The sequence below is a fragment of the Hahella sp. CCB-MM4 genome (assembly GCF_002260525.1).
Classification (GTDB): domain Bacteria; phylum Pseudomonadota; class Gammaproteobacteria; order Pseudomonadales; family Oleiphilaceae; genus Hahella.
Window position 1 is genome coordinate 1 of the sequence record NZ_MRYI01000026.1, and the last position, 57671, is coordinate 57671.

Below are 57671 nucleotides of genomic sequence, written 5' to 3' on the forward strand. Positions count from 1 at the left end.
CTCCTGTTACGACCGCAACCATGGTGTCACCCTACTTTTTGGAATCCAATAAAAAAAGCCGCTGCCCTCACGCGTTACGCGCGAAAGCCGCGGCTCTCGAAATGCTTTACTTGATGTTGAGCGTTGTGAACGCTAACGACTGCAACAAACTTCTGAAGAATACGCCTCATCCCTGGGGATGTTTCCTTGTTCGTTAAATGATCTATCAATTTCTTCGGTAAGAATGGCAGTTTAATGATGAACTATCACTAAAATCAACCCCAAAAATCATAGCCTTAAAAACAAGCGACATAAATATGCCCGTCGAACGCAATAGGCAAAGTAATGACTACGATTACCACGTTAACAATCGTTAGTTATCCAATATCAGAAATTGGAAACCTTTCTCTTATATCCTCTCTTCCGAGTCGATAGTGTACAGAGACTTTGATATGTTTTTGTGCAAGTTACCCTATACATCACATCAACTATTCTACGGGCACTCATCAAGCCAAATAATTCAACACCACAGCCGGAATAAACAACACAAACCCTGCCAATATCACAACCCTTTCCCAACCGGTGAGCCCTTCACTTTCCTCTGAATCTTCGGACGCTTCCCCAATGGTTTGCAGTGCTTCCAACTTTTCAGTGGTGGATGAGGCAGGTGAAAAGAGTTTACCGATTTTCTTGCCCTTCTCGGCCATAACATCTTCCGGTATCGGTTCATCGCCATCGAGGTCTTGATCATCGGGGTCGGTTTCAGAATCTCGATTCTCATCAGAAGATTCCTCTGCCTCATCGGAGGGCAGAATCGCGCCGTAGCTGATTAACGCCCATACCAGGATTCCAACCGTGACGACGATGGTGACAAAGGTGGACCAGCCTCCCAGGCGTTCCGCCAATCCAGGCACCATATATTTTCCAGCTGCCAGGATCAGGCAGGGATATAGAATCAAGAGAAGTATCTCGCCCAGCCCCGGCATTTCGTCATCGAATAAGCTGGCAATCACATTCCAGAACACATAGGCCGTCAGCAACCCGAGATACCCCAATAATAGCCATTCCATCATTGGGACTCCTGAGGTTTCTTTTGCTTATTCAACGCCGTTATCTCCTGGTGCAGTGGGGTGGGAATGAACAGATACTCCAGGCATGAGTCTTCCCCATCAATAAAAACAAAGCGCCCATCAGCCAGTTTTGAGATGTAGTGAAGTACCTTGGTCAGAAAGTTTTCCGACACTCTGTATCCGGGTTCACGAAACTTCCAGCGCATGTCTTTGCCGTTCTGCTGGAATTCAACCACACAAAGCTGAGTCTCCTGATCCTTGATCGAGCGGATTTGCGAAATCCCCAATGTATTATTGGTCGCTCGAATCAGATCACTCATCACTTCGGCATGAGTACCTTCATCGTCTTCCACTTCTACCCACAGGCTCGCACGATAATTGGGAAGTATCTCGGCCAAAGCCTCCTTGATCTGTGGGGTATGATATTCATAGTCTCTCGCAATATCTTCGAGAGACCTGTCATCTTCCCGCTGGATGTTCAGGTTGTGCCGGCGGCAAAGAGCTTCAAGTTTGTGCAATACAGCGAATGCTTTCCGCTTGTTCTGGAGACGCTCCTCCTCCGACATCTCCTCTTCCTCATCCGGCTCATCGCCTTCCAGATCAGAGAGTACTTTTACCAGATTGGCTGCGGCCTTTTTCCGCTCTTCAGGATCCTTACTCCCCACCTTGGTGAAACTTTCGAACAGGATCTCAGCCGGATTGACGACATCGTCAATTTCTTTCTTGAACTTAATGGCGATTCGGGAGAATCCCAATCCAAATAACAGAAAAGATCCCCAATAAACCAGGCTGGTATAGGGTTGCCAGTATTCCGATAGCAAGACATAGGAAACCGCCCAGGGAGTGAGCGCAGACAGCGCAGAAAACACAAAGACCTTAATAAACTCTATAACATAGAACAGTCTGAATAACTTGAAGACGTTCATCGATTACCTTATTGAATGGTAGATTCCGTTGTATTGGATCTTGCTTTAGCCGGAGACACCAAGGAGTGCGAAAGCACCGACACTCAACGTTATGTCCATGTCGAAATCCATAACAGACTGACGCCATTAACTATAGGTTAGCCGAATTGAAAGACAACGCAGATGCTGTAAGCATTTGATGAGAAAAGTAACGATTGGTATCAGGGGAAAAATAGGTACCATTGAGAGGATATCTATCAGCCGGTACTGATATTGAACAATACGAAGACTCGACAGTATTGAGAATGACGAGTATTGAGAATGACTAGTATTATGAATAAATGGTATCGAGAGTGAATAAAAAACAATCAGAACAAATAACGAAAGCCAGCGTCGCCGGCTTTTGTCCTATGCGAATCCTCTCATGCTAGCATGATTCCACAAGCGCTCTCAGTTGTTCATTCCGTACCTGAAAGACCTCAAATAATCCCATAGCTCTGAGGCCTGGTAGCAATTCCACTATATCCCGTCGCGCCATAACGCGATCACTCTCTGATACGCGGGAATCGGACAATACCCTGGCACTTGCGAGAAAAGCCCCCACAGATCCTTTCCGGATTGTTACGCCATTAATCTCCACAGTATTTTGATTATCAGGCAACATCTCTTCGGCTTTCATAATTGCTCCCTATATAAGTGATGAGAGAGCTTATTCTGGTATACCGATGATGGCTCTGCTACCTTATTCAGGACATTCAATAACACGATTCAGCCATGACAATTCCCCTGATTAATCCTGCGCTCGTGGACTCATCCAATGGGGCAGTTATTGTCGCTGTCATGGAGAAGGGCCCGATTTCACGAACAACCGTTCTCCACAACCACCATCGCGGACAACTGTTCGGCGCAATCAAAGGACTCATCAGCGTAGATACCGAGCGAGGAAAATGGGTGGTTCCTGCAACACACTCAGTCTGGATTCCGCCGGGAAGCCTGCACGCCTTCTGCTCACATGGACCATTCCACGGTTGGAGTCTCTACATTGCTGAGGAAGCCTGCCACTCCCTTCCCCACCAGCCATGTACCTTCACTACTACGGGATTATTGAGAGAAGCCATTCATCGATCAATTCACTGGAATCATGAAGCACTTAATGAACCTCAGATGAGAATAGCCCGAGTGATTCTTGATGAGATTCAGTCCATGCCCATGGAAAATCTGGGATTGCCTTTACCTGAAAGCAAACGCCTTCTCCGGGTAACGGATGCCTTGTTATCAGACCTATCAATAACACTGAGCCTGACCGAGTTGGCGGACATATCCGGATACCCCACACGCACACTTAGCAGGCGATTCAAACAGGAAACAGATTTCAGCCTTGGAGAATGGCGTCAACGGGCCAGGGTTATTCGCGCCTTGGAATTATTGGCTGACGGTGTTCCCGTAACGAGTGTTGCCCTGAGCCTTGGCTATAACAATGTGAGTGCTTTTATTTCCGTATTCAAAGAACACTTCGGGGTAACGCCGGGTAGATATTTTGATACTCTGCAGAGTTAGCTCATGAAAATATCCGTTATCGAATTTAATTTCGCTCGGCTAAGAATTTCATCAACAAAGAACGCTGTCTCCTGATTCGCGGACTACCGTCTGCAATCGATCCAGATTCTGTTCATTGGCATTTGATACAAAATCAGCTATTCGCTGATAGTGTTCAATCGTATCGAACAATTGACACCATCCGACGATGGTGTCTTTGCCACTCGCAGTGAAGGTCATGGTTAAAATAAAGTGGTGACCTGAGAAATGCTCGATCACCACTTTTTTACCCGGAACGACTTCCAGGAACCGACTTTCATTTGGGTAGTCCCTAGCGTCTGGCCCGTGCATAGTGAAGCGCCAATATCCTCCCTTACGAAGATCAAATTCATAAAATGAGTTTGTAAATCCATCCGGCCCCCACCAACGGGTAAGATCATCGGGGTTACTGAAAGCCCCATAAACGACCTCGCATGGCGCCTTAATCAATCTTTCTCTTGTATCAGCGCGAAGACTTTCGGGTTCTGGATTTTCCGCCATGGCTATAGTCCTACGATGCATTTAATGATCTGACGATAAAGATTCCCAATTTAGATTGTATTATTCAGCTTTTTATTCACCTTTAGGGAAAGCAGACATATCCATCCACATGGCTTCCCATATATGTCCGTCCGGATCGGCCAGATTGCGGTTGTACATAAAGCCATGATCCTGCGCCGGATTGATATCAGCGGTCCCCCCGTTTACGGCTGCGGCTTCGTTCATTGAATCTACGTCTTTGCGACTATCACACGAGATGGCAAGCATCACTTCACTTGAGGTCGTTGGGGGTATCGGGCGATCGGTGAAAGTGCGCCACTTATCATGGGTCAGCAGCATGACGTTAATGGTTTCACTCCACACCATGCAGGCTGCCGTATCGTCTGTAAACTGCGGATTATTCTCAAAACCGAGAGCTTGATAGAAAGCCATTGATGCTTTGAGATCAACCACGGGCAGGTTTACGAATATCATTCGGGACATTGTCATTCTCCTTCGATTATTGACTGGGTATCGCCTGTTAGCAGGTTTGTTTCCTGATAGTCGTAGGGGGAATCGGGAAATCGACAGGTAGGCAAAAAAATTTTTGGCTCAGTCACAATCACCAAAAATTCAGGCGAACACCCCAGGGTGTTCAGCCAACAGAATTTGATTTTATTTCTCTACAAATCATTCAATCCTTTCCCATCGAGAATCTGCTGCATGCACTTCTCTACTCTTGAATCTCTGGTTTTGGATTGTTTGGGAGCCGAAAAGTGAAGAAGGTAGGCTCTTTGTCGACCGGGAGTTAAATCATCAAAAGCACTTTTAAGCGCCGGCATCTCATCCAGTTTGTTCTGAAACTCCTCTGGAATGACAAAATCCTCAGTTTTTTTGTACTCCACTTTCAAACCGGACTTTTCCACTTCGACGGCTTCATTGATGTAGTTTTTCAGAAGGGGTTCCAATTCCGCAATCTGCTCAACACTGGTGAATGGAATCCGTCGCGCCGCCTGTGTATTCTCTCCTGGTTTTTCCAATAGACTATTGGAATCCTTCAACAAAGCGCCTTTGGTAAACAACAGAGCGCAAAAATCCTTGAATCCCTGCACGATCAATACATTACTGTCCTGAAACGTATAACAGGGTTTTCCCCATTTCAGATCTTCATCCAACTGACAATCAAGAATGATCGTTCTCAATCTATCAAATTCCTGCTGCCAGTTTTTGGCTTTGCGTAAATAGGCGTCGACTTTAGGATTCATGCTATTCATTTACCGGCTCCCTGTGATGCGTTTATTCTGTATTTACTTGCTCTCTGTATTTACTGGCTCTTTGTATTTACCGACTCACTCTTTGTTTACAAGCCCTCTGGGCTCACTTAGAACTCCACGCTTGCGGCAGGTACAACTGAGATTCCGGCTCCAAAACCTGACATATGCTGCAAGGTCTGACTATGGTGAGCGATAATCTGTTTAGCGGTCAGTATGCCGTTATCGGCTGTGGAGTGGCAGTCAGATACCAGAACGACTTCAAACCCCAGCGCAAGCGCCTGGCGAACAGTGGTATCGACACAGAAGTCGGTTTGCAAACCGCAGATAACCAAACGGGAAATTTTCTTCTCCTGCAGAATGCTATGAAGTTCCGTCTCATAGAATGAATTAGGTGACTGTTTACGAACCCGCTCGTCTTCCAGAGAAACGTCCAGATCAGCAGCCAATTGCCAACCTTCTGCGCCAAACTGTAAAGGCCCGGAGCCTTCTTCATGTTGAATCAAAATGACCGGAGAGTTGTGTTCTCTGGCTTGGTGGCTTAATCGATTGACCCGTTCTATCAGGTTTTCGATATCAAAAGCGGCTTCTTCGCCCGAACACAGGGCTCGTTGAATATCAATGATAAGTAGAGCTGATTTGGTATTTTGCGACATATCCCTTGACCACAATTTTTATAGATTATTGTTCAGATATTGCCGCCTATCTCTGCCGGAATCAAGCTCGTAACAATCCCCAAAAAACGCAAAACAGTACTCCATATCACCTTCATGACACTCTTAATATTCATCCCGCCGGTTAGCACCATTGTCATTGGAGCAAATGTCATTGGAGCAAAACCCGGGATTCCAAATTTCCTTCGATAGCTTTCTCTCAACTACCACTAATACGGACCACTGGAAATACCGTTCTGTGACAACTACGCTTTTATCTATACCGAACGGGTTGACTGGAAGGCAGTGATTGCCAGCGGAGTTCGGTCCGAATTTATCAGGAATGATGAAAGGACCTGACAATGAAGAGTTCTATGTGGGGCCGCCTGCGACTTGATCTGTTCAGCCGGCCCGCGGAGCTGGAAATGCTTCGTAATGTGGTTGAATATGCCCCCAACGCGATCGTATTGATCGAAAAAAGTGGCGAGATTGTTCTGATCAATGCCCAGACTGAAACACAGTTCGGCTATTCACGCGAGGAATTGATCGGTCAGAGGGTGGAAATGCTGGTTCCGCAACGGTTCAGGAGCGAACATCCCAATCACCGACATGGATTCTTTTCCAATCCTTCACGCAGGTCTATGGGCGCCGGGCGAGACTTGTACGGTCTACGCAAGGACGGCATTGAATTCCCTATTGAAATAGGCCTGAACCCGATCCGTGCCAATGGAGAATACCTGGCACTGGCCAGCATCATTGACATCACCGAGCGTACACGGGCTGAAAAGCGCTTTCGACAGGTTTTGGAAGCCGTTCCCAATTCCATCGTGCAGGTAAACCGTGGCGGCACGATCATGATGGTTAACAGTCAGGCCGAAAAGCTGTTCGGCTACACCAGAGACGAACTTATCGGCCAACCACTCGACCTTCTCATTCCGGAAAGATTCCGTAGCCATCACGGAAGCTATCTGGCCTCGTATTTCAACAATCCCCAGACCCGGATGATGGGGAGTGGCCGAGAGCTGTATGGGAGACGCCGGGATGGGTCTGAAGTTCCGGTCGAGATCGGTCTGAGTACAATCGAATCTGTTGACGGGTTACTGGTGCTGGCCAGCATTCTGGATATTTCTCTGCGTAAGCGGGCGGAAGAGAAAGAAAAAATCGTTCTGCAGGAACTCTTACAGGGCATATCCGTATTGGCATCCACCAGCGAACAGATTATGGATTCCGTCAATCAGGCAGCCTCCACCACCCAGGAAACGGCTACATCCATTAGCGAAATTGCCACCACAGTACAGGAAGTGAAACAGACCGCGATAATGGCTGGACAGAAAGCCAAAGCCGTCACAGACAGCGTAGAGCGAACACAATCTGTTGCCAAAGATGGCAGCGAAGCCGTAGATGAAACGCTTCACGGTATGTCGCAAATTCGAGAGCAGATGAGCGCCATTGGCGAGAGCATCATGCGATTGAGCGAACAAACGCAAACGGTGGGAGATGTGGTGTCGATGGTGAGTGATATGGCAGAACAGTCCAACCTATTGGGTGTCAATGCCTCGATTGAGGCCGCCAAGGCTGGGGAATTCGGCAAAGGTTTCGCCGTCGTGGCCCAGGAGGTAAAGGCCCTGGCGGCGCAATCCAAGAAAGCGACTGCCCAGGTAAGATCCATACTGAGTGATGTGCAGAAAGCCATGACCAAGGCTGTGATGGTGGCCGAACAGGGAAGCAAAGCCGTGGAAGCCGGCTATCAGCGGGCTCAAGTCAGTGGGAAAGCCATTACCACTCTCAATCAAAGCTTAACGGAATCCAGTGAACTCGCCATTCAGATTGCAGCCACCAGTAAACAGCAAAATGTGGGAATGGATCAGATATCAGATGCAATGGCCAACATACGGCAGGCCAGCCAGGACAATGTCAGCAGTATCCAGCAGGTCGAAAAAGCCGTGCGGAGCCTGCACGAATTGGGCAGCCAACTTAAAAATATGACGGATAGCTTCGACCAACTGGAGATTCAGCCGAATGTACCCGGGAACGAAACGTCTTGACCGGAGAAACCGGCTGGATTAATCCGGCTTGCGCACCACGATTTCAACCGGAGCAAGTATCCCTTCCCGGACAGCCGAAATCATATTGCGAAACTTTTCCGCCATACTGTCACCAATCAGGGTGTGAAGCCCCAGCGCTGGCAGCCCTGTCATGTCATTCGTCCTGGCCAGAAGTTCATCAAAAAACTTCAAGGCGAAATCTCGCCGGTGATTGACCGATACCCAATCAAAGCCTGCAGCATCCAGGGCCTGCCGATACTGCTCTACTGTGGCCAGGTAACTGGTATCCATGGAGGTTGCCCAGGGCACGGGATAGGTCGGCTGTCCCTGACGGATCTGCATAATATCGTAGATTCCGAACACCCGGCCCGGACGCAGAACACGGGATATCTCTGCGAACAAGCGGGCCTTATCCTCGATATTCATCCCGACATGCAACATGTAGCCGCCGTCAAAACAGCCATCGGAAAATGGCATCTCCAGCGCACTTCCGCTGATTAACGCCACCAGATGTTGAAGCCCGACCCATTCAGACAGCTGCCCGCCGGTTTCAACATACTCCGTAGTCAGATCAATCCCTGTCACCCGGCACCCGAGATGATGTGCCGTGTACCTGGCGCCACCGCCCAATCCACATCCGACATCCAGCACATGGTCCTGCTCCGTGAAGCCCAGCTGTTGCAGCAGGTTTTCCGTTGCCGCCCTGCCCCCAATGTGAAACTCATCCACCGGCGCCAGATCAGTCACAGATAGCGCTGAAATCTGCTTGCCCGCAGAAACCAGAGCGGTTTCAATTGCATTCAATAAACTGCCGTGATGGTAGTGTTCGGTGACAGCATTCTCAATAGACATGGGAAAGGCCTCCTGTAATCTGGCTTCATCGTTTCAACTGTGCACGGAGCGACTGATGGCCCTGAAAGGGTCTGTTGATCTCGATGAAACTTTGTCGATGAAAACTCTATCGATTAAACGTTCCCTGTAAGGCATTTTTTAACTTCGCTGAAAGACGTCATAATGTGGTATCCCGTTGTGGATTTCACATAGTCAATATCCTGCCCATTGTTTAGCCACTTGTATTCAATGGGATTGAGTTCAGAATCAAAATAGCGATCAACCAACGAGGTCATGATCTCATCCACCCTCGTTTGATTATTCAGTATTGAGTATGCACGAACCCGTTCCAACTGAGGCCAGATCCTGAATTTTTCGGCAGTTTCAGCGGATTTATTCGGGTGTATCTCGGGAAGCACATATCCCTCTGAATTCACCCCGTGCTTCTCTGCCGCAGCCATTAGGTTTTCAGGCGTTATCTTAGAGCTCAGGTTTGGCATTTCAGATTTCAGTTCATCCAAAAGACAGGCCCATTCATACGAATGACCTGGCTCAAACCACAGGGTGTCACCGGCACTATCCACGGTTTCCTTGATCAGACCCAGATCCTGATCAAAGAAGTGCTCTTCGATCACCAACAACAGATTCGATACCGCATCCATAATTTCAGTATCTTGAAATGCACGCCATGCCATCAAAAGACATTCAAATAGATGCATTAACGGGTTCTGGCAGATGTTGTCCTGACCTTGTTTTGAGATTTCCAGGAGTTCTTCTTTATTGGCAATCAGGGAAAATAGGTACCTTAGTGTTTCGTACGCACTCTCCTTAACGTCATGGTTCTTTGTTTCAATAAACAAACGGGATTCTGCATAGACAATAAAGGCATACTCATAAAGATCATCCGTCTTGGACAACGAAGACATTCGATCTTTCCAGTATCCCTCTCTTTTATAGAGTTCCCGGGTGTTGTTATACAAACTTACAGCAGACTCAAGGCTGTCGGGGGCGTTATACAAAACACTATATTGAGTCAGAAAATAGACACACCTGGTTTGACAGAGTAAACGAGCCTCACTCGTCTGATCGGGATGCTTGAGATCTTCGCCCACGATTTTTGAGCAGCTCAGGGCGTGACTTACAAGTTGATAATATTGAGCCAAAATATCATCGAGTTTTTTCATTTCCATCTTCACTTTCGCACACATAAGATCGGTCGAGAAATACAAATGTAACAAGAGATAAGCCCCACCACACCTCTTATTATGTTAATCCCCAGAAGGAGCTGTAAAAAGACAACGCTAAATTGAATGCCACATCGAACACTTTTATTTCGGTAGAGCCATGTGGCAGGCAGTTGATGATCATGACAGAAGAAAACCGGTGACAGCAGAATGCTCCCTAAGAACTGAGCGATGTATCAAGACTCATGACCCTAACGGAGTTTCTATCGCAGCTTGTTGACAACTTTCTCCCCTCCCTCTACTTTGCACGGTAACAACACTCCAAGCGAACCTGACAGGCTAAGGTACGACCTCTGCCAGTCGGTACTTCGGGGTAACCCCGAGGCTATGCGTTAACCATTCATTTCAACGCCGGTAAGGCACTGCGCTATAAGCGCAGCCGGTTACCGGCTACTTCAGCGGGTTGGAGTGTTGTCTTTTATCTACCTCCAGGGACGACAACCTCAGAATGAACTACAAACGTTGGGTCGCCAGTTGTCTGGCGGATGCATTCATTATTGGTCCCCGGGACTCCTCCGCCATTCTGCTGCGCTGGTCAAAGGTACTGGGAGAGCAACCAGAGTGGTTGCGCAGATTATCCAAAGAGATCCTCTCACCTGAAACGGCTCACCATGAAAATCTGAACTTTTCCATGGTGCTGGAGCGGATCCAGGCATCGGAGGATTTCGATGAGGCCTTCTCGGAAAGTGATCAACCGCCCCGGGTTCGATATGTATACCTTCCCGAGGCAGAGTATTCTTTCAGTGCGGAACAGCATGAGCTTCCAAAGCTGGCAGGTATATCCGACGTCCTTAACTGGCTAAACCTTACGGTTAATGATCTTGAATGGCTTTGTGGCAATTATCGAAATGCACCCGGTGCGTCATCGAAACTGGCCCACTATCACTATCGTTGGCTGGAAAAGCGCCGGGGTGGCTCCAGATTACTTGAGTCCCCCAAGCCTCTGTTGAAAAGCATTCAGCAAAAAATACTTCACGACATACTATCTGCTGTCCCACAACACCCCGCCGTACATGGCTTCCGGGCGGGGCATTCCTGCGTTTCACATGCACGGCAACATCTGGAACAACCGTTGCTGCTCAAATTCGATCTGAAGGATTTCTTTGCCTCTATTCACTATCCAATGGTTTTTCAGGTTTACCGAAAACTGGGATACCCGCCTACCGTCTGCAGAATTCTGACCAAACTATCGACCAACGTCAGCCCTGTAAAAATCCTGAAAAGCCGCCCCGACACCTGCATCGATAAGGACGATAACTATTTTCGCCGCCCACACCTTCCTCAGGGAGCTCCAACCTCTCCGGCATTATCCAATCTTGCCGCTTCGAAACTGGATAAACGCCTCACCGGGCTGGCTGATACCATGGGATTTCGCTACAGCCGCTATGCTGACGACTTAGTGTTTTCCGGCCCACGACTGAAGCGGGGATCTATCGACAAGCTACAGAGTTTGGTTGGCGCCATTGTTCTGGAAGAAGGCTTCTTGCTGAATACCCGGAAAAGTGCGGTAGTGGGGCAAGCTCAAAGACAACAGGTAACGGGGATTGTGGTGAATCGCAAAGCCAATATCTCCCGACAACAGTTCGACCAGATGAAAGCGATTTTGCATCATTGCATTCACCAGGGGCCTCACCACCAGAACCGCGATCAGGTACCTGATTTCCAGGCACACCTGAAAGGAAAAATCAGCTATATGCAAAGCATCAACCCTCAACGGGGTAACAAACTGATGAAACTGTTCCAGCAGATTCAATGGCAGAATGCGGATTAATTGAGCCATCAATATCCATCTAAACGGCGTTCAGACGTCGTGTTTCCTATGCACTCCATGGACCATCTGCTACCTTAAATACATAGATTTCTGAATTTTCCGAGACAGGAGGGTTAGCCATCAACTCTCCTGCTTTTATAAGCAAGAATAAAAAGTCCTGAATGGAATAGGGACGAGACATCCCACTGCATCCTTGTGGCGAGTGTAGGTAATGCACATAAAAATAACATATGTAGCGCTTGCAGCCATTGTCTGGCTGGGGTCGACCGCTCACGCGGAAGAGCCAGTATCTCTCGCCGTCTGGGAACGAGAGCCTTACGTGGGGAAAAATCTCGAAGATCAGGGATATGCCATCAAAGTCCTGAAAGCCGCCTTTGAGGAAGTCGGTCTGGAAACTCAATTAACCTTCCAGCCCTTACCCAGAGCTCGGGAAAGTGCACTCCAGGGCATCGTCGACGGCTACTTCCCCCTGGTTATCCACTCTGAAGACGATGCAGACTTTTTACTGTCAGACCCTTTTCCTGGCGGGTCTATCGGTTTACTGAAGAAAAAAAATTCATCGGCCCAATGGCCGTCGCCCGCTCCCCGGACCCTGCCAGAAGTCCAAAGCGCCTTGAAAGGTTATCGTCTCGGTCTGGTATCCGGTGAAGACATCAATTCTTTGTTTGAAAACGCCCCGGCTATTCAGAAGGATTATGTGCGCACGGATCTTAATAACCTGGATAAGCTTTACCGTGAGCGCATCGATTTCACCTTTATGGACAAATACACGGCCGCCGATCTGATCGTGCTACAGCGTCCACATATGATCGGTAGCCTGGAGTTCATCGACCCGCCACTTTTAAATACCCGGTTCCAGGTGGGATTTCCCCGCAACAAGGAAAACCATTTCCTGCTTTGGCAAAAGTTTAATACCGGGCTGAACATCCTACAGGAAAGCGGCAAACTGGATCTGATCATGGCGGAACACGGTTTTGGCCAAAAACCGACACCTCCTCCTTCCAAAACCATTCTGACAATCGGCACGGTTAACAACGCCGATATGAAAGTCATTAAAGAGCTCTCTTCCCGATTCACGAAACAATACCCCGACATCCAGCTTGATTGGCGGGTGATGAATGAGAATACATTGAGGAGGAGATTACTGAGTGATTTTGCCATCTCGGACGGCAAGTTTGACGTCATGACCATTGGAACTTACGAAGCCCCTCTGTGGGCCGAAAAAGGCTGGTTGGTTCCATTGGACAACCTGCCTGAATCCTATGATGTGAATGATATTTTTGAGACAGTCAGGGAAAGCCTTTCCTATCAGAGCAAGCTTTATGCATTACCGATTTATGCAGAAAGCACCATGACCTATTACAGAAAGGATCTATTTGCCCAGGCAGACCTGAAAATGCCACGGCAGCCTACCTGGTACGAATTGCGCGATTTTGCAGCCCGACTGCATGATCCGGCCAAGAATATCTATGGGATCTGCCTGAGAGGTAAAGCCGGCTGGGGTGAAAATATGGCCATCATTACCACCATGGTGAATACCTTCGGTGGACGCTGGTTTGACAATGACTGGATACCACAACTCACCAGTAAGCCCTGGATCAAAGCGATTCTGATGTATAAAGAGCTGCTTAACCGCTACGGACCACCGGATGTCACCCGAAACGGATTTAATGAAACCCTGAAACTGTTCGCTGAGGGGCACTGCGCGATGTGGGTGGATGCAACCGTCGCGGCTGGGTTGTTGTTTGATCCCAAACAATCGAGCGTCCACGACAAAGTCGGCTTCTCGGCTGCCCCTATCGGTACGGTGGTAAGAGGTGCAAACTGGCTGTGGTCCTGGGCTCTGGCCATTCCTGAGTCATCACGGAACACCGAGGCGGCCCTGAAATTCATCACCTGGGCAACGTCCAAAGAATATATTCGAATGGTGGGCACCAGCAACGGATGGGTATCAGTACCTCCGGCCACTCGTCAATCAACCTACGAACACCCGGAGTATCGTCAGGCAGCGCCATTTTCCGAATTCGTGCTCAACGCCATCCAGACAGCAGATCCGGTTAACTCAACGCTGGAACCGAAACCCTACAAAGGCATTCAATTGGTGGGGATTCCCGAATTTCCTTCCATTGGACGCGCCGTGGGCTTGAGCATTTCAGAAGTTATCGACAAGAAAAAGACGGCCCAGGAGGCCCTCAAGGAATCCCAGCAACTGGTGCAACAGCAGATGCGGGATTCCGGTTATTATCAGTAACCACCATGAAGACTATCAGTAACTACTGTGAAGACTATCAATAACCACGGCGAAGACTACCAATAATCATGGTGAAGACTTTCAATAATCGTAGTGAACACCGTCAATAATCGTGGCGACGACTGGCTCCATGCTGAAAGCAATAGTCTAGGGGAAAGCCGCCCTGGCGGGACAGCTACCCTGATGGAAGCAGTATCAGACACCCGCGTCAGTAGGCATCCACACCTTTCTGGCGTAGCCGTTCGGCAATGTTGTGCGAGGCCTGCACAAATTCTGACATTCGGGCCAGTTCACGATCCAGGTTAAACGTCCCTCCGGTCAGCTTTTTCTCCAGCATGAACGCCAGTTTCTTACCGATAAAATTACCAATCTGCTGGAATTCTTCCACCTGGAGAAACTGAATTCCCCGGTACGGAACAGGCTTGGCGCTGGGGTTTTCAAAGTCAGCGCTTTTGATCGCCTTTAGTGTGATATCGGCAAATTTTGCATACTCACGGTAAGACGGGTTCTGGTACAAGGCATAACGGGTTCCCGGAGGGACTTGGGATATCCCGAAATTATTTTCTACCAACTGATGATAGTTATCAGAGGTGGCCCACTTGACGAAGCGCCAGGCGGCTTCTTTTTTGGTAGACCCCTGGGGTACGGCAAATCCCCATGACCATAACCAGTTCGTACCTCTATCGGTCAACTGTGAGGGTGCCGCAGCATAACCGACTTGTTGGTAGAATTTTGACTGGGCTATCGCTCCGCCCGCCGCCGTTGAATCTACCCAGATGTCACACTGACCAGATACAAAGGCCTGGAGATTCTCTGAGTAACCATTATCCCAGGGCGTTTCCAATCCATATTTTTCCATCAAGCCAAGGTAGAACTCGATCGTATCTTTCCAAGGTTTTTCTGATAATGCAGACTGCCAGTTCTCATCGTACCAACGCCCCCCGAAGCCGTTCAGCATTGTCGCCAGAATGACAATATTCTCCCCCCATCCTGGTTTTCCCCGTAAACAAAGTCTGCCGTTTTGCCCACCAGACACCCGCTTGAGCAGTTCCAGCGTCGCATCAATATCTCTCCATGTTGGCTGGGGAGGAATTTGCAGATTAAAACGCTCAAGAACATCCTTCCTGTAGTATGTAATTGAGCTCTCCCCATAGTAGGGTAAGGCATAATAGTCTCCCCCATAGCTGAAGCCTTCGATAATCTCGGGGATCCAGCTTTTCATTTCATGATCAGATTTATATTGGTCGGGTACCGGGGACAAACGTCCTTTGCTCCCCCAAATCGGAGCTTCAAACAGGCCAAGCGTGTAAACGTCATATTGGGCATTGCTCAGCTTGCTGTCATTGGCCTGCATCAGTCGCAATACGCTCTCATCGACGATTTTCCAGCGAATGTTAATATCTTTATTCTGCTGTTCGAAGTAGCTGGACAGCTTCTTCATATTCAACATGTCGGCGTTATCAACCGTTGCAACAACAATTTCAACCGCCCGGCACTGAGCACTTGAGAAAATGATTAACAGACAAAATACCAATAAGGAGGTTAAGTGATCGCTATGGTTTAACTTCATGTTCCTTCCCTCTTGTATTACTGCTACCGATTGCAGGTGCCAATATGCAAGCCGGTGAATACTTCTGTTATGGCAAAAGAAGCCCGTCACCCGAAATTCTGATATTGAACGGGCTTGTATTTTGCCGATGAAAGGCTTGGGGAAAATCCTGTCCGATAAGGTCGCTCAGAGAAATTGCAGCTACTGACTACATCCTCTGATTACCCTGACCACTCAAACCAAGTGATATTAAGGCAGCTATGTCAGCTCCGTACCTTATGTCGGGACAGGTCTGCCAGGGAAACCTGGAGGCATGAATTCCGAAGGACTGAAATCTGGAAAAAAACCAGAAATTTCGGGAAATTAGTGATGATGTTGTCTTTTATAGTTTTCATGACGGCACCCTGATTTTAGTTATTCTATTAGTATGACCTGTCCTCTAATCCCCAAAAACCATTGTGGGTTCCTCGCTCGCTGGAGATTTCGAGACTGTCTTTATTACACATTGAGTCAAGCATTAGCACAAATACCTATTCGACTTATTACCTATACATTTTTGCCTTCTGTCAGATGGCAGTCGATTTTTTCATTCACTGGGAACGTCACTATTTACTACCTCGAATGGGTCACGCTTTTACCAGCACCTTGTGGTGTTCGACCAAAAAAGTATCGATTTGAGGTCAATTTATGAGTAGTTCCTGAATACCCATCACGTTAGAGTAAAAAGAGTCGAGAGCACGAAATTCTGTTTCCTCTTTTGGAACACATAACAATAAAAACAGGCAGTATATTCATGATTGGTTCCTGTCATTTTTCGATTCAGGAAATAACACACCATGGACCGGAGCAATCTGCCCCCCTTCAACTGGGGCATGGCAGCACTGACTCGTTGCGATACGCTTCCAGCGATATGATACGGGGCACTGAAGTACCTCCCTTTCGCCATGAACTATGTCACCAGATAGACCTGATCCTGAGTGGAGGGGGAACCTTCCTCGTCGAACAAACCGAAATGTCCCTGTACGAAGGAGATGTACTCTGGAGCTTCAAGGGGCATCGTCCGCAACTGCAAAACCTTGCCAGGGATGCCACCATGCTGCGTATCAAAATCCCTATATTCCATTCCTTTGAGTTGCGGCTATGTAAAAGTTTTGAACTGGGGCTTTTCTACGGCACCGCCTACAGGCTGTCTGTTTTAAATGAAGTGGATATTCATCAGGTACAGCGTCAATTGGATGACCTGAAAACGAAGGACTCCACCTTAAGGGAAATTGCCTTTGAGGAATTCAAACTTTTTTTGCGACGACTATCTCAGGTCGAGACGCGCAGTCCTGCCATTCCTTCCCTGCACTCAGTACGAAGCAAGGCTTGCCACCAGGCATACAGAATGATGGTGTACATCTCGGAGAATTTTCGGGAGGATCTCTCAATAGATAAAATTGCCTGCTATGTAGGACTACATAAAAACTTCGCTATGAGCCTTTTCAAGAAAGTCATGGGGGTATCGCTACTGGAATACATCACCGGTCTGAGAGTTCGACATGCGGAGAAAATGCTGATCAATACCAACGACAATATCACCTCCATTGCCTTTGCCAGTGGCTTCTCCTCTCTGACCCGATTCTATGAGGTCTTCGGCAAGTATTATGGAGATTCACCACAGCGCTATCGGAATAAGCTGTGGTCGCAAATGGAAATGTCGTCAATTGGCGATGCAAGATAGCGAGTTTCAATTTTATCGGTGCTGATTTTTTTATAACCAATTCAAAGCGCTACCGTCCGATAAATTATTAGAGAATTTCCTGCCAATCCTTATAATCTCCGACCTTTTTCCTGTCCGCCGTAACGGACACGACACATCCCTTGGAAACACGTTCACTATGAAGAAAGCATCCCCTTTGGCATTACTGCCCTTGGCGTTATTTCTCGCTCTGTTTGTCGGAAGCGGGCTTTGGTACCAATCAGAAGGCGTAGATTTCGCGTTTTACCAGATTTCTGCACCTGTGGCGATTCTGCCCGCTATATTCCTGGCGGTATTGCTGGCAACGGGTTCTCTGAACTCAAGAATTGAAACCTTCATTAATGGTGTCGGCGACAATACCATTATTACCATGGTGCTTATTTACCTGCTGGCGGGAGGCTTCGCCAGCGTTGCCAAAGCTGTCGGCGGCGTTGATGCCACAGTTAATTTCGGGTTGAGCATCATCCCCCCGTCTCTGGTATTGCCGGGTCTCTTTGTGATAACCGCCTTTGTAGCGACCTCTATGGGAACGTCTATGGGCACCATTGCCGCCATCGCACCAATTGCTGTGGGTGTTGCTGAGGCAACGGAACTCCCCCTTCTATTGACGACCGGCACGGTCATAGGGGGCGCCATGTTCGGTGATAACCTCTCGATCATTTCCGATACCACAATTGCCGCGACCCGCACCCAGGGTTGTGACATGCGTGACAAATTCAAAATGAATTTTATGATCGCTCTGCCTGCCGCCCTGCTCACCCTGATCTGGCTTTACTTTCAAAGCTCGCATGCGGTGGTCGACGCGCCTAAGGACTATGAGCTGATTCGAATCCTTCCTTATGTGGCAGTTCTGGTTCTGGCAGTTGCCGGTGTCAACGTTATGCTGGTGCTGTTCAGCGGCATCGTGCTGGCCGGTGCCATAGGCCTCGGCCTGCAACCGGACTACAGCGTGGCATCATGGTCAAAGGATATTTATGCCGGCTATACAAGCATGCAGGAAATTCTGATCCTTTCCCTGTTGATTGGTGGCATGGGCGCGATGATGAAAGCCCAGGGCGGACTCGACTGGCTGGCGAATACGATTGACCGTATCAGCCGTCTGGGGGGCCGTGAGAAACATACTCCTCGTACCGGTGAACTCAGTATCAGTGCGACTGTGGCCATCACCAATATCTGTACTGCCAACAACACTGTCGCGATTCTCATCAGCGGAGGACTGGCTAAGGATATTGCAGAGCGCTATCAGGTAGATCCTCGGCGCAGCGCCAGCTTGCTGGATATTTTTTCCTGTGTGGTTCAGGGAGTTCTCCCCTATGGCGCGCAAATATTACTGGCTTCCTCTCTGGCTAAGGTGTCGCCCTTGGACCTGGTGGGGAATATTCATTATTGCTGGTTACTCGGACTGGCAGCGATAGTATCCATTGCCATCGGATACCCGAAAGGTGCTTTAAAAGCCCTGTCCTCTCCCGCCTGACGTATGTTTCCCAGAAATAAAACTGGCCCGGCAGTATCTATGCCGGGCCAGTCAGTTATGATTTAAACTGCGCTATAAGCTCAGCCGAATTCTTCCGCAAATTTTTCCAGTCTGTCGACCATCTTGGTAGATCCGACAAACAATGGACAACGCTGGTGCAATTTAGTCGGCTCGATATCCAGAATTCGCTGCCCCGGATTTGCAATCGCACGTCCTCCCGCCTGCTCAATCAGAAACGCCATAGGGTTACACTCATACAGCAAACGCAGCTTGCCCTGAGGATAACGGCTTGAGGTTGGGTAAAGGTAGATTCCGCCCTTGATCAGGTTACGGTGAAAATCAGACACCAGTGAGCCTATGTAGCGGGAGGTATAGGGACGATTCGTCGCATCGTCTTCCTCCTGACAGTACTTGATGTATTTCTTCACACCGTCAGGAAAGTGGACATAGTTGCCTTCGTTGATGGAATAGATGGTTCCATCCTGGGGAATTTGCAGATTGGGGTGAGACAGGCAGAATACCCCGATAGTCGGATCATAGGTAAAACCGTTGACCCCGTTACCTGTCGAATACACCAACATGGTAGAGGATCCATAAATAACATAGCCCGCTGCGACCTGTTTATGGCCAGGCTGCAGAAAGTCCTCTTCGGTAACGTGGCTGCCTAATGGAGAAACACGGCGATATACCGAGAAAATAGTACCTACGGAAACGTTAACATCAATGTTTGAAGAACCATCCAGCGGGTCAATCAACACCACATATTTGCCGTCAAGATTCTTGGTTTCCTCAAATTTAACGAATTGCTCTTCTTCCTCAGAGGCAATACCGCACACAACGCCACGCTGGGCCAGAGCATTCTTGAATCGCTCATTGGCATAGACATCAAGCTTCTGCTGCTGTTCACCCTGAACGTTCTCATCTCCCGCAGCGCCGGTGATGTCAGCCAGGCCGGCTTTGTTGATTTCCCGGTGCAGAATTTTGGCCGCCAGGCGGATTGATGAAAAAAGAGAAGTCAACTCACCGCTGGCATCGGGGTACTCATGCTGTCGGTCGATAATAAACTCGCCGAGGGTTTTTATGATTTCCATACTGGTACTCTGTTTCGTGTTCGTAGGGATGGTTCTCGAATGAGCCTATTGTGACGAAGGCACGGGAAGAGATAAAGCCCTCAATGGTATACAACCATCATCTATATGGCGGCGTAGAGTTCTCCATAGGCAATATCACAGGCAACCAATATCAGCAGCAGCGACATTGCCATGTTCAGATATCTGAAATATCCCGGCTTGATATACCGGCGAATCATTCCTGCGCCGATAAACGCCCAGATCCCCGGCGCCCCGACTGCCAGAATGGAAAGTAAAGCGGAGCACAGAAATATTTTACTACCGACGATGTTTTCCGCCGGAAACTGGAGCGTTGCAATCGGCAATGTAGCGATCAACCCCTTAGGATTCAGCAACTGCATCAACAGACCTTCCCTGAACCCCACCATGATCGGTTCCTGAGCCTGATCAGAAATTTTCAGGTTTGCCATCCCCAGTTTGATGCCAAGATAAAAGATATATCCACATCCAAGAATGCTGATCACCAGCCGGTTTCCCTCATCGACCAGCCAGGCTCCGGTGTATCCGAACACCATAAACATCAGGAACAGAGCACAACCGACCCCCAGGTAAAAGCTGACAGACGACCTGAAACGTCCATTCATTCCCAAATTCAGGGCAAGCAGGTTCACAGGCCCGGGCGAATACATAATGCCCACGGCATAGGCAAAGATTTCCAGCATAGCGCTTACTCAAACGGTGGTGTTTATCAATCAACCAGTGGATCTGGTCAGTTGCGAGAGGACGTCGATCTTAGAGGCGGCTGACGCCGGTAACATTCAATTGGTATTGATGGGGCGTCATTCCATAGATGGGCTTGAAGCGCCGGTTAAAATGGCTGACATCAGAAAACCCGAAATCGTACGCCACATCATCCGGCGGCTGGCCCGACTCCAACGCACGACGAGCTTCATTAATACGGCAGTTCAAAATATATTGATGCGGCGTTATACCGAACTGCTGGCGAAATAACCGTAGAAAGTGATACTTGGACAAATGACAAACCTGACTCAAATCATCGAGAGCCAAATCATCTTTCAGATGAGCATGAATGTAGTCCCGAGCTTTCAGCAGCATTGTGTCCACTCTTCGCACCACACTGTCCGCCTCATACTGCCCTACTCCCCGGGCGATGCTCGCAGCAATCTGGTAAAAGGCCAATTCCAGCTCGGCACTGCTGGGAGACTGTTCTGAAAAAAGCTCGGCCAATGCCAGAACATTTCGGCGCAGTGTTTCGTTCTGAAGCAGCATATCCCGGATCTGGAAGTCCCTGGCCTGCCTGACGCCCGCGCTTTCAAGCAACGGTTCAAATTCCCGGGGATGGATGTACAGCATACTGTAATGGAGATCGTCATCTCCGCCCGAACACCCATCATGGACAGCACCGGGACTGATAAAAATCACATTGCCGGGATGACTGCGATGAAACACTCCTTGGCTAAAGAAATCCTGCCTGCCGCTCAGAGTCACGCCTATTGAGTATTCTTCATGCGCATGCTTGTCATAGGTAAAGTCATCCATTGCGGCATGAAGGACTGTCACATCAGCCAACTTTCTGTTTTTGGCAAATTGAAACTGATTACGGGCAGTCATTTCATCCTCCATCCCGACACCACAACAGGCATCATCACAACAATTCGAAACTGTCTTTTAATCTTACAAATGCAATGGACTCCTATCTTGGACAAAATTGCTGACTTTGCCTTACCCACAGCTTAACTGACGATGCCTCATATTTCACATGCAACCGATAGTGAATCATGCGCCCCCCGAAATTAACGTTCTCCAGCCTTTTCCGACAAATGATGTTGCATCGAATTACAGTACCAGAGCATGGGCTCGCCCCCCAATAATGTCATTTTCAAACCATCCAGCTCTCTTGGCGGTCCTTTGCGCGTGAGTGAGAAAATCTATCACTTCGATCAATAACCTAAACTGGCCAACGTCGTCCCGGACAACCTATAAATAGATCACGCAGTACCTTTCATATGCACGAGAAGGAGACGACGCTATGTCTGAAAGTAAATGGTCTGAAAGTAAATGCCCGATGCACCACACCGGTGGTGCAGGAACCTCAAATCGGGACTGGTGGCCTAATCAGCTTCGGCTTGAAATTCTTCATCAGCGTTCTTCACTGTCCAATCCCATGGATGAAGATTTCAATTACGCAGAAGAATTCAAAAGTCTCGACTACGATGCGCTGAAGCAAGATCTTACGGCGCTGATGACGGACTCCCAAGACTGGTGGCCTGCAGACTTTGGCCACTACGGCGGTCTGTTCATCCGAATGGCCTGGCACAGTGCAGGAACCTACCGCACCGGGGACGGCCGTGGCGGAGGCGGCACCGGAAATCAACGCTTTGCTCCCGTCAACAGTTGGCCGGACAATGTAAACCTCGACAAAGCCCGCCGACTCTTGTGGCCCATAAAACAGAAGTACGGACGCAAGATTTCCTGGGCCGACCTGATGATCCTCGCCGGTAACGTCGCCCTGGAATCGATGGGATTCAAAACCTTCGGCTTCGGTGGAGGACGCGAGGATATATGGGAACCGGAAATCGACATTTATTGGGGAAATGAAAAAACCTGGCTGGCTGATGAACGCTATTCCGGTGACAGGGATCTTGAAGATCCGCTGGCTGCGGTGCAAATGGGCCTGATATACGTTAACCCGGAAGGTCCCAATGGCAATTCTGATCCTGTGGCGGCAGCAAGGGATATTCGCGAAACATTCGCACGGATGGCCATGGATGATGAAGAGACTGTTGCCCTGATTGCAGGTGGTCATACTTTCGGGAAAACCCATGGTGCCGGTGATGCCGCCAACGTTGGCGCAGATCCGGAAGCTGCATCGCTGGAAGAACAGGGACTTGGCTGGAGAAGCAGCTTCGGTTCGGGCAAGGCGGGAGATGCTATCACCAGTGGTCTGGAAGTCACCTGGACCCAGACTCCAACCAAATGGAGCAACCATTTCTTCGACAACTTGTTCAAGTACGAATGGGAGTTAACCAAGAGCCCTGCCGGTGCTCAACAATGGGTACCCAAAGGCGGAGCTGGAGCTGGAGAGATCCCGGATGCCCATGATCCTTCGAAACGTCACGTTCCCACCATGCTCACGACGGATTTATCATTACGCTTTGATCCTGCTTACGAGAAAATTTCCCGGCGATTCCATGAAAATCCGGATGAGTTTGCCGACGCTTTCGCCCGCGCCTGGTTTAAGTTGACTCACCGGGATATGGGACCTCGGGCGCGCTACCTTGGACCGGAGGTGCCTGCCGAAGATCTTATCTGGCAAGACCCGATTCCTGCTGTCAACCATCTGTTGATTGACGATCAGGACATCAGCACCCTCAAGAGCAATATTCTGGGGGCCGGATTGTCCGTTTCCGAGCTGGTTTCTACCGCCTGGGCATCTGCCTCCACTTTCCGTGGTTCAGACATGCGGGGTGGTGCCAACGGAGCCCGCATTCGTCTGGCCCCGGCAAATGAATGGGAAGTCAACGAACCAAATCAGTTGAAGAAAGTGCTGCAAGCCCTGGAGGGCATTCAGCAGGAATTCAACAGTGCCCAATCAGACGGCAAAAAAGTCTCCCTCGCTGATCTGATCATACTGGCAGGCTGCGCGGGAATCGAGAAGGCCGCCAACGATGCGGGACAAAAAGTGACGGTTCTTTTTACACCTGGACGGGCAGATGCTTCACAGGAACAAACTGACGTGGACGCCTTTGCCGTGCTTGAACCTGAGGCAGACGGCTTCCGCAACTACCTGAAAACCAAGTACTCAGTTTCTGCGGAAGCGTTATTGATTGATCGTGCTCAGTTGCTGACCTTAACTGCACCTGAGATGACGGTGCTGCTTGGCGGTATGCGGGTGCTCAATACCGGTTTCGGCCAAAGCCGGCATGGTGTTTTCACTCATCGCCCAGGGGTACTCACCAACGACTTCTTTGTGAACTTGCTGGATATGGGTACCGTATGGAAACCGACTTCGAAAGATGGCGACCTGTTCGAAGGGCGTGATAGAAACTCGGGAGATCTGAAGTGGACAGGCACTCGGGTTGATCTGGTCTTTGGATCCAACTCCCAACTTCGCGCGCTATCAGAGGTCTATGCCACTTCCGATTCACAGGAAAAATTTATCAAGGACTTTGTGAAAGCCTGGAACAAGGTCATGAATCTCGACCGCTTCGATCTCAACTGATCCTGAAAATACTGATCTAGAAAATTAAACCAGGGTGGCCTGTCTTGGGCAGACCACCCTTTCCAGCCTGTATCTCCAAATTATCCCTTCTATATTCTATTTAGACTGAGCACAGTACTCTAATTAGACAGAGCACCGTCATTATAAGTAGACAGAACACCGTCTCGCTGCCTTCCAGAAGCCCTGCTTTTGTCTGCCCCAGGCTTTTACCAGCCAACCTTTTGTTCTCTCCCGACCAGTACAGAGACATCCTGGAATTTGTAGCTTCCATCAGTTAAAGAAACAGCAAGCAAATGTCAGTGAATTTTACACATCTTTGCAAATTGCTCTCTGAGCAAATTGGGTAATTCTATTGAAAGATGAGGAATTGACTTTTATGGCTCGCTTATTGCTTTTGGGAAATTAATCCCAAATGAAAAGAATAGCAACTTCAAAGGTGTCAGAATGAAATCAATCACTCGCCCCCTTATGCTCAAAGGTACTTTTGCAGCCTGCATTGCCCTAAGTCCACTATCCTTTGCTGGTCCGCTAGGAGTTTATGAAGGTGGCATAGACTGGGAAGCTGGCCTGGCACAAGGCGGATGCCTGACAGTTCGGGATGCTGTGAGCTGTTCAGCGCCTTTACTCAATTACCTCAATGGGCTTGATCCGACCACCAAAGTAGCTGACGGAGGCTATGTTCTCCCGACTCCACAAGGTGCATTGGAATCTTACATCGTTCTGACTTCGGGCGGCGGGGCTCAGGAAAACTCTGACACCGATCCCAGCCCTGCGGAAGTGGAAGATGGATTCAAGAGCAACGACACCACCAATGATGATTTCTTTGCCACCGGCCAGACCGGCAGCACCGCGGGCAACCTCAACGATCCGGACAACAATGACCTGGGCAACCTGGACTCCACTCTGGATGCCGATTCATTAGGAACCTGGGACGTGGGTATCGAGTGGTTGATCAATGCTCTGACCATTGACGGCATCCGCAGAGAGCTGACCATCGGCTTTGATTACAACCAGCCACAGAACACCACCACGTCTCTGGACTACTGGGCGCTGGTAACTGTCAGAGATCTTGACAATCAATTGGCCGACATCAACTACGAAATCGGTCAGGTCACCGGCCTCACCTATGACGCCTATGTCACCGAGGAAACCTTCAACAGCAAGCCTGAGTCTTCAGACTTTGCCACGGTTAACGGCGTAACTTGTATCGACGACGATGGAATACTGCCAATTCTGCCGATTCCTGGCGGCCAATGCCCGGCAGGTTATGAAACCGCGATCGACAACGCCCAATCTACTTCTGACACTGAAATATTTGCGTTTCTCCCAGAGCTGAATGCCATGCTGGAGGCATTGCTGGCCCAGGGCTATGACACCATTTCCACCCGGATGCTGTTCGGTTGTTTCGGCGGCACTGCAGGTGGCGATTTCCAACCAGGCCTTGGCTATCTGGAAGATGAAGGCAATGGTGGCGAAACCACAAATTGTGAAACAGGCGGTTTTGCCGATGTGTATCTTCTGGCCGGTGCCCCCATGGATGAAACCGACGTGCCTTCTCCCGCTACCTTGGCACTATTTGGTTTAGCCCTGGCGGGTATCGGATTCAGAAGAAAGCTGAAAGCAAAGTAAGACGGACTGCTACTCCGTAAATAATAATTACTCCTTGACATAAGCAGCAGATAATTAAACAGCCCGGTTTTTGCCGAGGCTGTTTTTTTATCCTTTTCCCTCTCCTATATCCCAGATATTAGCTTTAATAAAACAACACTATGTGTTACGTTGCGCGCATTTGAAAAATGGGCCTAAAGGGACTTAGCTGTGCGAATAAACTTTAATCTAATCATAACTCTGATTTTCTTGAGCCAACTGGCAGGATGCGGGAGTAGTAAACAAGCTTCCACAAACTTAGACGAGTCAGCAGACAGCAACGATTTGGTCTCTGAAGAAATAATAGAGACTCCAACTACATCCACTTCTACCTTTGTATGCGAAACTTCAGAAAGCGATCATGCCATAGACTCAGATGCCGTTTCTCCAGTACCCACCCTTTCCGCATTGGAATTTTCCGGCCTTGCCAAGATTCAGAACCGATGGCTCATAGATCAGCTAACTGACAGTTTTATCCCTCAACAGAATCTTCTACTGTCTTCTTTAGAAAACTGGTGGGTAACAGCCATCATTGATGCTGCCTCCTATGGTAATACCCGTGCCGAATTTGAGCAGGCCAGATCAGGTGAACTTTCAACCTCACATCCTGGAGACTGGCTTGCCGCATTTAATACTTATCTTGGCGATCATTCACGAATCACAGAAGCGGATAAACCGATCGCGGATTTTTGGGTTGCATCACCACACCCATTAGCAGAGCAATTTACACAAGACCTTAAATTCGCATCAGGTGAAGAGGGTCACTATCTGGATTTCACACAGCAAAATGCCCAGCTTAGAATCGAAATTTCTGATGCGTTTGGCGAAGAGACCCTACAAGCACTAAACGACTTAGACGACTCTTACAGTCGTGCTTTGTTTATTGCGAAAGTCGACCACAAGTTTATCTGGGATGCCCAAGATCAAAGAACCTTTGATGGTGTATTTGAATCTCCGGACGACACATGGCAAGAAGTAAGTTTAATAGAGCTCTCAGGCAACTTTTACCAGTCTGACACTGAAGACTATCTGATTCAGAAGGTAAACAGTCAGACAACAGGATTCTCCCTGTATAAGTTGGAACCAAAGTCCAATGTACGGGGCCTTATCAAAATGGATATTGCCAATGCCTTTGATGATTTGAATTCACTGACTTGGTCTCCTATTGATCACGTGATTCTTCCTTCCTATTCAGTCAATGAGGAAGAAAACGCTTCATACGAACCAAAAGACCTCTTTGAGCATTCAAGCAGTTTATTACATGGAGATCTCCGTAGAGCATTTCCCACTGGCGGGCTCTACACTTCAAATATGAAGTACTCCGGTGCAGCAACAATGGAGGAGAGTGGCCTCAACTTCACAGGGCAATCAAGCCATTTATTCCGATTTGATTCGGCCAACTGTACATACACACTCACAGGGGTAACCGTATCAACAGGACTCACAGGATTCGGGCTCACTGGCACCGGTTCATCTTATTGCACAGCCCTCACTCCAGACCTAAAACCATTCTTCTGGGTACTAGTCGACGATAACTCCAGCGCCATTTGGGCCGTTGGGTATGTCGGAAGTTTAAAAGGCCGATCGCTTGGAACTCAGTGCAACAGTATTGATGAGACCTGATCACTCACCAACACATCACCATCAGTGATAACTCAAATATGTTTATATAATTTTTCGAAATCCGTCTATCTCCTGATAATAACCATCAAGAGGCAAGGCAAGCAGGTTAGCCAAGCCATCTCGACTTAGATTGATATATTAGGAGATAGACAAATGAAAGCACTGAAACTGAAATCACTTATCGCTGTTGCTCTGGCTGTTGCTACTTTGGGTGCCAATGCGGAAAGTATTGCTGATCGTCGGGCAGAGAAAGACTTTACCGCTGACGCCGTACCAGCTCCTTACTCAGGCACTCACACTGTATTGCGCGGTGAAATCATCAAGCGCGATAACAGCAATGTTGAAGTCGCGGCCCAAAGCGAACAGCACATCAATGTTAAGCAGGAAGGCTAAGACACTAGCCGGCGGTCAGTCGACCACTGTAGGAAAGCAGGAATCCCAAAAGGGGCAGCCTGAATCCAACATAAAACTGATAGACCCCATTCTCCACGGCCTTATAGGCCGTGGTTTCTGGAAAAAGCCATAAAGGCAATGTGATTCCAAAAATCTTTGCCCTCAGGCACCTCCAATACCATCCTCCCTTTCGGATCTCAACGGTAAGATGGAGTTCGACAGCTCCGATTTTTTCACGCCAATACCCATTGTTGTCAAAGGTTCCAACAGGGACAAACACCGACGTCATTCCGGAACGGTCATCAAACTGCCTTTGCCACTTCATTTCACCTTTTTCATGAGCAATCGTGACGCTAAAGTCATGAGTCCCTGCTTCAGGAATATTTAATTTTCTTGCCAAGCGGCGTGCAATATAGCCAGAGATCCCCTTCCCATAGCGAACCTCTACTACGCCGCTCAGTTTTCCTCCCTGGCTATGCAGACTCTGGAGTGCCGGATGCAATTGTTCGTAGTGCTCACCAAACCACTTTCTGGCCGGGCTCTCTTCAATCACCTTGTACCACCTGTCATTCTATCGATTAGGATTTCAGGAACCTTACACACCTGATGCCATTGGGTGCTGCATAATTATTAACGTACTGTCTGACCGGAAGACAGAATAGCTATCTGAATCATCAATGTTCAAGACGAGCTTTCCACTGCTGGCGGGCAACCTGGCTCTTGGCAAACTCAAGAATTTCGTGGATAAGGTCCAGTATTTCCTGATCCAGATCGGTCCAGGCAGCTTCCCCGGTTCTTAGACTTTCCCGCAAACTTTCTGCTTTCATCAGATCCGGCAGCTCACCAATCAATCCGGCAATGGTATCAATAACAATTTGTGCAACGGCCGTTTCCAGTTCCCTTACCAGTTGATCTCCCACAAAAGGCACAGATTTCAGCCTGACCAGATCTTCGTTGTTCCGCATGGCCGACACAACACTTTTCCTGAGCTGCACAGAGAATGGATGGTCTGCTTCGGAATGCATCGCTTGGGCAATGCTGCTGGTTATCAGAGCACCTGAAGCTGAAAGCCTTTCCAGCCTTGGAGTCACCAGTTCATTGATGATCCGGTGGTTCAAGGTGTTGTCATGTTCGATATCGCGCTGGATACCGCTAAGTACCTTGATAATGACCCGATCACTCAGCTCTTCAAGCAACACGTCATAGTAGAATGCCAGAAACTGATAAACCGACGACTGGCGAATATCGATAATACGATATTTGTGTAGACGGTAAATGATCGAAAATACCCGAAGAAATCGGAGCATACGGGCACCGGTTAAAGGAATACAGCCGACCAGGTCATACCAATGAATAAACGGATAATAGAACCATCGATGGTAAGTGGCATGCCTGACCGCCACCAGCCATCGAATGCAAAACTCGCTGAGAAAAATACTGACGAAAACCGCATCAATCACAAAGAAATGCATTTTCAACCAGGTTAACGGGGGTTCAAGCAGAGAGACTTCCGAAGCAATAAAGCTCTCAATAAAATCCAGCCGGTAAATCGAATCGATAATGATTAAAGTGAGATTGATACCTAGCAGCAACAGCATCATAAGATCCACAGCGAACCAGATGCCCTCTTTGCTCTGCCGCAAGTGCTCAATATCAAAACTTAAAAAGCGCTTTTCTGGTTCCAAGAGACCCCCTCAATTACTCTAACGGGTTCCACGCTATCATAATTTCCGCCCAACACCTGAAACGTCTGAATGAGAATTATCACTTAAAGCACATGGATCACAGGCAGAGATGTCGTGATTCGACCCCTGGATGCCGCATCGGCAATGTGCACCGATGGATGCCATGCTAGAATAAACTATGTTGCATAGGGTCTCTGACCCATTCATTTTGTTAAATTGCTGCCCGGGTATCTCATGCAGGCTGAACAACTTGAAATCCTGGATTTCCTTCATCGACACCCCCCCTTTTGTGATCTCCCTGAAGAAACCCTCGGGTGGATATCACAGAACATTGAAATCAGCTATTTCAAAGCCGGAACACAAATACTCCAGTTTGGAGAGGAAGTGGATGCGCTCCATATCATCCGCAGTGGGGCCGTCGAAGTATTCAGACGCAACGGCGATCTGCACAACCGCCTCAGCGAAGGCGGTATCTTCGGTGAGTTTGGTCTACTGCGTAACAGGCGCGTCAGATTCCCGGCCAAAGCACTCGAGGACTCCCTGGTATACCTGATTCCTGAGACCATCTTCAACGAACTGTTTGAAAACCATGAATTGTTCGCTGACTTTGTGGAAATCGAAGATCATACCCGGTTGCGCCATGCAGTATCCCGGAAGGAAGATGCCAATGAACTGATGACATCAAAGGTGGAAACCCTCATTGCCCGGGAGCCGGTGACCGTCAACATACAGGCAACCGTGCAGGAAGCCGCTATTCTGATGTCTGAGGAAAGCGTCTCTTCCGTTCTGGTCGTCAATGAGCGAACGGGAGATCCAGCCAAACAGGCTTCAGCTTCCGGCTATCTGGCCGGTATCGTTACGGATGTGGATATCCGTAAGAGGCTGGTGGCGGCCGGCTTGAGCTATACCACTCCGGTCAGCGAAATCATGACCCGTAATCTTGCCAGCATTGAACACCACCAGTTTGTATTTGAAGCATCACTGGCCATGCTGCGCAAGAACATTCACCACCTCCCGGTGCTCAAGAAAGGTCATCCTATTGGCATGATCGCGTTGTCGGATATTATCCGCTATGAATCGCAGAACAGCCTCTTTGTAGTAAGCAGTATTTTCCACCAATATACCGTGGAAGACCTGAAAGCCCTGGGAGACGATGTCAAAGCCTGTTTCAGCCGCATGGTTAATGAGGATGCCAACTCTCATATGATCGGCAGCGCCATGTCGATCATTGGACGCAGTTTCAAACAACGACTGTTAGAACTGGCGGAAGTAGAACTCGGCCCTCCTCCGGTCCCCTATTGCTTCCTTGCCCTGGGATCCATGGCCAGGGAAGAACAATTGATAGTCACCGATCAGGACAATGCCTTGATTCTGGATAACCGCTTTGATCCCGATCGGCATGACGGTTACTTTAAGGCATTGGCAAAATTTGTCAGCGACGGTCTGGCTGAGTGCGGCTATACCTATTGCAAAGGGGAAATCATGGCCACCAATGTCAAATGGCGCCAGCCCCTACACGTATGGGAAGACTATTTTACTGAGTGGATAGAGAATCCCACTCCAGAGTTTCTCCTGAACAGTTCAATCTTTTTTGATCTGGACGGAGTTTGGGGCAAGACCGACTGGGCCGCACAGCTCAGGGAACTGATCGTCAGGGAAGCCAAGAAAAGTCCACGCTTTCTGACCTGCATGGCCCGCAATGCCCTGCGCCGAACACCTCCTCTTGGCTTCTTCAAAAACTTTGTCATGGAGAAGGACGGGCGACACAGCAACTCTTTCAACATCAAGCGCAGAGGCACCGCACCTTTGGCAGACCTGATCCGGGTTCATTCCCTCGCCTGCGGATCCACCGCCCGGAATACATTTGATCGATTACAGGACATCATTGATGCCGACATCCTTCCTCACGGTCACGGACAGGATATTCGCGATGCCCTCGAATTCATTGCCATGGTACGCATACGGCACCAGGCACTTGATCTGGAGGCCAACAGAACACCGGACAATAATGTGGAGCCGGAAAACCTTTCAGATTTTGAACGCAAGACATTGAAGGATGCATTCCAGATCCTGAGCAATGCCCAGAAGTTCGTCCGTTTCCGTTATCAATCTCAACGCTCCCGGTAATATATCGTGCTCTATCTGCGAAAGAAAAACGCCTTTAACGGAACGCCATATTCGAAGTCATCTCCGCCGGACTGGGCAGCGAGATTCAAAAAACTCGCCGCCCAGGCGAAAGATCCGCGCCTGCAGAGCTTCTATAATGCCGGAACTGTCGACGGCGATACCCCCATTTCGAAAGTTCCACTGGTTGCCATGGATTTTGAAACCACCGGACTTGACCCGGAGAGCAACGGAATCGTCAGCATCGGTCTGGTCCCTATGGATCTGAACCGTATTCGTTGCAGCGGCGCCCAACACTGGATACTCAAACCACGCGAAGAGCTGAGCTCTGAATCAATCGTCATACATGGGATCACCCATTCAGAGGTCGCCCGGGCTCCTGACATCATAAGGATATTGGATGAGCTATTGAAGGCATTGGCGGGCAAAGTGGTCGTGGTTCATCACCGTGGCATTGAGCGGCCCTTCCTCAACGCAGAACTGCTTAACCGGATTGGGGAAGGATGTGAATTTCCAGTCATCGATACCATGGAACTGGAAGCGAGAGTTTACCGGAGTAAACCTCGGGGAATCGTAGACCGTCTGTTAGGCAGACATCCCACCTCTATTCGACTCGCCGACAGCAGAGCCCGTTATAACCTGCCTTTTTACAGCCCCCACCATGCGCTGACAGACGCGTTGGCCAGCGCAGAACTTTTACAGGCCCAGATAGCCGACCGCTACTCTCCAGACACCCCGATCAAAGAACTCTGGAAGTAATGTTCCGCATACTCCGGTCGCTTTCTCAGGCCAATTTTGCGCATCATTCCTACTGTGAAGAAAAAAAATTTAACTTTTTCTCTCATCAACCAAAAATTCTCGAAAAATATAATACTTTGATTTAAAAAGAGAATCTATCGAAAGAATACTCGCCGACCATTTTCCTCAAAAAAAGTTCAGCAAAAAAATTTCGCACTTTTTATAAAACTTTTTTGCAAGGGGCATGTCTTATCTACTGCCACATACGGGGAAACAAGAAACCCCGGTATCAATGCTTAATTGACTATATATAAAGAGGAATTTTGATATGAACAACAAACTGGTATCTGGTGCAGCTGCAGCAACCGTTCTGGCAGGCGCAATGGCCTTGGCTTCAGGATCTGCACTGGCCGATGAAGCCAAAATGGAAAAATGCTTCGGGGTTGTCAAAGCCGGTATGAATGATTGTCAGGCAAACGGTCACAGCTGTCAGGGGCATGCTTCTAAGAGTGCTGATAAAGGTGAATGGGTTCTCGTACCTGCCGGTCTTTGTGAAAAGCTGGACGGTGGTTCTCTGAAAGCCGGTATGTAATCGGCTTTCGTCCGGAAGGGGAATCAAACCTTCCGGACATTCCCTTTTTCTCCCGAAATCAAATTCATCCAGGCCAACGACCATGTCTACCTCACTCTCCTTACAGGCCGGTATCGGTATACGAGCTCCTTATTTCGCATCTCTGCTGGAAAACCAATCTCCGTTGGGATTTGTTGAAGCCCATAGTGAAAATTATTTTGGCAACAGCCTTTCCAGGGATGCGCTGAGAAGAGTCAGAGAAAAATATCCGGTAAGCCTCCATGGAGTGGGTCTTTCATTAGGGCGGGCAGACGGTCTTGACCGAGAACACTTACGAGAACTAAAAGATCTGATAGCCGATATCAAACCCTGTATGGTTTCAGAACATCTGGCCTGGAGTGGTTATCAACACAGACACGTGCCTGACCTGCTTCCGGTTCCCTATGTTGAAGCCTCCCTGCAGATATTTATTGATCACGCCAAAGAAATGCAGGACATACTTGGTCAACAGATATTGGTTGAGAATCCCTCAAATTATCTGGCCTTTAAGGCCACCAGTATGGAAGAGAGCAGTTTTCTTGACCGACTGGCAGGGGAAAGCGGCTGCGGACTTCTTCTGGACGTCAACAATCTCTATATCTCCAGTGTTAACGTAGGAGTCGATCCCTACCGGTACATCAGCCAGATCAACCCTGCTCATATCAGTCAGTATCACCTGGCAGGCCATATATCCAGCAGCAATCAAGAAGACAGTTTTCTTATCGACAGCCATAACCGGCAGGTGTCGGATCTGGTGTGGGACCTTTTTGAATATTGCATTCAGCATATTGGCCCACGACCAACACTCATTGAATGGGACAGCGACTATCCTGAGCTTGCAGTTCTATTGTCTGAAGCAGACAGGGCCACCGGGATACTAAACAAGGTGGAGACGACCAATGAACCTACATGATCTACAAAAGGATTTTCTGGACTATCTCTATCTCGGCTCTGACAACATTACGAATGCCATAGAAGACACTTTTCTGGCTCGATTATCGATTTACCGCAATAACGTCAGTACAGGCATCACCAATTATTTGAGAGAAGTTTTTCCGGTCACCGAAAAGTTGGTAGGCCCCGAATTTTTTGACGCCATGTGCGAGCGATTCCTGGCACAAGACCAGCCCGGGACCGGAGATATTCACCAATATGGCAGCTCCCTCCCTGAATTTATGGCGACATTTGGTCCCCTGTCGGCACTGACCTATTTACCAGATATTGCCCGACTGGAATGGCATCATCACCGGGCCTATTACGCCCAGGAATTTCCCGCCCTAGATCTCAATATGGGGCAGGAAGCGTTACTGAACTACAAACCAGATCTAAATGCGAGCGTATTCCTTCTGCGCTCACCCCATCCGATCGATACGATCTGGCAACAAGTGCGTGAGAATGAGGACGGTATAAAGGTGGATCTTAATGCCGGTGCGGTTGCCTTACTGATATTCCGGCACCGCCAGCAGGTACAGATCTGGAATCTGTCTGATGCAGCCGCTGCACTCCTGGAGGCAGTAAAAGCCGGACACACCTTGAGTGAATCCATCGAGGAAGCATTTTCCCATCCGGGCAGTGAGATGCTGCAGGAATTTATATCCCAATGCCTCCAGGCAGGCATTATCTGTCAATCACAACACAGTCAAACCAACCGCTGACATTCAATCTGGCGGCCAAGTTACAGGAGAAAAAATATGCAGGCCCTCATCAATTCCTATCAAGGCACACTGACGGCGGTGGATAAATGGCTACAACCATTGGTCATGCTGGTAGTGCGGATTTTTATTGCTTATGCCTTTTTCAAATCAGGAATGCTGAAGATAAAGGATTGGGACAGCACATTGTTCCTGTTTCAATACGAATACGTCATCCCCATGATTCCGTATAAAGTTGCCGCAGTGATGGCAACAATCGGCGAACTGCTTCTACCCGTGTTGCTCGCTTTCGGATTTGCCGGCAGGCTTGGCGCACTGGGCTTGCTGGTGATGACGCTGGTGATTGAAACCTTTGTCTATCCCGGTACCCAGGAACATTATTACTGGATGTCAATTCTCGGTCTATTGGTGGTCACAGGCCCTGGATTCTTGTCCTTGGATACGTTGATCAAGCATCGTTTTAAAAAGGCTTGATAACGGTCCCTGATCAGTAATTTCAACCCAGATCCGGTTGCCATTCAGTCGGCGACACCCCAATTTTTCGGGTGAATACGCGGGTAAAGGCAGCCGGACTCCGGTACCCCACTTTGGGACTGATTGATTTTACTGATCGTCCCTGTCTCAATAACGTTCTGGCAACACTCAAACGCCAGTCGGTTAGATAATCCAGTGGCGTCATCCCTACTTTCTCTTTGAAATGCACCGCAAACCTTGCCCTGGACATACCAGCTTCAGCCGCCAACTCCTCCAGTGTCCAGGAAAACTCCGGTCTGTTATGTATCGCTGTTATCGCCTTGGCCAAGCGCGGATCACCCAGGGCGGAGAGCGGTCCTGCTGGGATAACGTCCTCCTCCATCACATACCGCAATAATAAAATCAGAAAGTATTCCATCAAACGGTCCAGTGCAGCTTGTCTCCCACAAAGATCTTTAAATGCTTCACTGAACATGAGATCCAACGCAGAGGCCAGGCCACTTACTTCCTTTAAACGAATGACCAGCACTTCCGGTAATGTACCTAACAAAGGATTGGCCGACCGCCCCCCCAGATCTACTGATGCACAAAGTAAATTCGCTCCCTGTTCGTCAAGAGGAATAAAGCGATGGTAAAAAGGCCTGGGGTAGAACAGCACCGTTGGCTCCGATAGCTCCATAGTGCCTTCATGACGGTCAGCTACCAACAGCCTCCCTTCACGAAGTAAATGAATATGACCAACCCCCTCACACTCATCAAACTCCGTGACCTTACATAGAGGTCCAGAGTTAAACACCCGGGCAGTCGGAGCAAAATGAAGAAACACCGGGGACAAGCGGTCCATATCTATTCTCCGCAATATTCACTGAATATTAATCAATTAAAAAAATGCCAATTCAATACTATCTGCAAATTATTCGAGACAAATAAATCCAGATAGTATCGCATTCTATCAACTCTTCAACCATCCGTATTCATTTTTAAGGAGAGTTATATGGCACGTATCAACCCAGCCACAACCGATCTTGTCGATGCTACAACCCAGGCGACACTAGACGCTGTCAAACAAAAACTTGGAATGTTGCCTAACATGTTTGCCACCATGGCTCATGCTCCGGCAGCACTAAATGGCTATCTGGCATTGTCAGAGGCGCTGGCAAAAGGAAAACTGACCGCCGCCCAGAGGGAGCTTATCGCTTTAGCAACAGCCCAGGTCAACAGTTGCCACTACTGCCTGTCTGCCCACACTGCCATTGGCAAAGGTGCTGGTTTGTCTGAGTCTGCAATGCTTGATGCCCGCGCTGCGCGCAGTACCAACCCTTTCAACCAGGCTATTACCACTCTGACAGACAAGTTGGTGCGTCAACTGGGAGTATTGAGCAATGACGATCTCGATGCCGCTAAAGCAGCGGGCATTGATCAAGAGCTGGTCATGGAAATTGTGGCCAACGTGGCTCTCAATATTCTGACCAACTACACCAACCATGTCGCAGAAACTGACATCGACTTCCCTGTGGTTTCACTGGAACTTTGAAAGATAGATTCAGAAAAGGGAATACAAAGGAACGAGGAGTCTGATGATGAATCGCAATTACAAGATATTTTCTGCCATGCTGATATCCCTGGCACTTTCCGGGCACTCAAACATGGCATTATCCCAGGAAATGTCGAACAAGACCTATGGAACCATTGTGGACAGCGAAGGTAATATCCGGCTACCCGATAACTATCAACAAACCTGGACCCATTTGGGCTCCTGGCTGGTGGGAGATCCCCAAGCGCCAGGACATGGTTTCCATGACGTTTATACCCAGAAAGATGCGGCCAAAACATATCTGGAAACAGGTGAATTTCCTGATGGATCCGTGCTGATTAAGGAAGTAAGGGCGGTGGAATCCGGGGCCAAAACAACAGGTCAGGCAAAGTGGGCCGGAAATACCAATATCTGGTTTGTCATGGTCAAGGATCAGCAGGCCCGTTTTAAGGGAAATGCTCACTGGGGTGAAGGTTGGGGCTGGGCACTTTTCAAAGCGGAGAACCCTTCAGCCAATGTATCCCAGGGATATGCGGAAACCTGTCTGGGCTGCCATGCTCCAGCCAAAAATACCGACTGGGTTTTCACAGAGGGCTACCCTACCCTTCAGCATTGACGGTTTTGGTTTCAGGCTAATGAAAAAAGGGATGGCATCGCCATCCCTTTCAAGTCCTTCAATTGCAAATGCAATCCGGCATCAGAATGATTTGGTCAGCTGGAATGCCAAACCGTAAGCACTCAGATCATAGGTTCCCTTCACATTCGTGAGGCCGACCTGTTGATCGTTCACATTGTAGATATGCTCATCCAAAGGCACATCATCAATCAACAGATATCCAAGAGCACCGTCCAGCACCAGATCATTCTCCATCCGGTATTGAGCTCCAAGCGTGATCCACTGACGATCAGTTGATGGAACCCTTGCGGTCCGGTATTCATTCTCGACAGGGGAATCGTCATAGGCATAACCCGCTTTCACCGTAAAACGCTCGGTGTAGTCATAGGAAACACCAACCGAGAAAGCCCAGACATTCTTCCAGCGCTCACGTACGTGGCCGATCATCCCCTGCTGTCCAGTGGAGGCACCGCTGATGGTGGAAATCTGTCCAATACCGGCCTCTTCACGGGTGAAGATATCCAGATTCTGGAAACGGGACCAGCGAGTCCAGGTAGCTCCAGCGTATAAAGACCACTGCTCATCCAGGTCATGTTTCAGACTGAAGGTGGCTGTTTCCGGCAGCGTCAGGGGAACTTTCGCTTTTTCGCTCAACGTGGCGTATGCGACAGGAGGCAATGTTCCCGTCGGCGTGGGCACATTGGTCAGCTCCGCATCACCTTCCAGGGTGAGGTCTATTTTGGTCCGGAAGTTAAAACCTAACGTGGTGGCGTTGGTAGGCTGGTACATCACCCCGAAGTTCCAGCCAACACCGTTGTCGTCACCAGCCACTTCAAAGTGGCCTTCTTTCAAGTAAGCAGAAGGAATATTGTAAGGTGGTAATGAGTAGGCAGAATACTCCTGGGCCTTACTCAACTTGCCGTCCAGGTGGATAAAGATCATCCCCAGACCGACAGAAAGCTGATCGTTCAACTTATAGGCTACCGTCGGCTGAACCGCGATGCCCTGAACTTCTGTTTCATCAGCAAGGAAACGTCCCAGAAAATCCTCATCATACTCACCCGATACACCATAAGGGGCAAAAACGCCGATACCTGCGCTGACGGATTCATTGATGGGAGTACTGTAGTACAGGTTGGGAATGGCTCTCAGACTAACATAGTCACCACCGTCGGTACCGGTAACAGGCTGGCCGATGGCATTGGTGGCAGAACCCTCAAAGTCGGAGCTGACATCCAGAAAGGTGATGCCCCCTGAAACCTGAGCCTTCTCCAGATGGGTCAATCCGGCCGGGTTAAAGTACATGATAGTGGCATTTTCCGGATTGGCAGCCGCTCCAGCGTTAGCGGTTCCCATAGCGGAAGCACTCTGTTCATTGAGTGCATAACCTGCGGCGAACGCCTGGCCTGAAATTGTGGAAAGCACAGCGGTGCCAAGAAGAGAAACCTGAAATAGCTTGGTCTTCATAATTAATACTCGAAGTGTACACGTCTGATGATGGCACTCCCGGGAGCAACAGAGATTTATTCTTATTGGGTGTCACTGGAGTGCTGACAGCTATCGCCAGTCGATGGCATCAAGCCGATCTTCCAGGGTTGTTCTCCGGGAACAAAGGGCCGCAATTATACAGACATACATGTGAATTGCATCACGTTAAAGTATTACCATTCATAAAGTTACAGGGTGTTACAAGACAAATATGACAAATGTGGCGGCTGAATATACTCTGTTAACCGGATCATATTTCAGGTGTCTGGCTTCATTGGTTAAACCTGTATTCCCAAATTCGGCCAAATAAGAATTCGAACATGCCCCACTTCCGATTTCTGGTTAATCCCAATCACCTTATATCGTCTCGCTTCCGGCATTTTTGCAGCCTGTTAGCAGCGGGGATCACTATGGCTACAGGGATCACAGTGGCTACGGGGATCACAGTGGCGCAGGCTGACGAAGGCGCGAGCTCCGTATCTGATTCACAACCCACGGAAACCGTTATCATCGGGGTAGAGGCAGGCTCCTACTTTCCACATTACGACGACAGTACCGGTGAATATGAGGGGTTTGGCCGCGCTTTACTGGATGAATTTGCCCGCTACGCCGGCATCGAACTGGAATACCGGATACATCCGCTCAAACGACTGGCAGTATCGGCCATCTCCGGCCAGGTTTCGTTGCGCTATCCGGATAATCCCTATTGGGAGGCAGACCTTAAGGAGGGCACGGAGATCACCTACAGCCATCCGATTGTGACCTATGTCGACGGCACCATGGTGCCTCCCAATCGACTGGGTCAGGGCCTGGATAATTTCTACAAGCTCGGAACCGTATCCGGATTCACCCCTTGGCCATACTTCGCGGCCATCGATGAGGGGAAAATCACAGTCTCAGAAAACAACTCCAGAACCGGCCTCCTACATCAGGTCTTAATGGGACGTCTCGATGGCGCTTATCTCTCGATCGTGGTGGCCAATCATCAACTGACCTACGGACTGGAACAGCCCGGCGCATTGATATTCGACCCCACCCTTCCCTACAAAAAATCCCACTATCATCTGTCGACCTCCACCCGGCCGGATCTGATCAGAAAATTCAACGCATTCCTGCGGGAGGAGTCCGCAAGAGTCGTCCAGATCAAAAGCGATTACAGAGTGGAAGAAGGGCTCTCTTTTATCCCCGACTATTGATAATTTTCCATCAGTGCACACGATCTTTGTTTACTCCAGAGACAAAGGGAATTTCATAGCGCCCGATGTCAGTGCATACAACCTGTTGGCCATTCTTGCCGCCCTATGACAGTGCACTTTTTTGATATCCTTCTCTGCCCTGTGGCTTTGTTTAATAATTTTTTTTTGACAACCCGCTTTTTGGCCGGCCGTCCTATTGAACAGGCAGATCATTTGTAGCAACATAGTGTGACGTCTAAGCCGTACCACCGTTGTAGCTGTAAACCCGCGACATAGCACTGCACAACGTATCGAGCGTACTGCTGTCCCGCCTTGCGTTGAAATCCAGGTCTCTTATGACCCGCGCTGTGTCTCCGGCCAAATTTATCATCCTGACCGGGAGTTTCTCTCTCAGCCTGTACCCGTTGTAATGATCAGGAAAACGTATCAGTGAACTTTTGATGGAATCATCAGGATCACTGCGGTTTGACTTACACGGAGCCGACCAATGAGTGTAGACGTCGCCCTGGACAACATCCGGATCAAGGAACTGCCCACCATCAACCTCGGTGGTGGTGTTGATCTCGACCTGGATAATATCCGCATTAAAGAACTTCCCACCATCGACATCGACCTGGATGCAGATCTCGGGTTGGACAATATCCGCCTGACAGAGCTTGCGCCCATAAACGTCGGGATCACCTCTCTGCCCCTGATAAGGCTGGACACTATCCGGCTGGAAACCGACAGCAAGGTTGATCTTGGCCTGGATAACGTCAAAGTGGATCTGGGATTGGACAACATTCGTATCCGGGAACTCCCGCAACTGGATTTCCAATTCGGCCTGCGTCCGATGCGTTTCCATTTTCCGCTCAGTTACAAATTTTGCCTGACCCTGTTCGGGTGCCGCATTGTGCAGTTTGAAACCTGCGGTGAAGGTATGATCGTGGCGGAAGACTATGTGGCACATAAAACCGAAACCTGCGATTAGGCAATAACAGGAGCTGGTTATGAAAACAGCCTATACCGGAGAACCCGGGCGCGACTGGCAGTTGGAAAAAGGACCTTTTACCTTTATCGGAAAACCGGGAGAGTGCATCGGTGAGCTGACGTTCTCCAATCCTACGGACGATAAGATAAAAATACGTCGCCTCAGTGTTGAATCCGTCACGGATAAAAAACGCAAGGCCCCGACTCTGGACTCCGCAGAGTTATCCATGCAACTGAGGATTCCTCCTCAATCCACCATCACAGCCCAGGCGTTATTAAACTTTTCCCCATCGACTCCGCCGGGTAACTATGAGGTTAGACTCGTTTGCGGAGACCGCTCGGAAACGGTACACGTCCAGATCCTGGAAAACCCATCCCTTGCGCTGAATCCGACACATACTGTTCTGCGGGGAGCCAGCGGCGATACCTTAAGCTGTAAAGTCCGCATGGAAAATGCCGGTAATGTGCCGCTTAGCGTCGGCGATGTCGGGATGGTCTGGTTTCGGGAACGAAACTGGATCGGGCGCACCCTGGTCTACAGCCTGCGCGAAGCGGCGGAAGATGAGGACTACGAAGCATTCGCCAATCGTATACTTCATGATTTCAAGGCTTCCATTATTCCACCGGTGAGCATTCAAATGGAGCCGTTACCTGATGAAACCCTGCACCCTGCAACGGCGCTTGACCGGACGCTGACCTTTACCGCCCCACCCGGCCTGCAAAAGGGACGAACATATTCCGGTTTCGTCAAAATCAATATGACTCGGATCTGGTTGGAGCTGTACTGCAACGGGTCGCCTAACTCCAGTAAACGGAGATAAGTCAAAGGAGAGATACGATGCACCAGCACACAGCCACCATAGGTAGTGGATGCCACTCTCATCCCGATTGCCCTCCAGAGAGTCTATCCCTGCCTTCCTGCAAGAGTCTTATTCTGCTGGCTCCACGCCTGATCAGCGCAACCATTAATGCAGGGGCAGGCGTCATCAAGAAGACCTTCGACGGTTCGCTTAAAGAAAAAGATTGCTGCCACCCCCACCATGAAGACTGCTGCCACCCTCACCATGAAGACTGTTGTCACATTCCGGAAACCCACTGCCCGGATCAGTGTGTCGGCGTAGTGCATTGGCATGGATGTGTTGGCGATACCCTGCAGCATCACCTGCAGGTGACTAACACCGGCAAGGAGGCTCGAACATTTACGCTAGAGGCCACCCCTTTCCCCTGCACAGATAAAAAGGTCACTGTCACCCCAGCCTCTAAAAAGCTGGCTCCCGGGGAAACTCTTAAGTCCGTGATCAGCTTTACCATTCCTGAGGAATTGGCCGGAAGTACCTTTAGCGTGGCCGTCAAAATCCAGGGTAAGTACGAGCAATACCTGAAACTCATACTATGTGTGAAGCCGCGCCAGCATTGCTGTACGGTTGTGGAGCAAGGGGAAATTCCCAAGCGTATCAAAGCCCATCACTGGTACCACCATTTCCAGTGCGAGGAGCCCTGCTTTGAAGCTATTCCGGAAAATCGCGTCAATAAACCCGGCGCTAAACGGGAGAGCAACTGAAATGGAAAGAATAACTGAAATAAGAAGAACAACTGAAGCGGAGAGCTCCTAAAATGAAGAGCACGCCTGAAATGAAAGAGAACTTCTTACCGGATACCGAGCCATCTGCCGCAGCGGCTTCCGATACCCAGCTATCATTGCTGGCACAAAACTACCGCAGACAGATACAACAGTATTGGCCGAGATTCCAAACCTACGCGCGTCAAGGCCGCCAACTGGGTCAACGCTACAATCAGGCCGGTCGCCAATTGAAAAATAAATTTGCCAGCGGTTCCTGGCAGCTTGATCAGCAGAGTTCACTGGGGCTGCTGATACTGCCTATTGAAGCTGGCATGCTCATCAGCCGACATCTGCTGGCTCTGTTGGAAGACCTGCTGGCGGTCGGAGAACATCGACTTGGACTCAAGGAACTGGAAAAGGGACTGGCGGACAGGCCACTTCCCACGCTTGCTCTCAAAGCCAGGCCCGGCGAAAAAATTGAATCCGTATTTCTGATTCAAAATGACCAGCCGCATCAGGTCACTATCGAGCTACAACCTCAATCCATGGTCGGCCAGGAATCGGGTCCCTGTGACAGTTGTGAGTTTGGCTTTTCTCCCCAGGCAACAACGCTGGAGGCAGGCGCTAACCAAATGGTTCGCCTGACAACCCAGGTCAGTGAAGACGCGGCAGAAGATATCTACCAGACCCGGATAAATATCCTGGGAATGGAAAACAAAGCATTCTGTATTCAGCTACAGGTGTTTTTATAAAATTGATCTATTATTGATCCTATTACCCACAGGACATAGGTGCTCTTATGACAACAACGACAGCACCCAGACACAAGCAAGGTAGTGCCACACAAAGGAAATCACGGGCCGGATCAGGGAAGGTAAAAGCGCGTCCAAAGCCTCCCCCCAAACGATCCGAGCAGGAGACGGAAGAAAATATCCGGCACCTGCGTGTTGATGCCAACGGCACCTCATTTCATGTTGCGGTTGCCTCTCCCTCCCAAAGCAGCCATGACGGTGACGTGCCTGAAATTTTCTGTCTTCACGGCTTCCCCGAAGGTTGGCAAAGCTGGCGTCAATTGATGGACTATCTTCCCGAAGCCCGGATTTATGCCCCGGATCTGCGAGGATATCCAACCTCGGAATATCCCAGGGACGGCTACGATGTCTTTACCCTGACCGATGATGTGCGTGAACTGATGGCCAGGTTGAACGTCAAGAAACCGATTCTGTTGACCCACGACTGGGGCGGCGCCCTGGGTTGGATCTTCGCTCATCGCTTCAGCGACTTGATCAGTCGCCTCGTTGTGGTGAACTGCACCCATCCCAAAACGCTGGTAAGAGCGGTTTTTCAATTGGATGACTGGCAAACATTTCGCATTCCCTGGGTGCTACCCTTCCAGCCTCCGGTCATTCCGGAGTTACTGCTCACCACCGCAATTGGTCGCAGACTATTGGAGCTCTCCTTCACCCTGAGGGAAGGCCCGGATGGCAATATGAACCGGCAACTGGTCAAGGAAATGGTCAATCGATACCAGCACAGAAAAGATCTGCGGGGTGCCATCGAATACTACCGGGCCGTTGTCAAAACACTGGTTATTCCAAAATTGCGGAAAGAACTGGAAGAGGTCTACCAACAGCCGATTCAAGTCCCGACAACATTGGTCTGGGGAATGACGGACGAAGCCCTGTCCTCCAAGGTCGCGCAAAAGAGCGAAGGCGATGCGGGTTGCCCGGTGGAATGGCGTCCTCTTCACGGTATCGGGCATTTCGTGGATCTGGAAGCACCACAGTTACTGGCTGAAGAAGTACGGCGGCTGTTTTAGCTGCTTTGACGCTTCTATTGACTTAGGAAAAGAAAGGGACCTAAGCAAAGGCATGGAATAAATCAAAGATATGGACTTGAGCAGAGGATGCTGACTCATAGATGGATATTCTGATGGAAAGAAATAATGCTGAGGATCACCGGTTCAGGACTTTGTAGGGCAACACTATCCTCCACGCCGATCGTTGCCATCGACGTATCCTGAACCCCGACGGAGCCAATCACAACGACGTTGATAACAACAAGAAGGTGATGTCATGGCTCTCAATAAAAACAAGGTTCGCCATGGTGCGAACCATGACCGGGGAAACATCTCACCGTCCACACCATACCAACAATGGTGCCAGGGAGGTGATCATGAAAAGGATCTATGATGTTGTCGTAGTAGGCTCAGGATTTGGCGGTGCCATCACCGCCTGCCGATTGGCCCAGGCGGGACGTTCAGTCTGCGTATTGGAAAAAGGAAGGCGTTGGGGCCGCACGGAATTCCCCCGCGGCCCGGTCGAGGTTTCTTCCAGGGCTCTGTGGGATCCCGCAGAAAAGAAACAGGGACAGCAGGGCTTTATCGAATATGTCCCCTTCAAAAACATGGACGTGGTTCAAGGCATTGGGGTGGGCGGGGGATCACTGCACTATTTCAATGTTCACATCCAGCCACCGGCGTTTATTTTTGATTCTCCCAAATGGCCATCCTCGGTCACCCTGAAATCCATGCGTCCCTATTACCGGGTCGCGGCCGACATGCTTGGAGCTAAAGGCATCACACCGCCCTACGCCCGGGCACTCCCCTCCCGAACCAAAGCCTTCCAGAATGCGGCAGAACGCCTGGGACGCCGGGCCGAGCTTGTGCCTATCTGTGTGCATTTTGGGGACGACGGCAAAGTTTCCGCCGGAGGCAGGCCACAGAATGCCTGTGACTATTGCGGCAACTGCCTGCTGGGCTGTCATAACCATGCCAAAAACACTCTAGACCTGAACTATATTCCACTGGCCGAGCAGAACGGGGCGGAAGTCTACCCCCTTCATGAAGTTACCGCGCTGATTCCATGCGATAAGGGCTATCGTGTTGTCTTCCGGGACCATGCCCGCGAGGATGGTGAAACCCGTGGAGAGGTACAGGCACGTCAGGTCGTCCTGGGTGCCGGAACCCTTGGTACCAACGAATTACTCTTACGCTGCAAAAAACACCTCAAAACACTGCCCAATCTTTCTCCCCAACTGGGCCGTCGGTTTTCAGGCAACGGCGACTTCATTTTTGCCGGCGCCTATCTTCCCGATCAGCAGGTAGAGCCAGGCCGTGGCCCCGGCATCACGGCCGGTATTGGCTTCGCGGATGACGAAGGACAACACATCTACATTGAGGACCTGGGTTTTCCGGATCCCTTTGTCTGGTATTTCAACGCCATGATTCCTCAACCCACCCGTCCGTTAAAACGTCTTCAACAACTCCGACGCTACCTTTACAAGGCCTGGGGAAGAGATGCTGAATTTCAATTGGAACGTCTTCTGGAAGAGCGCTTCCTGAATCACTTCCTCCCTTATCTCGGCATGGGAACTGATGCGGCAGATGGTGTGCTGAAGCTGAATCATCAGGGTCGTCTCAATCTGGATTGGTCCTATAAAAACAGTCGCGCCATGTTCAATACCATGCTGGGACATATGCGCTCGATCAGCGAGGCAGCAGGAGGCGTTTTCATCAACAGCTTTATGTGGCGTTCCCTGGTTTTCAAATGGCCATTCCACAAGACCCTTACCGCCCATCCGCTGGGGGGCTGCGTCATGGCCGACACGCCGATGCAGGGAGTCACCGATTCCTGGGGCCAGGTCTGGGGCTACCCCGGCCTCTTTGTCGCAGACGGTGCGCTGGTCCCGTCTGCCATTTCCGTCAATCCTTCCGCCACCATCTCGGCACTCGCTGAGCGGGTGGCATTTCATATGATTCACGGCCGGGAAATGGAGGAAAACGATACCCATACCCCGGTAAATCACCACCGGCAGAGCTCGAAATCAGCCGCGCCAGCCAGAGCTTCGAAGGGCTCGGCTACCGCCAAACGCTCACGAACAAGACCCAAGAAATCACCCGCCAAAACAGAGGTGTCATCATGAACGAGACATTACAACGCTGGCTCACACTTTCACGGGAAGAACTGGATGACATCTACAGAAAAGCCAAACCAGGCTCAATTCCCCAGGGGGACACCCAGGGAACGGCCATTCTGGCAGGCGGACCGTTCCCGAGACTGTTCGCCACCGTTGCTCGCCTGTTGGCCTGGCAAGGCAAGGTATTCGACTTGTTCAAGCCTAATTTCGACAGTGGCGTTCTGGTCAACAAAATATCCCCGGCGGGTATCAATCTGATAGCAGCCAAGGTCTACCGGGACCACAGCTGGATGGATGGTAAGGACACCATTGTCATCGACTATTCCAAAACTTCGTTGTTTGCCAGACAGATCCGGGACGAGATCCGCGAAGTGGAACCTGGACTCTATCTCGGGAAGGTCTGGTGGGGTAATCACCGTATCCTCGATTTTGCACTGGAAACCAATACATAAGGACATCAACAATGACCAGTCTTGTCACTCACTTAACCTCTGTGCCCAGGGAAACTACGGGCCTGCTGAACCGGCTGAAAGAAAAAGCCAAAGGCTTCCTGGATATGCCCCAGAATGCCATCAACCTGTTTGTCCCTATTGAAGAAGACAAAGAACCTGCATTACGGGAGGTTCTCGAAGCCCTGCAGGAGGATACTCATCACAATGCCATCCTTCCCCTCGCCCACTTCTCCGACTCACTTCATTTCGCCCGATTCCTGATTTATGAAGGCCCGGAACATCCCAAGGTCTATGGGTCATATCTTGTGTTTATCGCCAATGTGGATGGTCCAGTGGACAGCTTTTTGCAGCAACTGGTCCACAAATCTTCCGCCGGGCTGGACGCAATCTTCAGCGCCTGTCGGAATTACCCGCCCAAAAGCAAGCGTACCCGGAACGCACGCATGAAGTATCTGCAACAACACCTGCTCCCGGCACAGGCTTTTTATGTGAATACCATCGGACGCGGAGTAAAGCAGATTCAGGATGAAGAGCGGCTACGGCAGGGCCTGCAGGAATACCTCAACACCCTTTCCCACCCCGTGGAGCTCTCGGCCACTGAGTTGCGCCTGCAGATCATCAACCATGTTGCGAAATCACCTGATCTGTTCTGGGCGTTGGAACCGCCAGTTCGCCCTTCTCTGCTTTGGAAAGCCAAAGAGAACCTGCGTTTTATTACGTTGGCCGGTTTGGGCGTGGTGGTCGTGACCTTTACCTGGCCGTTGATCCTGGGCTGGGTGGTAGTTGTCCAGATCAAGGAGATGGGAGACGAAGAGCTCACCGACAGGGCATCCCTGGAACGTCTGAATCAGCTCAGGGCCGATGAAGATTTCGCCGTTCATAATCAGTTTTCTGCGGCAGGTTCCCTGAAACCCGGACTGATTCGCCGTCTTACCGCCCGTTCCGTCTTGTCACTGGCACAGTTCAGCCTTCGCCATGTTTTCAACAACGGCGATCTTGCCGGCATTCCTCTGCTCGGGCTGGACGGAGTCGACACCATCCATTTTGCGCATTGGATCATGCTCGATAACGATCAACGCCTGCTGTTTGCCAGTAACTATGACGGGAGTCTTGAAAGTTACATGGTGGATTTCATCGATAAGGTCAGTTGGGGACTCAACGTGGTATTCAGCAATGGCCAGGGCTACCCCCGAACCAACTGGCTGTTCTTTGACGGCGCACGCAATGAACAACGCTTCAAGGACTATCTGGGACACCATCAACTGTCGACCCTGGTCTGGCATGCGCCATACAAACATCTGTCTGCCGTAAATATTGCCAATAACGCCAAGATCAGAGCAGGCCTGCGCGGGCGCATGAATGAAAAACAGGCCAAAGCCTGGCTGCAGCGGCTGTCCTAAAAATGACAGCTGAAGAAGACTGTACTGGGCCTGCCTTAGCGCAGCGCTGGATATAACGCAGTGCTGAATATGGCGCTGCCCTGGCAAAGGCCGAACAACAGATTGCAATGAGAGGAAGCACCTTATGAAAGATGCTGTGATCGGAAAGATGACCTACACGCTGGATGCCTCGCAAACCGATAGCCAATTCCTAAGCTATCCGAACCCTGTAGACCTGAGGGAAATCCAGGGACTTGTGGTACGAGGCTACGGCAACCTGCCTGCCGCCTGTTTCGGTTTTTTCACTATCAACTCTGCCGCCAAAGCCCGAAAGGCTCTGAGCAAGCTTCAGGCCCGCCTGACTTACGCGGAAGAGCGTCCTGCACTTGAGGCGATTAACCTGGCCTGGACCTATCAAGGGCTGATCAAGATAGGTGTCAGCAAAGAGGTTGCGGATGAGTTTTCCAATGAATTCCGCTCCGGTATGAACACCGAACATAAACGTCGGATACTGGGAGATGAGCAGCAAAATGCGCCGGAACACTGGCACTGGGGTGGTCCGGACACCCCTTCTATCGACTTTCTGCTGCTCTGCTACGCAAAAGACCAGGCGGCTCTTGAACAACTCTATCAGTCGCTGAAAGAGGCCCTGGCGTCATCTGCCGTGGAGGAAATCCTGTGCCTGGATACCCAGCTTCTTCCGGAAGCCAAAGAGCACTTTGGTTTCCGGGATGGCATCGCGCAGCCTTTCATCAAAGAATTCGACCGGCAGGGCCGGAATTTCACTCCGGTACCGTTGGGCGAAATACTGCTTGGATACCCTAACGGTTATGACCGCTATACCCAGCGTCCATTAATACCGGCAGAGCTGGATTTCAGCAACCAGCTCCCCCCGGATCCAGAGGGCTCTCCGACCCGGGATCTCGGCAAAAACGGAACCTATCTGGTATTCCGCCAGATGTCTCAGGATGTACCGGCATTCTGGCGCTATTTGAAAGAACAGGCAGGTTCAGAGGAAAAAGCTATCAGGCTCGCCTCCAAGATGGTGGGGCGCTGGCCCAGCGGAACCCCGATGGTTATGTCTCCGGAGCAGGACGATCCCTCAGTGACGGACAAAGATGCGTTTGCCTACCATGACACTGACCAACAGGGGTTCAAATGCCCACTGGGTGCCCATATTCGCCGCACTCACCCCAGAGACTCATTACAACCTGAACCCGGCTCGGAAAAATCGGTCGCCTTCAGCAATCGTCACCGCCTGTTGCGCCGTGGCCGTCCTTATGGAGATCCCTTTCATCCCACCATGGATCCGATGGAATATATGAAACTATTGGATCAGGACCAGCCATCGACAGAACGGGGACTTCACTTCATTTGCATTAACGCCAACATTGGGCGGCAGTTCGAATTCGTACAGCATACCTGGGCAAACAACCCCAACTTTAACGGCCTTTACCAGGATCCTGATCCAATCATCGGCAGCCGGTCTTCCTATGGCCTGCCCCAGAATCACTTCACACAACAACAATCGCCCGTGCGCAGTCAGATCAGGGAAATGCCGGAGTTTGTCAGAATCAAAGGCGGGGGCTATTTCTTCCTGCCCAGCCGCAGTGCCCAGGCATTTATTCTGAGCGCAGGAGTAAACACCTGATATGAAGACTCTGCCCCAATGGATTCACCAGGGAGCCACTCTGGCTGCCGGTATTGTCAGGCGGCTCGACCCTTATTACCGGGACAACTTTGACCGCTACCTGCTCCCTCCTATCGAAACGCTGGCTCAAGCCGTCATCCGGGCACGTCTTCGGGACGAAGGACTCAGTCTGGGTCAGGAGTTGGTCAGAAATGACGAAGAGCAGACCACCAACGACATTGCCGACACCATGAACCGCTTTCTCATCAAACACTACCGAAACACCGGCAAAGTCGCTGAGCGGGCAGGCAACACCAAAACTTACGGTTTACTGAAAGCCAATTTCAACATAGAGCCGGATCTGCCGAGAGAACTGAAAATCGGCTTATTCAAGCAGCCGAAATCATTTCCTGCCTACGTCCGCTTTGCCGGGCCCGGCCCTTTGGTCACCCGGGATATCGACAACAATGGCATTCTCAGTATCGGCATCAAAGTGATGGGGGTTCCGGGTCGAAAACTGCTCGACGACGAAAAAGCCACCCATGACTTTCTCGGCATCAGTTCCCCCACGTTTACCACGCCAAATATCTACGAAAACCTGAAGCTCCAGCAGGCAATTGAAAAAGACGCGCCGGCCTGGTATTTCCTGAATCCCCTGGATTCCCATTACCTGGATGGGGTTATGCAGGGCCTCTATGCCCGCACCCATGCCAATCCGCTGGAGCTGACTTACTATAGTTGCGTGCCCTATCGCTACGGCAGCAATCGTGCCGTGAAATATGTGTATCGTCCTCGTATTTCCGGGAAATCCAAAGTAGGCAAACTGACCGAGAACTATCTGCGGGAAGCGATGGTCGCCACTCTGGCTCAAAAGAATATGGTGTTCGACATGTTCATCCAGATACAAGTGGATCCTGTTTCGATGCCACTGGAGAACGCCTCTGTGGTCTGGTCCGAGCGGAGTTCTCCCCTGATACGAGTCGCCACCATCGAAATACCGAGGCAAACCTTTGACAGCGCCGCCCAACTGGCTTTTGCCCGCAACCTGACATTCAACCCCTGGCATGCACTGGCTGAGCACCGCCCACTGGGAAATCAGAACCGGGCACGGAAACACATTTATCAGGCAACATCAAAAATGCGGCAAGGCATCAACAAGGAGCAACATATCGAACCCACAGGAGATGAGGTGTTTATTTAGGGACTGTTCGTCCTATTTGGAAAACCACTGACCCAATCCAGAATAAGAATCAGGAGGTACATTATGGGTCTTACTGATTTTATAGACCGTGGCACCAACGTTATTAAAAACCTGCCCTATCTGTATGAGGTGCTGTCCCCCATGGACACGGATGCACCCTATTCAGAAATGAATTCACACAACTATGCTTCCAAGTGGAAATTCACCGACATGATCCGGAGCAGCCTGCTTCCTATCTATGCGCCCTTCAAAGGCGTTCCCACCCTGCCCTTTGAGAAACCGGATCGCCCGCCCATAGAGGATAACCAACAATGGTTTTTCCTGAACGGCATCTGCACCAATCAGGACGTTCTCAAGTTGAACGGCAAAGCGTTGGCAGACTTGTTCGGAAGAACCATATACCTGCTACATAATCCCTCCGACGGCATTGTTCTTGATCTGCTGGAATGTGCCGTAGGGCGGACCATGCAGCCGGTTTCCACCCTGGACAACAGTGTCGCCGCCATTCTGGAACAGGCTCTGGAAGCACACACCAAAGTGGTTCTGATTGCCCACTCCCAGGGGGGAATTATCAGTGCCCGTGCGTGCCGGATACTGGCCGAAAAGCTGGGGGCGACGGAACGCGGAGACTGGCTTAAAAAGCTGGAGCTGTATACCTTTGCCAGTGCCGCCACCAGTCTGGACATACCGGCCATTTATGCCGAGCATTACTTCAATACCCAGGACTATGTGGCCAGAATCGGCGTTGCCGGAAACCCGCAACGCTTTTCCGGTAAAAAATTCGAGTATGACGCCACGGGCCACTTACTCAATACCCACTATCTACCCCATTTCACCGCGAACGCATACAAGAGTAAAACCCGGGCCCGTAGCCGTTTGTTTACCTATCTGGATCCCAGAAGGAATGGGGGGTAATCCTCCATTTCTTCAACATTCCCACCTGAGCCTTTCCCGGGCAACTGGACGATATGGTCCTGTTACGACACAATCTGTAGAGTCAACGATGAAAATTTCGCCTGACGGAGATCGGCGAATCGTAATCCGGAAACGGGTGAATGGACGCAATACTGAAGGACATTTCGCATGTATCCAGGTGTTTGTGTTGCCAGACTTGTCATCCTGGCTCTGCTATGGTTTCCCATTATCAGCTCCGCTGAAGAAGCTCGTGGAAACGTCAGCATTGCCATTGGTGAATGGGAACCGTTCATCAGTGAATCCTACCCCCACTTCGGCATCATTCCCCACATAATTTCTGAAATATACAAAGATGCGAATATTGAAGTGACCTATGGTTTCTTTCCCTGGAAGCGCTCTTATTCCCAGGTAAAGGACGGTAAATGGAACGCGTCGGCCATTTGGGGCAGAACCCCGGAAAGAGAACAGGACTGTCTGTATTCGGACGTCGTTTATACGGGTGAGATTGTGCTCTTCTATCGCAAAGAAGATAGACCCATCACCTGGAATGGAAACCTGCAGGATCTGAAAGGGCTCTCCATCGGCCTTCCCATGGGCAGCGCCAAAGCCCAGCCGCTGCAGGAAGCGGAAGCACGAGGTTTGATTGTCTATGACGTGAGCGTCGACCACGTGGGGATTTTCAAGAAACTTCTGGCCGGCCGTTTTGATGCCGTGGACGAAAACAAGGCCGTCGGCCTGTACAACCTCCATACCCAGTTTTCCAATAGAGAGCAGGACATGGTGGCATTTACGGCACCGCTTGAATCATGGGACTACCACGTCATATTTTCTCGCGCGTTACCAGACAACCGAAAATACCGGGACCTATTTAACCAGGGCCTGCAGAGAATGAAACAGGATGGCCGTTTTCACCAGATGTGGGAGGCATTCTACCGGGGGGACTACAACTAAATTTCCTCATGACGACCTTTCTTTCCATTTCCGAACAAGCCTTTCCTACCGGGAAAACCTAACAACATTAATCGGTGGCAGATGATGGGACAAACATTGCCAATGATCTCCCTGATCTTCGGATACCCAGAGATTACCGGTGGTCGAGCCAAAGGCTAATACCTTCCCGTCAGAGTCGACATCCAGTGCGTGGCGATAGGTCAGGTCGTAGGCCTTTTCCTGAGGCAAGCCATTGCAGAGTGTTTCAAAAGTCTTACCCCCATCACGGGTACGGGTCACCACCAGCCTGCCGTCAACGGGAACACGGGTTTCATCTTTCACTCCGGGAACAAACCAGGCGATGTCCGGATTTAGCGGATGCACTGCCACTGCAAATCCGAAAACAGACGGAAATACATCCTTGATCTCATTCCAATTCAGGCCACCATCGATGGAACGAAAGATACCATTGTGATGTTGAATCCAGAGATGGTCGGGAGCTGACGGACATCTCACCATCCGGTGAGGATCCTGGCTTCTTTGTTCAAAAGCCTGCTCCGGCGGCATATATGCGGCCCGCAGCCCTTTTCCAACCAACTCCCAGGTTCCGCCTCCATCCAAGCTTTGCCAGACACCCCCGCAGGAGATGGCCAGACTCAGATGTCGGCTATTATCGGGATGCACACTGATGGAATGAATACCGGGATGGTCATACCCTCCCCCAAACCAGAATTCCCGCTCAGGACGCTGCCAAAGAGGTTCGATCAACTGCCAGGAACTGCCATTGTCCGCGGATTTAAACAGACCGCCGGGAATAGTACCGGCCCAGAGCACTCCAGGTTCGTCAGAGCCTCCGGTCACCAATTCCCAGATTTGTTCCACCGAGGGAGCGTCTTTAACTGATTCTCCAGCTTCAGTCGATTCTGCTGAAACTGAAGGGCTGTCCTGTACCGGAAATCTGGGCGGTTCGATTTCCTCCCAGTGCGAGCTACCGCCGGAGCGCCTGTGCATCTTTACGCCAAAATGCCCGAGGTTTAAAGCAACGTACTGGTATCCATTGCGATGATCGTGCAGCAGCATCGTCACGGGATCGCCAAGGAATTCCGGATCGCTTGCCGTCCATTGCCCGGCAGCGTTGCGTTCATAAATAAACAGACCTTTACGGGTTCCTACTTGAAGCTTCAGAGTCATAGCCGTATCCCTAGTTTATTATTTTCATTTCCGGAAGACTGAAATCTGTCGACGCTATTCTTCCAGTATGTCGGCGCTTTCTTCCAGCCTGCCGACGCGATCCCCCTCTGCCTCTCAAACTATCTTCCAGTCTGCTAACGCGGTCCTCCAGCCTGTTAAGGCTATCCTCCGGACAGGGCCTGTAACACATGGACCTCTGATGCGGGTTGGACCGGATCAGACAATCCAAGACGATCTCTTATCATGATGCCATCCACAAACACGGCAATGTTTTTACGCAAACGATGCTGATCGTCCAGAATATAGCCGGCCAAACGCTGATTACCTTCAAAGGCCTGCGCTAACGCTTCCGCAACGCTTTCCGCGTCAACATTTTGGGGAGGACAATCCAGATAGCGTTCCAGATTGGGGGTGAATATCACTTTGGCCATTGCAGTTCCGCTCACTTTTTAGCCATATGATAAAGGCGATCATAGCATATGCCCCTGGGGTAACAAGTAGTAGCCGGAGAAGCAGCTCAGGTATTTATCCCCGCTTTCCACGATCTTGCCACGTTCTTTCCAGGATCTTGCGAAGTCTTTCCATAACCTTTTCATAATCATTACCCGGGTAATCTGCCGTTTCCAATCATGGATAAGGAAATTGCAATATGAATAAAAACAAACAGGCCTCAGGCACTGTCCTCAGGCATGGCCTGGCTTTAGTGTTCTCCGCCTTGCTCCCGTTTTCTGCCGCCTCCCAGGCACTGACCCTGGAAGTTGACCAGATCAATGTCAGCCAGGGTTATGTCAGTTCACAACCCATCGAGGTGTTGGGCAACATGGCCTTGTCGGGCAGCCAGGACAATTGGGATGAATATATAGAATTCTCGCCCGACTCAGACAGGTTCAGAGGTGATTTCGTGTTCGAGCTTCCGGGAGACCTGAATCCAGATACTCTGACCTCACTGGTGGTCGAGGCCAATTTCATGGGCGAAAGCCGTAACAACCAACGCTGGCTGTTCAAAATCCGGGACTTCCAGAACAAGCGTTGGATCGTTCTTGGCGACAACACCGAAGCTGAGGAATGGCAGTGGCATAACTTCTGGCTGGAAGTTCCCGGAGATGTTTCCCGATTCGTCAACAGCCAGGGACAGCTGAAAATACGCTATCAGTCCAATAACGACCAGGATGTCAGTAACCTTGACTATATGGCACTGGAAGTGGCCGTAGCGGATACTGATCCCGGTGACGGCGGGACAGATCCTGATGGGCCGGGTCCAGATCCTTATTGGTGGCAACCAACACCAGCGGACAATCTTAGCTGGCAGTGGCAGCTCCAGGGCGACATCGACCATAACCACGATGTCCGTGTTTATGACGTGGATCTGTTTAATGTCAGTGCCAACGAAATCGCCCAGTTGAAAGCGGAAGGACGCACCGTCATCTGCTACTTCAGTGCAGGTACCTATGAAGGCTGGCGCGATGACTGGAAAGAGCATTTCAGTTTCATCACAGACGATTCCTATACCGGCTCAGAGCCTCCTTTTGCCGGTAACATGGCCGACTGGGATGAACGTTGGTTGGATATCCGCCGTATCGACCTGCTGACGCCCATCATGACTTCACGCCTGGACCTGGCGGTCGAGAAAGGCTGTGATGCAGTGGAGCCGGACAACGTCGATGCCTGGACCAACAGCAGCGAGGTAAGACTGAGCCCGGCCCTGACAGCCGATGACCAGTTAACCTATAACAAGTGGCTTGCCCGGCAGGCGCATGATCGTGGGCTCTCAATCGGATTGAAGAACGATATCGAACAGCTCGCAGATCTGGTGGATGACTTCGATTGGGCATTGAACGAACAATGCTTCCAATACAACGAATGCGAGGAATATTCCGTCTTCGTCAACGCTGATAAGGCGGTCTTTGGAGTGGAATACCAGGGCAATCCGGCAGATTTCTGCCCACGAGCCAAACAGCTTGGTCTTCAGTGGATGAAGAAAAAGCTGGATCTTTTCGGCTGGCGCCAAGGGTGTGAGGATTACTAATATCCTAGGCCTAATTTCCAGGTTGGGGATCTCCCCAACCTAGGATAGCATGGGAGCCCGGAGGGTTTATCCATGCACATCCTGGTTATTGAAGATGCTGAAATTTTAAGGCAAAGCCTGGAGACAGGGCTGACGGATGCCGGTCACCAGGTCGATAGCGTTGCCGATGGCAAAGAAGGGCTGATGCGGGCACTGAATTACCAATACGACCTGATACTGCTTGATATCATGCTGCCTGGTATGGACGGCTTTCAGATCCTCAGCAAAATCAGGGAAAAAGACAGTGATCTTTTGGTTTTGATGCTGACTGCCAGGGACGCGGTGGAAGACCGGGTTCAGGGACTCACGCACGGCGCAGACGACTATCTGGTCAAACCCTTTCACTTCTCTGAACTGCTGGCCAGAATTGAAACGTTGTTCAGAAGGCGCTTCGGCCTTAAGCAAAATAGTATTACCGTAGGACACATTACCCTGGACACCAACACCAAGTCGGTAAAATCGCAGAATGCGCCCCTGAACCTTCCTCCCCGCGAATATGCGCTGCTGGAATATCTGATGCTGCACAGGGACCGGGTGGTTTCCCGAAGCGAACTGGAAGAGCATATCTACGACGAATACATTGACCCGATGAGCAATGTCGTGAACTCAGCGGTATCAACCTTGCGCAAGCTAATCGATCTGCCGGGACAACCTTCACTGATCAAAACCCGCCGGGGTTTCGGCTATCAAATGAGCGAATCATGAAATCCATCAGACAGCAGGTCGTCCTCACCACTTTCAGCGTCATGCTGGCGTTTCTGCTTATCCTCTGCCTCACCAGCTACTTTCTTGCCCGGGAGTATCTGATCAACCAGTTTGACCAGGAGCTCCTGGCCGATTTCCAAAGTGTCGTGGGGATGACCAAAATCTGGCCCGACGGCGAAGTCTGGGTGGATCTGGACAGTGAAGTGCTGACCGCCTATGCCGAAGATGGAAATAAACTTTTTGAAGTCTGGACGGGAGACGGCACAGAATCGCTGGATCGCTCAGTTCTGCTGGAGCAACAGGATATTCATATCCATCGCCCGATAAGGCCGGCAGATAATCAACCGGCAATCTTTGATACCGCATTGCCGGATTGCCGAAACATACGAGCCGCGACCCAGGTTCTCTACCCTCAGTGGGGCTGGGACAGCATTACTCCTGAGCTGCAAGTAACTGAAGAGATCAAAGAAACCAAAGTAGAAGTGCTTGTTGCCCGCAACCGGGCGCCCCTGGACCACGATCTGGCCATGCTGCTGATTTGGTTCATCGGGGTAATGCTATTTCTTCCAGTGCTGCTGTTTGCTGTAGTCTGGTATGGCGTCGGAAAAGGCCTTACTCCATTGAAACGCCTTACCCATCAGGTAAGCGGAATTCAGTCCACCAACAAACTGGAACGTCTGGATGCTCAATGGCCTGTTGAACTTCGTCCACCGGCAGAAAAAATCAACGAGCTGCTTGACCGGCTGGAAGAACATTTTCTGCGGGAAAGAAGGTTTACCTCTAGTGCAGCTCATGAACTTCGCACTCCTATCAGTGAGCTCCA

The 57671-nt window shown here is 50.1% G+C and carries 55 protein-coding genes (1 of these 55 running past the window's edge); 35 read left to right on the forward strand and 20 right to left on the reverse strand.

The features are described from left to right. Positions 1-197 (forward strand): hypothetical protein (locus tag BTA51_RS30565; RefSeq protein WP_210404732.1); only part of this gene is annotated, 197 nt, incomplete at its 5' end. A 288-nt stretch (positions 198-485) separates the two neighbouring features. On the opposite strand, the gene BTA51_RS27110 is transcribed toward BTA51_RS30565, so the two are convergent. The 3 genes from BTA51_RS27110 to BTA51_RS30570 all read right to left on the reverse strand — a co-directional run bounded on the left by BTA51_RS27110 (position 486) and on the right by BTA51_RS30570 (position 2633). Beyond that, entirely contained in the window at positions 486-1052 is a 567-nt protein-coding gene (locus BTA51_RS27110; protein ID WP_094712220.1) for a hypothetical protein, read from the reverse strand. Next, the gene (locus BTA51_RS27115) at positions 1049-1975 is read right to left on the reverse strand and encodes a hypothetical protein (protein WP_094712221.1); all 927 of its coding nucleotides are present in this window, start codon (positions 1973-1975) and stop codon (positions 1049-1051) included. The genes BTA51_RS27110 and BTA51_RS27115 overlap by 4 nt, the downstream gene beginning before the upstream one ends. Before the next feature lie 406 nt (positions 1976-2381). Continuing rightward, positions 2382-2633, reverse strand: a complete 252-nt coding sequence (locus tag BTA51_RS30570; RefSeq protein WP_094712222.1) for a hypothetical protein — start codon at positions 2631-2633, stop codon at positions 2382-2384. 95 nt (positions 2634-2728) lie between these two features. On the opposite strand from BTA51_RS30570, the gene BTA51_RS27125 reads away from it, so the two are divergent. Beyond that, the gene (locus BTA51_RS27125) at positions 2729-3511 is read left to right on the forward strand and encodes a helix-turn-helix domain-containing protein (RefSeq protein ID WP_094712223.1); all 783 of its coding nucleotides are present in this window, start codon (positions 2729-2731) and stop codon (positions 3509-3511) included. 51 nt (positions 3512-3562) lie between these two features. Here BTA51_RS27125 and BTA51_RS27130 read toward each other — a convergent pair whose 3' ends face one another. The 4 genes from BTA51_RS27130 to BTA51_RS27145 form a co-directional block, all read right to left on the reverse strand. Further along, positions 3563-4030 carry an SRPBCC family protein gene (locus BTA51_RS27130; RefSeq protein ID WP_094712224.1) on the reverse strand — a complete coding sequence of 156 codons (468 nt, stop codon included), beginning with the start codon at positions 4028-4030 and terminating at the stop codon, positions 3563-3565. 72 nt (positions 4031-4102) lie between these two features. Then, positions 4103-4513, reverse strand: coding sequence for a VOC family protein (locus BTA51_RS27135; RefSeq protein WP_094712225.1), 411 nt, complete (start codon positions 4511-4513; stop codon positions 4103-4105). A 179-nt stretch (positions 4514-4692) separates the two neighbouring features. Continuing rightward, the gene (locus tag BTA51_RS27140) at positions 4693-5283 is read right to left on the reverse strand and encodes a YdeI family protein (RefSeq protein ID WP_168188315.1); all 591 of its coding nucleotides are present in this window, start codon (positions 5281-5283) and stop codon (positions 4693-4695) included. Positions 5284-5390: 107 nt separating this feature from the next. After that, positions 5391-5936, reverse strand: coding sequence for a cysteine hydrolase family protein (locus tag BTA51_RS27145; protein ID WP_094712226.1), 546 nt, complete (start codon positions 5934-5936; stop codon positions 5391-5393). A gap of 359 nt (positions 5937-6295) precedes the next feature. Here BTA51_RS27145 and BTA51_RS27150 point away from each other — a divergent pair, with 359 nt between their 5' ends. Further along, positions 6296-7978 (forward strand): PAS domain S-box protein, encoded by a 1683-nt coding sequence (locus BTA51_RS27150; RefSeq protein WP_094712227.1) that lies wholly within the window; start codon positions 6296-6298, stop codon positions 7976-7978. An 18-nt stretch (positions 7979-7996) separates the two neighbouring features. Here BTA51_RS27150 and BTA51_RS27155 read toward each other — a convergent pair whose 3' ends face one another. Together BTA51_RS27155 and BTA51_RS27160 are read right to left on the reverse strand one after the other, a co-directional pair. Continuing rightward, positions 7997-8830 carry a class I SAM-dependent methyltransferase gene (locus BTA51_RS27155; protein ID WP_094712228.1) on the reverse strand — a complete coding sequence of 278 codons (834 nt, stop codon included), beginning with the start codon at positions 8828-8830 and terminating at the stop codon, positions 7997-7999. A 113-nt stretch (positions 8831-8943) separates the two neighbouring features. Continuing rightward, positions 8944-9993 (reverse strand): AGE family epimerase/isomerase, encoded by a 1050-nt coding sequence (locus tag BTA51_RS27160; protein WP_168188316.1) that lies wholly within the window; start codon positions 9991-9993, stop codon positions 8944-8946. A gap of 508 nt (positions 9994-10501) precedes the next feature. On the opposite strand from BTA51_RS27160, the gene BTA51_RS27165 reads away from it, so the two are divergent. Continuing rightward, entirely contained in the window at positions 10502-11824 is a 1323-nt protein-coding gene (locus tag BTA51_RS27165; RefSeq protein WP_094712230.1) for a reverse transcriptase family protein, read from the forward strand. A 211-nt stretch (positions 11825-12035) separates the two neighbouring features. Further along, positions 12036-14075, forward strand: coding sequence for an extracellular solute-binding protein (locus BTA51_RS27170; RefSeq protein ID WP_094712231.1), 2040 nt, complete (start codon positions 12036-12038; stop codon positions 14073-14075). A gap of 208 nt (positions 14076-14283) precedes the next feature. Here the strand turns inward: BTA51_RS27170 and BTA51_RS27175 are convergent, their stop codons facing one another. After that, positions 14284-15645, reverse strand: coding sequence for an extracellular solute-binding protein (locus BTA51_RS27175; RefSeq protein ID WP_094712232.1), 1362 nt, complete (start codon positions 15643-15645; stop codon positions 14284-14286). A gap of 772 nt (positions 15646-16417) precedes the next feature. Here BTA51_RS27175 and BTA51_RS27180 point away from each other — a divergent pair. Further along, positions 16418-17347, forward strand: coding sequence for a helix-turn-helix domain-containing protein (locus BTA51_RS27180; protein WP_094712233.1), 930 nt, complete (start codon positions 16418-16420; stop codon positions 17345-17347). Between the two features lie 157 nt (positions 17348-17504). Beyond that, positions 17505-18839 (forward strand): Na+/H+ antiporter NhaC family protein, encoded by a 1335-nt coding sequence (locus BTA51_RS27185; RefSeq protein ID WP_094712234.1) that lies wholly within the window; start codon positions 17505-17507, stop codon positions 18837-18839. 80 nt (positions 18840-18919) lie between these two features. Here BTA51_RS27185 and fbp read toward each other — a convergent pair whose 3' ends face one another. The 3 genes from fbp to BTA51_RS27200 all read right to left on the reverse strand — a co-directional run bounded on the left by fbp (position 18920) and on the right by BTA51_RS27200 (position 21541). Further along, positions 18920-19930: a class 1 fructose-bisphosphatase gene (gene fbp, locus BTA51_RS27190; RefSeq protein WP_094712235.1), complete on the reverse strand. Its 1011-nt coding sequence runs from the start codon at positions 19928-19930 to the stop codon at positions 18920-18922. A gap of 101 nt (positions 19931-20031) precedes the next feature. Further along, positions 20032-20631, reverse strand: a complete 600-nt coding sequence (locus BTA51_RS27195) for a LysE family translocator (protein ID WP_094712236.1) — start codon at positions 20629-20631, stop codon at positions 20032-20034. Between the two features lie 70 nt (positions 20632-20701). Beyond that, positions 20702-21541 carry an AraC family transcriptional regulator gene (locus BTA51_RS27200; protein ID WP_094712237.1) on the reverse strand — a complete coding sequence of 280 codons (840 nt, stop codon included), beginning with the start codon at positions 21539-21541 and terminating at the stop codon, positions 20702-20704. Between the two features lie 418 nt (positions 21542-21959). Here BTA51_RS27200 and katG point away from each other — a divergent pair, with 418 nt between their 5' ends. The 4 genes from katG to BTA51_RS27220 all read left to right on the forward strand — a co-directional run bounded on the left by katG (position 21960) and on the right by BTA51_RS27220 (position 27815). Further along, positions 21960-24152 carry a catalase/peroxidase HPI gene (gene katG, locus BTA51_RS27205; RefSeq protein WP_094712238.1) on the forward strand — a complete coding sequence of 731 codons (2193 nt, stop codon included), beginning with the start codon at positions 21960-21962 and terminating at the stop codon, positions 24150-24152. 444 nt (positions 24153-24596) lie between these two features. After that, on the forward strand, positions 24597-25781 hold the full coding sequence (locus BTA51_RS27210; RefSeq protein WP_094712239.1) for a PEP-CTERM sorting domain-containing protein: 1185 nt from the start codon (positions 24597-24599) through the stop codon (positions 25779-25781). Positions 25782-26009: 228 nt separating this feature from the next. After that, entirely contained in the window at positions 26010-27422 is a 1413-nt protein-coding gene (locus tag BTA51_RS27215) for a hypothetical protein (RefSeq protein WP_168188317.1), read from the forward strand. Between the two features lie 153 nt (positions 27423-27575). Then, on the forward strand, positions 27576-27815 hold the full coding sequence (locus BTA51_RS27220; protein ID WP_094712241.1) for a hypothetical protein: 240 nt from the start codon (positions 27576-27578) through the stop codon (positions 27813-27815). A gap of 4 nt (positions 27816-27819) precedes the next feature. Here BTA51_RS27220 and BTA51_RS27225 read toward each other — a convergent pair whose 3' ends face one another. Together BTA51_RS27225 and BTA51_RS27230 are read right to left on the reverse strand one after the other, a co-directional pair. Continuing rightward, on the reverse strand, positions 27820-28368 hold the full coding sequence (locus tag BTA51_RS27225; RefSeq protein ID WP_094712242.1) for a DUF4166 domain-containing protein: 549 nt from the start codon (positions 28366-28368) through the stop codon (positions 27820-27822). A 121-nt stretch (positions 28369-28489) separates the two neighbouring features. Further along, positions 28490-29500 (reverse strand): hypothetical protein, encoded by a 1011-nt coding sequence (locus BTA51_RS27230; RefSeq protein ID WP_094712243.1) that lies wholly within the window; start codon positions 29498-29500, stop codon positions 28490-28492. A gap of 234 nt (positions 29501-29734) precedes the next feature. Between BTA51_RS27230 and BTA51_RS27235 the strand changes: the two genes are divergently transcribed. The 6 genes from BTA51_RS27235 (at position 29735) to BTA51_RS27260 (ending at position 35098) form a co-directional block, all read left to right on the forward strand. After that, positions 29735-31627: a DUF294 nucleotidyltransferase-like domain-containing protein gene (locus BTA51_RS27235; RefSeq protein WP_094712244.1), complete on the forward strand. Its 1893-nt coding sequence runs from the start codon at positions 29735-29737 to the stop codon at positions 31625-31627. A gap of 6 nt (positions 31628-31633) precedes the next feature. Further along, positions 31634-32383 (forward strand): 3'-5' exonuclease, encoded by a 750-nt coding sequence (locus tag BTA51_RS27240; protein ID WP_094712245.1) that lies wholly within the window; start codon positions 31634-31636, stop codon positions 32381-32383. A 307-nt stretch (positions 32384-32690) separates the two neighbouring features. Beyond that, positions 32691-32954 (forward strand): DUF2282 domain-containing protein, encoded by a 264-nt coding sequence (locus BTA51_RS27245; RefSeq protein WP_094712246.1) that lies wholly within the window; start codon positions 32691-32693, stop codon positions 32952-32954. 82 nt (positions 32955-33036) lie between these two features. Continuing rightward, positions 33037-33885 carry a DUF692 family multinuclear iron-containing protein gene (locus BTA51_RS27250; RefSeq protein WP_094712247.1) on the forward strand — a complete coding sequence of 283 codons (849 nt, stop codon included), beginning with the start codon at positions 33037-33039 and terminating at the stop codon, positions 33883-33885. Then, complete coding sequence (locus BTA51_RS27255; protein ID WP_094712248.1) at positions 33872-34627, forward strand: DUF2063 domain-containing protein; 756 nt, start codon at positions 33872-33874, stop codon at positions 34625-34627. Before BTA51_RS27250 ends, BTA51_RS27255 begins: the two co-directional genes overlap by 14 nt. Positions 34628-34663: 36 nt before the next feature. Then, positions 34664-35098, forward strand: a complete 435-nt coding sequence (locus BTA51_RS27260; RefSeq protein ID WP_094712249.1) for a DoxX family protein — start codon at positions 34664-34666, stop codon at positions 35096-35098. Positions 35099-35120: 22 nt separating this feature from the next. On the opposite strand, the gene BTA51_RS27265 is transcribed toward BTA51_RS27260, so the two are convergent. Further along, positions 35121-35942: an AraC family transcriptional regulator gene (locus BTA51_RS27265; RefSeq protein ID WP_094712250.1), complete on the reverse strand. Its 822-nt coding sequence runs from the start codon at positions 35940-35942 to the stop codon at positions 35121-35123. Positions 35943-36092: 150 nt separating this feature from the next. On the opposite strand from BTA51_RS27265, the gene BTA51_RS27270 reads away from it, so the two are divergent. Beyond that, on the forward strand, positions 36093-36632 hold the full coding sequence (locus BTA51_RS27270; protein ID WP_094712251.1) for a carboxymuconolactone decarboxylase family protein: 540 nt from the start codon (positions 36093-36095) through the stop codon (positions 36630-36632). A 43-nt stretch (positions 36633-36675) separates the two neighbouring features. Further along, a complete protein-coding gene (locus tag BTA51_RS27275) occupies positions 36676-37248 on the forward strand; it encodes a cytochrome P460 family protein (protein WP_210404936.1) in 573 nt (190 codons plus the stop codon). A gap of 81 nt (positions 37249-37329) precedes the next feature. Here the strand turns inward: BTA51_RS27275 and BTA51_RS27280 are convergent, their stop codons facing one another. Then, the gene (locus BTA51_RS27280) at positions 37330-38715 is read right to left on the reverse strand and encodes an OmpP1/FadL family transporter (RefSeq protein WP_094712253.1); all 1386 of its coding nucleotides are present in this window, start codon (positions 38713-38715) and stop codon (positions 37330-37332) included. A 431-nt stretch (positions 38716-39146) separates the two neighbouring features. Here BTA51_RS27280 and BTA51_RS27285 point away from each other — a divergent pair, with 431 nt between their 5' ends. The 13 genes from BTA51_RS27285 (at position 39147) to BTA51_RS27350 (ending at position 52908) form a co-directional block, all read left to right on the forward strand. Beyond that, positions 39147-39932, forward strand: a complete 786-nt coding sequence (locus BTA51_RS27285; RefSeq protein WP_094712254.1) for an ABC transporter substrate-binding protein — start codon at positions 39147-39149, stop codon at positions 39930-39932. Between the two features lie 487 nt (positions 39933-40419). After that, positions 40420-40902, forward strand: coding sequence for a hypothetical protein (locus BTA51_RS27295; RefSeq protein WP_094712256.1), 483 nt, complete (start codon positions 40420-40422; stop codon positions 40900-40902). 19 nt (positions 40903-40921) lie between these two features. Further along, positions 40922-41722 (forward strand): hypothetical protein, encoded by an 801-nt coding sequence (locus tag BTA51_RS27300; RefSeq protein WP_094712257.1) that lies wholly within the window; start codon positions 40922-40924, stop codon positions 41720-41722. A gap of 17 nt (positions 41723-41739) precedes the next feature. Then, entirely contained in the window at positions 41740-42462 is a 723-nt protein-coding gene (locus BTA51_RS27305) for a hypothetical protein (RefSeq protein ID WP_094712258.1), read from the forward strand. 53 nt (positions 42463-42515) lie between these two features. Then, positions 42516-43214, forward strand: coding sequence for a hypothetical protein (locus BTA51_RS27310; protein WP_094712259.1), 699 nt, complete (start codon positions 42516-42518; stop codon positions 43212-43214). A gap of 47 nt (positions 43215-43261) precedes the next feature. Continuing rightward, positions 43262-44281, forward strand: coding sequence for an alpha/beta fold hydrolase (locus BTA51_RS27315; protein ID WP_094712260.1), 1020 nt, complete (start codon positions 43262-43264; stop codon positions 44279-44281). Between the two features lie 356 nt (positions 44282-44637). Then, entirely contained in the window at positions 44638-46386 is a 1749-nt protein-coding gene (locus BTA51_RS27320; protein ID WP_094712282.1) for a GMC oxidoreductase, read from the forward strand. Continuing rightward, positions 46383-46832: a hypothetical protein gene (locus tag BTA51_RS27325; RefSeq protein WP_094712261.1), complete on the forward strand. Its 450-nt coding sequence runs from the start codon at positions 46383-46385 to the stop codon at positions 46830-46832. Before BTA51_RS27320 ends, BTA51_RS27325 begins: the two co-directional genes overlap by 4 nt. Before the next feature lie 11 nt (positions 46833-46843). Further along, entirely contained in the window at positions 46844-48232 is a 1389-nt protein-coding gene (locus BTA51_RS27330) for a hypothetical protein (protein WP_094712262.1), read from the forward strand. A gap of 124 nt (positions 48233-48356) precedes the next feature. Beyond that, complete coding sequence (locus BTA51_RS27335) at positions 48357-49862, forward strand: Dyp-type peroxidase (protein WP_094712263.1); 1506 nt, start codon at positions 48357-48359, stop codon at positions 49860-49862. A 1-nt stretch (position 49863) separates the two neighbouring features. Then, positions 49864-51042 carry a catalase family protein gene (locus BTA51_RS27340; RefSeq protein WP_094712264.1) on the forward strand — a complete coding sequence of 393 codons (1179 nt, stop codon included), beginning with the start codon at positions 49864-49866 and terminating at the stop codon, positions 51040-51042. Between the two features lie 63 nt (positions 51043-51105). Next, positions 51106-51957, forward strand: a complete 852-nt coding sequence (locus BTA51_RS27345) for a hypothetical protein (RefSeq protein ID WP_094712265.1) — start codon at positions 51106-51108, stop codon at positions 51955-51957. Between the two features lie 168 nt (positions 51958-52125). After that, positions 52126-52908, forward strand: coding sequence for an ABC transporter substrate-binding protein (locus BTA51_RS27350; RefSeq protein ID WP_094712266.1), 783 nt, complete (start codon positions 52126-52128; stop codon positions 52906-52908). A 45-nt stretch (positions 52909-52953) separates the two neighbouring features. On the opposite strand, the gene BTA51_RS27355 is transcribed toward BTA51_RS27350, so the two are convergent. The 3 genes from BTA51_RS27355 to BTA51_RS30825 all read right to left on the reverse strand — a co-directional run bounded on the left by BTA51_RS27355 (position 52954) and on the right by BTA51_RS30825 (position 54674). After that, positions 52954-54078, reverse strand: a complete 1125-nt coding sequence (locus BTA51_RS27355) for a sialidase (protein ID WP_094712267.1) — start codon at positions 54076-54078, stop codon at positions 52954-52956. A 161-nt stretch (positions 54079-54239) separates the two neighbouring features. Then, a complete protein-coding gene (locus tag BTA51_RS27360; protein WP_094712268.1) occupies positions 54240-54509 on the reverse strand; it encodes a MoaD/ThiS family protein in 270 nt (89 codons plus the stop codon). A 39-nt stretch (positions 54510-54548) separates the two neighbouring features. Next, on the reverse strand, positions 54549-54674 hold the full coding sequence (locus BTA51_RS30825) for a hypothetical protein (RefSeq protein ID WP_256385769.1): 126 nt from the start codon (positions 54672-54674) through the stop codon (positions 54549-54551). Positions 54675-54727: 53 nt separating this feature from the next. On the opposite strand from BTA51_RS30825, the gene BTA51_RS27365 reads away from it, so the two are divergent. From BTA51_RS27365 to BTA51_RS27375, 3 genes are all read left to right on the forward strand, one after another. Next, positions 54728-56104 (forward strand): endo alpha-1,4 polygalactosaminidase, encoded by a 1377-nt coding sequence (locus BTA51_RS27365; protein ID WP_094712269.1) that lies wholly within the window; start codon positions 54728-54730, stop codon positions 56102-56104. A gap of 72 nt (positions 56105-56176) precedes the next feature. Continuing rightward, positions 56177-56848 carry a response regulator transcription factor gene (locus BTA51_RS27370; protein ID WP_094712270.1) on the forward strand — a complete coding sequence of 224 codons (672 nt, stop codon included), beginning with the start codon at positions 56177-56179 and terminating at the stop codon, positions 56846-56848. Then, positions 56845-57671 carry the 5' portion of a HAMP domain-containing sensor histidine kinase gene (locus tag BTA51_RS27375; protein ID WP_094712271.1) on the forward strand. The gene runs 619 nt beyond the window's last position, so 827 of the gene's 1446 nt are visible here — the first part of the coding sequence; the start codon lies at positions 56845-56847; the stop codon falls past the right edge of the window. The genes BTA51_RS27370 and BTA51_RS27375 overlap by 4 nt, the downstream gene beginning before the upstream one ends.

Excerpts from the sequence above, each read along its gene's own strand:
- BTA51_RS27110 (WP_094712220.1), bottom strand. The coding sequence starts at position 1,052 with ATGATGGAATGGCTATTATTGGGGTATCTCGGGTTGCTGACGGCCTAT.
- BTA51_RS27115 (WP_094712221.1), bottom strand. The coding sequence starts at position 1,975 with ATGAACGTCTTCAAGTTATTCAGACTGTTCTATGTTATAGAGTTTATT.
- BTA51_RS30570 (WP_094712222.1), bottom strand. The coding sequence starts at position 2,633 with ATGAAAGCCGAAGAGATGTTGCCTGATAATCAAAATACTGTGGAGATT.
- BTA51_RS27125 (WP_094712223.1), top strand. The coding sequence starts at position 2,729 with ATGACAATTCCCCTGATTAATCCTGCGCTCGTGGACTCATCCAATGGG.
- BTA51_RS27130 (WP_094712224.1), bottom strand. The coding sequence starts at position 4,030 with ATGGCGGAAAATCCAGAACCCGAAAGTCTTCGCGCTGATACAAGAGAA.
- BTA51_RS27135 (WP_094712225.1), bottom strand. The coding sequence starts at position 4,513 with ATGTCCCGAATGATATTCGTAAACCTGCCCGTGGTTGATCTCAAAGCA.
- BTA51_RS27140 (WP_168188315.1), bottom strand. The coding sequence starts at position 5,283 with ATGAATAGCATGAATCCTAAAGTCGACGCCTATTTACGCAAAGCCAAA.
- BTA51_RS27145 (WP_094712226.1), bottom strand. The coding sequence starts at position 5,936 with ATGTCGCAAAATACCAAATCAGCTCTACTTATCATTGATATTCAACGA.
- BTA51_RS27150 (WP_094712227.1), top strand. The coding sequence starts at position 6,296 with ATGAAGAGTTCTATGTGGGGCCGCCTGCGACTTGATCTGTTCAGCCGG.
- BTA51_RS27155 (WP_094712228.1), bottom strand. The coding sequence starts at position 8,830 with ATGTCTATTGAGAATGCTGTCACCGAACACTACCATCACGGCAGTTTA.
- BTA51_RS27160 (WP_168188316.1), bottom strand. The coding sequence starts at position 9,993 with ATGAAAAAACTCGATGATATTTTGGCTCAATATTATCAACTTGTAAGT.
- BTA51_RS27165 (WP_094712230.1), top strand. The coding sequence starts at position 10,502 with ATGAACTACAAACGTTGGGTCGCCAGTTGTCTGGCGGATGCATTCATT.
- BTA51_RS27170 (WP_094712231.1), top strand. The coding sequence starts at position 12,036 with ATGCACATAAAAATAACATATGTAGCGCTTGCAGCCATTGTCTGGCTG.
- BTA51_RS27175 (WP_094712232.1), bottom strand. The coding sequence starts at position 15,645 with ATGAAGTTAAACCATAGCGATCACTTAACCTCCTTATTGGTATTTTGT.
- BTA51_RS27180 (WP_094712233.1), top strand. The coding sequence starts at position 16,418 with ATGATTGGTTCCTGTCATTTTTCGATTCAGGAAATAACACACCATGGA.
- BTA51_RS27185 (WP_094712234.1), top strand. The coding sequence starts at position 17,505 with ATGAAGAAAGCATCCCCTTTGGCATTACTGCCCTTGGCGTTATTTCTC.
- fbp (WP_094712235.1), bottom strand. The coding sequence starts at position 19,930 with ATGGAAATCATAAAAACCCTCGGCGAGTTTATTATCGACCGACAGCAT.
- BTA51_RS27195 (WP_094712236.1), bottom strand. The coding sequence starts at position 20,631 with ATGCTGGAAATCTTTGCCTATGCCGTGGGCATTATGTATTCGCCCGGG.
- BTA51_RS27200 (WP_094712237.1), bottom strand. The coding sequence starts at position 21,541 with ATGACTGCCCGTAATCAGTTTCAATTTGCCAAAAACAGAAAGTTGGCT.
- katG (WP_094712238.1), top strand. The coding sequence starts at position 21,960 with ATGTCTGAAAGTAAATGGTCTGAAAGTAAATGCCCGATGCACCACACC.
- BTA51_RS27210 (WP_094712239.1), top strand. The coding sequence starts at position 24,597 with ATGAAATCAATCACTCGCCCCCTTATGCTCAAAGGTACTTTTGCAGCC.
- BTA51_RS27220 (WP_094712241.1), top strand. The coding sequence starts at position 27,576 with ATGAAAGCACTGAAACTGAAATCACTTATCGCTGTTGCTCTGGCTGTT.
- BTA51_RS27235 (WP_094712244.1), top strand. The coding sequence starts at position 29,735 with ATGCAGGCTGAACAACTTGAAATCCTGGATTTCCTTCATCGACACCCC.
- BTA51_RS27245 (WP_094712246.1), top strand. The coding sequence starts at position 32,691 with ATGAACAACAAACTGGTATCTGGTGCAGCTGCAGCAACCGTTCTGGCA.
- BTA51_RS27250 (WP_094712247.1), top strand. The coding sequence starts at position 33,037 with ATGTCTACCTCACTCTCCTTACAGGCCGGTATCGGTATACGAGCTCCT.
- BTA51_RS27255 (WP_094712248.1), top strand. The coding sequence starts at position 33,872 with ATGAACCTACATGATCTACAAAAGGATTTTCTGGACTATCTCTATCTC.
- BTA51_RS27260 (WP_094712249.1), top strand. The coding sequence starts at position 34,664 with ATGCAGGCCCTCATCAATTCCTATCAAGGCACACTGACGGCGGTGGAT.
- BTA51_RS27265 (WP_094712250.1), bottom strand. The coding sequence starts at position 35,942 with ATGGACCGCTTGTCCCCGGTGTTTCTTCATTTTGCTCCGACTGCCCGG.
- BTA51_RS27270 (WP_094712251.1), top strand. The coding sequence starts at position 36,093 with ATGGCACGTATCAACCCAGCCACAACCGATCTTGTCGATGCTACAACC.
- BTA51_RS27275 (WP_210404936.1), top strand. The coding sequence starts at position 36,676 with ATGATGAATCGCAATTACAAGATATTTTCTGCCATGCTGATATCCCTG.
- BTA51_RS27280 (WP_094712253.1), bottom strand. The coding sequence starts at position 38,715 with ATGAAGACCAAGCTATTTCAGGTTTCTCTTCTTGGCACCGCTGTGCTT.
- BTA51_RS27285 (WP_094712254.1), top strand. The coding sequence starts at position 39,147 with ATGGCTACAGGGATCACAGTGGCTACGGGGATCACAGTGGCGCAGGCT.
- BTA51_RS27295 (WP_094712256.1), top strand. The coding sequence starts at position 40,420 with ATGAGTGTAGACGTCGCCCTGGACAACATCCGGATCAAGGAACTGCCC.
- BTA51_RS27300 (WP_094712257.1), top strand. The coding sequence starts at position 40,922 with ATGAAAACAGCCTATACCGGAGAACCCGGGCGCGACTGGCAGTTGGAA.
- BTA51_RS27305 (WP_094712258.1), top strand. The coding sequence starts at position 41,740 with ATGCACCAGCACACAGCCACCATAGGTAGTGGATGCCACTCTCATCCC.
- BTA51_RS27310 (WP_094712259.1), top strand. The coding sequence starts at position 42,516 with ATGAAGAGCACGCCTGAAATGAAAGAGAACTTCTTACCGGATACCGAG.
- BTA51_RS27315 (WP_094712260.1), top strand. The coding sequence starts at position 43,262 with ATGACAACAACGACAGCACCCAGACACAAGCAAGGTAGTGCCACACAA.
- BTA51_RS27320 (WP_094712282.1), top strand. The coding sequence starts at position 44,638 with ATGAAAAGGATCTATGATGTTGTCGTAGTAGGCTCAGGATTTGGCGGT.
- BTA51_RS27325 (WP_094712261.1), top strand. The coding sequence starts at position 46,383 with ATGAACGAGACATTACAACGCTGGCTCACACTTTCACGGGAAGAACTG.
- BTA51_RS27330 (WP_094712262.1), top strand. The coding sequence starts at position 46,844 with ATGACCAGTCTTGTCACTCACTTAACCTCTGTGCCCAGGGAAACTACG.
- BTA51_RS27335 (WP_094712263.1), top strand. The coding sequence starts at position 48,357 with ATGAAAGATGCTGTGATCGGAAAGATGACCTACACGCTGGATGCCTCG.
- BTA51_RS27340 (WP_094712264.1), top strand. The coding sequence starts at position 49,864 with ATGAAGACTCTGCCCCAATGGATTCACCAGGGAGCCACTCTGGCTGCC.
- BTA51_RS27345 (WP_094712265.1), top strand. The coding sequence starts at position 51,106 with ATGGGTCTTACTGATTTTATAGACCGTGGCACCAACGTTATTAAAAAC.
- BTA51_RS27350 (WP_094712266.1), top strand. The coding sequence starts at position 52,126 with ATGTATCCAGGTGTTTGTGTTGCCAGACTTGTCATCCTGGCTCTGCTA.
- BTA51_RS27355 (WP_094712267.1), bottom strand. The coding sequence starts at position 54,078 with ATGACTCTGAAGCTTCAAGTAGGAACCCGTAAAGGTCTGTTTATTTAT.
- BTA51_RS27360 (WP_094712268.1), bottom strand. The coding sequence starts at position 54,509 with ATGGCCAAAGTGATATTCACCCCCAATCTGGAACGCTATCTGGATTGT.
- BTA51_RS30825 (WP_256385769.1), bottom strand. The coding sequence starts at position 54,674 with ATGAAAAGGTTATGGAAAGACTTCGCAAGATCCTGGAAAGAACGTGGC.
- BTA51_RS27365 (WP_094712269.1), top strand. The coding sequence starts at position 54,728 with ATGAATAAAAACAAACAGGCCTCAGGCACTGTCCTCAGGCATGGCCTG.
- BTA51_RS27370 (WP_094712270.1), top strand. The coding sequence starts at position 56,177 with ATGCACATCCTGGTTATTGAAGATGCTGAAATTTTAAGGCAAAGCCTG.